46 protein-coding genes (1 of these 46 cut by a window edge) are annotated in these 43932 nt (G+C 71.5%); 18 read left to right on the top strand and 28 right to left on the bottom strand.

From position 1 onward, the window contains the following. Positions 1-831: MFS transporter (locus ACO2Q3_RS13375; protein WP_423307223.1), on the top strand; the 831-nt coding region annotated here is incomplete at its 5' end. 82 nt (positions 832-913) lie between these two features. On the opposite strand, the gene ACO2Q3_RS13370 is transcribed toward ACO2Q3_RS13375, so the two are convergent. Further along, positions 914-1699, bottom strand: coding sequence for an SDR family NAD(P)-dependent oxidoreductase (locus ACO2Q3_RS13370; RefSeq protein ID WP_423307221.1), 786 nt, complete (start codon positions 1697-1699; stop codon positions 914-916). 198 nt (positions 1700-1897) lie between these two features. On the opposite strand from ACO2Q3_RS13370, the gene ACO2Q3_RS13365 reads away from it, so the two are divergent. Further along, a complete protein-coding gene (locus ACO2Q3_RS13365) occupies positions 1898-2170 on the top strand; it encodes a hypothetical protein (RefSeq protein WP_423307219.1) in 273 nt (90 codons plus the stop codon). Between the two features lie 58 nt (positions 2171-2228). Beyond that, positions 2229-3935, top strand: a complete 1707-nt coding sequence (locus tag ACO2Q3_RS13360) for a tetratricopeptide repeat protein (protein WP_423307217.1) — start codon at positions 2229-2231, stop codon at positions 3933-3935. A 168-nt stretch (positions 3936-4103) separates the two neighbouring features. Here the strand turns inward: ACO2Q3_RS13360 and ACO2Q3_RS13355 are convergent, their stop codons facing one another. From ACO2Q3_RS13355 to ACO2Q3_RS13330, 6 genes are read right to left on the bottom strand one after another with little or no spacing between them, the layout of a single operon-like run. After that, positions 4104-5102, bottom strand: a complete 999-nt coding sequence (locus ACO2Q3_RS13355; RefSeq protein ID WP_423307215.1) for a fatty acid desaturase family protein — start codon at positions 5100-5102, stop codon at positions 4104-4106. Between the two features lie 8 nt (positions 5103-5110). Continuing rightward, on the bottom strand, positions 5111-5902 hold the full coding sequence (locus tag ACO2Q3_RS13350; protein WP_423307213.1) for a class I SAM-dependent methyltransferase: 792 nt from the start codon (positions 5900-5902) through the stop codon (positions 5111-5113). An 11-nt stretch (positions 5903-5913) separates the two neighbouring features. Beyond that, the gene (locus ACO2Q3_RS13345; RefSeq protein WP_423307211.1) at positions 5914-7008 is read right to left on the bottom strand and encodes an FkbM family methyltransferase; all 1095 of its coding nucleotides are present in this window, start codon (positions 7006-7008) and stop codon (positions 5914-5916) included. Continuing rightward, the gene (locus tag ACO2Q3_RS13340; RefSeq protein WP_423307209.1) at positions 7005-8171 is read right to left on the bottom strand and encodes an ATP-grasp domain-containing protein; all 1167 of its coding nucleotides are present in this window, start codon (positions 8169-8171) and stop codon (positions 7005-7007) included. Before ACO2Q3_RS13340 ends, ACO2Q3_RS13345 begins: the two co-directional genes overlap by 4 nt. Continuing rightward, positions 8164-9219 carry a Gfo/Idh/MocA family protein gene (locus ACO2Q3_RS13335; RefSeq protein WP_423307207.1) on the bottom strand — a complete coding sequence of 352 codons (1056 nt, stop codon included), beginning with the start codon at positions 9217-9219 and terminating at the stop codon, positions 8164-8166. The genes ACO2Q3_RS13340 and ACO2Q3_RS13335 overlap by 8 nt, the downstream gene beginning before the upstream one ends. Before the next feature lie 12 nt (positions 9220-9231). Next, positions 9232-10305, bottom strand: a complete 1074-nt coding sequence (locus ACO2Q3_RS13330; protein WP_423307205.1) for an aminotransferase class I/II-fold pyridoxal phosphate-dependent enzyme — start codon at positions 10303-10305, stop codon at positions 9232-9234. A 225-nt stretch (positions 10306-10530) separates the two neighbouring features. Here ACO2Q3_RS13330 and ACO2Q3_RS13325 point away from each other — a divergent pair, with 225 nt between their 5' ends. Then, positions 10531-11619 (top strand): class I SAM-dependent methyltransferase, encoded by a 1089-nt coding sequence (locus ACO2Q3_RS13325; protein ID WP_423307203.1) that lies wholly within the window; start codon positions 10531-10533, stop codon positions 11617-11619. Positions 11620-11740: 121 nt separating this feature from the next. Next, positions 11741-12559: a TauD/TfdA family dioxygenase gene (locus ACO2Q3_RS13320; RefSeq protein ID WP_423307201.1), complete on the top strand. Its 819-nt coding sequence runs from the start codon at positions 11741-11743 to the stop codon at positions 12557-12559. Positions 12560-12580: 21 nt separating this feature from the next. Here ACO2Q3_RS13320 and ACO2Q3_RS13315 read toward each other — a convergent pair whose 3' ends face one another. The 4 genes from ACO2Q3_RS13315 to ACO2Q3_RS13300 all read right to left on the bottom strand — a co-directional run bounded on the left by ACO2Q3_RS13315 (position 12581) and on the right by ACO2Q3_RS13300 (position 17258). Then, positions 12581-13924, bottom strand: coding sequence for an MBL fold metallo-hydrolase (locus tag ACO2Q3_RS13315; protein WP_423307199.1), 1344 nt, complete (start codon positions 13922-13924; stop codon positions 12581-12583). A gap of 1 nt (position 13925) precedes the next feature. Further along, entirely contained in the window at positions 13926-14819 is an 894-nt protein-coding gene (locus tag ACO2Q3_RS13310) for a class I SAM-dependent methyltransferase (RefSeq protein ID WP_423307197.1), read from the bottom strand. A gap of 115 nt (positions 14820-14934) precedes the next feature. After that, a complete protein-coding gene (locus ACO2Q3_RS13305) occupies positions 14935-15855 on the bottom strand; it encodes an SDR family NAD(P)-dependent oxidoreductase (RefSeq protein WP_423307195.1) in 921 nt (306 codons plus the stop codon). Positions 15856-16010: 155 nt separating this feature from the next. Then, on the bottom strand, positions 16011-17258 hold the full coding sequence (locus ACO2Q3_RS13300; protein WP_423307193.1) for an MFS transporter: 1248 nt from the start codon (positions 17256-17258) through the stop codon (positions 16011-16013). Between the two features lie 142 nt (positions 17259-17400). Between ACO2Q3_RS13300 and ACO2Q3_RS13295 the strand changes: the two genes are divergently transcribed. From ACO2Q3_RS13295 to ACO2Q3_RS13270, 6 genes are all read left to right on the top strand, one after another. Further along, a complete protein-coding gene (locus ACO2Q3_RS13295; RefSeq protein WP_423307191.1) occupies positions 17401-17910 on the top strand; it encodes a GNAT family N-acetyltransferase in 510 nt (169 codons plus the stop codon). A 57-nt stretch (positions 17911-17967) separates the two neighbouring features. Continuing rightward, the gene (locus tag ACO2Q3_RS13290) at positions 17968-18570 is read left to right on the top strand and encodes a DUF1285 domain-containing protein (protein WP_423307189.1); all 603 of its coding nucleotides are present in this window, start codon (positions 17968-17970) and stop codon (positions 18568-18570) included. After that, complete coding sequence (locus ACO2Q3_RS13285; RefSeq protein WP_423307187.1) at positions 18567-19214, top strand: CoA pyrophosphatase; 648 nt, start codon at positions 18567-18569, stop codon at positions 19212-19214. The genes ACO2Q3_RS13290 and ACO2Q3_RS13285 overlap by 4 nt, the downstream gene beginning before the upstream one ends. A gap of 72 nt (positions 19215-19286) precedes the next feature. Next, a complete protein-coding gene (locus tag ACO2Q3_RS13280; RefSeq protein ID WP_423307185.1) occupies positions 19287-20537 on the top strand; it encodes a CCA tRNA nucleotidyltransferase in 1251 nt (416 codons plus the stop codon). A 10-nt stretch (positions 20538-20547) separates the two neighbouring features. Continuing rightward, a complete protein-coding gene (locus ACO2Q3_RS13275; protein ID WP_423307183.1) occupies positions 20548-21246 on the top strand; it encodes a glutamine amidotransferase-related protein in 699 nt (232 codons plus the stop codon). A 273-nt stretch (positions 21247-21519) separates the two neighbouring features. Continuing rightward, positions 21520-23067: a sulfotransferase gene (locus ACO2Q3_RS13270; protein ID WP_423307181.1), complete on the top strand. Its 1548-nt coding sequence runs from the start codon at positions 21520-21522 to the stop codon at positions 23065-23067. Here ACO2Q3_RS13270 and ACO2Q3_RS13265 read toward each other — a convergent pair. From ACO2Q3_RS13265 to ACO2Q3_RS13245, 5 genes are all read right to left on the bottom strand, one after another. Then, a complete protein-coding gene (locus ACO2Q3_RS13265) occupies positions 23026-23658 on the bottom strand; it encodes a response regulator transcription factor (RefSeq protein ID WP_423307179.1) in 633 nt (210 codons plus the stop codon). The genes ACO2Q3_RS13270 and ACO2Q3_RS13265 overlap by 42 nt on opposite strands. Further along, the gene (locus ACO2Q3_RS13260; RefSeq protein WP_423307177.1) at positions 23655-25319 is read right to left on the bottom strand and encodes a sensor histidine kinase; all 1665 of its coding nucleotides are present in this window, start codon (positions 25317-25319) and stop codon (positions 23655-23657) included. Before ACO2Q3_RS13260 ends, ACO2Q3_RS13265 begins: the two co-directional genes overlap by 4 nt. Further along, on the bottom strand, positions 25316-25957 hold the full coding sequence (locus ACO2Q3_RS13255) for a response regulator transcription factor (protein ID WP_423307175.1): 642 nt from the start codon (positions 25955-25957) through the stop codon (positions 25316-25318). The genes ACO2Q3_RS13260 and ACO2Q3_RS13255 overlap by 4 nt, the downstream gene beginning before the upstream one ends. Positions 25958-26131: 174 nt before the next feature. After that, positions 26132-27016: an oxygen-dependent coproporphyrinogen oxidase gene (hemF, locus tag ACO2Q3_RS13250; protein ID WP_423307173.1), complete on the bottom strand. Its 885-nt coding sequence runs from the start codon at positions 27014-27016 to the stop codon at positions 26132-26134. A 19-nt stretch (positions 27017-27035) separates the two neighbouring features. Then, complete coding sequence (locus ACO2Q3_RS13245) at positions 27036-27506, bottom strand: tRNA (cytidine(34)-2'-O)-methyltransferase (protein WP_423308001.1); 471 nt, start codon at positions 27504-27506, stop codon at positions 27036-27038. A gap of 221 nt (positions 27507-27727) precedes the next feature. On the opposite strand from ACO2Q3_RS13245, the gene petA reads away from it, so the two are divergent. The 3 genes from petA to ACO2Q3_RS13230 are packed head-to-tail and all read left to right on the top strand — an operon-like array spanning position 27728 to position 30442. Then, positions 27728-28282, top strand: a complete 555-nt coding sequence (gene petA, locus ACO2Q3_RS13240; protein ID WP_423307171.1) for a ubiquinol-cytochrome c reductase iron-sulfur subunit — start codon at positions 27728-27730, stop codon at positions 28280-28282. Positions 28283-28288: 6 nt separating this feature from the next. After that, positions 28289-29578, top strand: a complete 1290-nt coding sequence (locus ACO2Q3_RS13235; protein ID WP_423307169.1) for a cytochrome b — start codon at positions 28289-28291, stop codon at positions 29576-29578. Between the two features lie 6 nt (positions 29579-29584). Continuing rightward, the gene (locus tag ACO2Q3_RS13230) at positions 29585-30442 is read left to right on the top strand and encodes a cytochrome c1 (RefSeq protein ID WP_423307167.1); all 858 of its coding nucleotides are present in this window, start codon (positions 29585-29587) and stop codon (positions 30440-30442) included. Between the two features lie 207 nt (positions 30443-30649). Here ACO2Q3_RS13230 and ACO2Q3_RS13225 read toward each other — a convergent pair whose 3' ends face one another. After that, complete coding sequence (locus ACO2Q3_RS13225; protein ID WP_423307165.1) at positions 30650-31468, bottom strand: hypothetical protein; 819 nt, start codon at positions 31466-31468, stop codon at positions 30650-30652. 61 nt (positions 31469-31529) lie between these two features. Here ACO2Q3_RS13225 and ACO2Q3_RS13220 point away from each other — a divergent pair, with 61 nt between their 5' ends. From ACO2Q3_RS13220 to ACO2Q3_RS13210, 3 genes are read left to right on the top strand one after another with little or no spacing between them, the layout of a single operon-like run. Continuing rightward, complete coding sequence (locus ACO2Q3_RS13220) at positions 31530-32408, top strand: S-methyl-5'-thioadenosine phosphorylase (protein ID WP_423307163.1); 879 nt, start codon at positions 31530-31532, stop codon at positions 32406-32408. Next, positions 32405-32959: an adenine phosphoribosyltransferase gene (locus ACO2Q3_RS13215; protein WP_423307161.1), complete on the top strand. Its 555-nt coding sequence runs from the start codon at positions 32405-32407 to the stop codon at positions 32957-32959. The genes ACO2Q3_RS13220 and ACO2Q3_RS13215 overlap by 4 nt, the downstream gene beginning before the upstream one ends. A 52-nt stretch (positions 32960-33011) precedes the next feature. Further along, positions 33012-33482 (top strand): hypothetical protein, encoded by a 471-nt coding sequence (locus ACO2Q3_RS13210; protein ID WP_423307159.1) that lies wholly within the window; start codon positions 33012-33014, stop codon positions 33480-33482. A gap of 4 nt (positions 33483-33486) precedes the next feature. Here ACO2Q3_RS13210 and ACO2Q3_RS13205 read toward each other — a convergent pair whose 3' ends face one another. The 8 genes from ACO2Q3_RS13205 to ACO2Q3_RS13170 form a co-directional block, all read right to left on the bottom strand. Next, positions 33487-34167 carry a dienelactone hydrolase family protein gene (locus tag ACO2Q3_RS13205; RefSeq protein ID WP_423307157.1) on the bottom strand — a complete coding sequence of 227 codons (681 nt, stop codon included), beginning with the start codon at positions 34165-34167 and terminating at the stop codon, positions 33487-33489. Between the two features lies 1 nt (position 34168). After that, positions 34169-34846 (bottom strand): dienelactone hydrolase family protein, encoded by a 678-nt coding sequence (locus ACO2Q3_RS13200; protein ID WP_423307155.1) that lies wholly within the window; start codon positions 34844-34846, stop codon positions 34169-34171. A 247-nt stretch (positions 34847-35093) separates the two neighbouring features. Continuing rightward, positions 35094-36191 (bottom strand): redox-regulated ATPase YchF, encoded by a 1098-nt coding sequence (ychF, locus tag ACO2Q3_RS13195; protein WP_423307153.1) that lies wholly within the window; start codon positions 36189-36191, stop codon positions 35094-35096. A gap of 202 nt (positions 36192-36393) precedes the next feature. After that, positions 36394-37140, bottom strand: coding sequence for a hypothetical protein (locus ACO2Q3_RS13190; protein ID WP_423307151.1), 747 nt, complete (start codon positions 37138-37140; stop codon positions 36394-36396). 56 nt (positions 37141-37196) lie between these two features. Continuing rightward, positions 37197-37817, bottom strand: coding sequence for an aminoacyl-tRNA hydrolase (gene pth, locus ACO2Q3_RS13185; protein ID WP_423307149.1), 621 nt, complete (start codon positions 37815-37817; stop codon positions 37197-37199). A 32-nt stretch (positions 37818-37849) separates the two neighbouring features. Continuing rightward, positions 37850-38461, bottom strand: a complete 612-nt coding sequence (locus ACO2Q3_RS13180; protein WP_423307147.1) for a 50S ribosomal protein L25/general stress protein Ctc — start codon at positions 38459-38461, stop codon at positions 37850-37852. 158 nt (positions 38462-38619) lie between these two features. After that, positions 38620-39693, bottom strand: a complete 1074-nt coding sequence (locus ACO2Q3_RS13175; protein ID WP_423307145.1) for a hypothetical protein — start codon at positions 39691-39693, stop codon at positions 38620-38622. A 104-nt stretch (positions 39694-39797) separates the two neighbouring features. Further along, the gene (locus ACO2Q3_RS13170; protein WP_423307143.1) at positions 39798-40733 is read right to left on the bottom strand and encodes a ribose-phosphate pyrophosphokinase; all 936 of its coding nucleotides are present in this window, start codon (positions 40731-40733) and stop codon (positions 39798-39800) included. 160 nt (positions 40734-40893) lie between these two features. Between ACO2Q3_RS13170 and ACO2Q3_RS13165 the strand changes: the two genes are divergently transcribed. After that, positions 40894-41331, top strand: coding sequence for a GNAT family N-acetyltransferase (locus ACO2Q3_RS13165; protein WP_423307141.1), 438 nt, complete (start codon positions 40894-40896; stop codon positions 41329-41331). Here ACO2Q3_RS13165 and pgeF read toward each other — a convergent pair whose 3' ends face one another. The 3 genes in view from pgeF to lgt are tightly spaced (each overlapping or abutting the next) and all read right to left on the bottom strand, a layout consistent with a single transcriptional unit that may run on beyond the window. Continuing rightward, the gene (gene pgeF, locus ACO2Q3_RS13160) at positions 41332-42108 is read right to left on the bottom strand and encodes a peptidoglycan editing factor PgeF (RefSeq protein WP_423307139.1); all 777 of its coding nucleotides are present in this window, start codon (positions 42106-42108) and stop codon (positions 41332-41334) included. Continuing rightward, positions 42105-43226: a class I SAM-dependent methyltransferase gene (locus tag ACO2Q3_RS13155; RefSeq protein WP_423307137.1), complete on the bottom strand. Its 1122-nt coding sequence runs from the start codon at positions 43224-43226 to the stop codon at positions 42105-42107. The genes pgeF and ACO2Q3_RS13155 overlap by 4 nt, the downstream gene beginning before the upstream one ends. Then, positions 43213-43932, bottom strand: the 3' portion of a protein-coding gene (gene lgt / locus ACO2Q3_RS13150; protein ID WP_423307999.1) for a prolipoprotein diacylglyceryl transferase. The gene runs 249 nt beyond the window's last position; 720 of the gene's 969 nt are visible here — the last part of the coding sequence; its start codon lies beyond the right edge, outside the window — the gene reads right to left on this strand; the stop codon is at positions 43213-43215. Before lgt ends, ACO2Q3_RS13155 begins: the two co-directional genes overlap by 14 nt.

Raw genomic sequence — 43932 nt, 5'->3', positions numbered from 1 at the left:
CCGGCCATGGCCGCCCTGACCGAAGCGGGGGGCTGGAAGCCGGTGGCGATTGCCATCGCCGCGGCCACCGCCATCCTGGCCCCGGTGGTCTGGCTGCTGGTTCCCGAGCGGCCCGAGAGCATCGGCCTTCGCCCCTATGGCGCGCCGGCGGACTGGCCCGCGCCGGCGGCGGTGTCGGGCTCCGGCGCGCTGACCGCCGCGTTCGGGGCGCTGGGCCGGGCGGCCCGCACGCGCACCTTCTGGCTGCTGTTCGCCGGCTTCTTCGTCTGCGGCCTGACCACCAACGGCCTGGTCGGCATGCACCTGATCGCCTTCTGCGGCGACCACGGGATGCCGGAGGTGAAGGCGGCGGGCATGCTGGCGGCGATGGGCCTGTTCGACCTGATCGGCACCACCCTCTCGGGCTGGCTCACCGACCGGTTCGACAGCCGCAAGCTGCTGTTCGCCTATTACGGCCTGCGGGGGCTGTCGCTGATGGCGCTGCCGTTCACCGACTTCTCGATCGTCTCGCTCAGCGTGTTCGCGGTGTTCTACGGCCTGGACTGGATCGCCACCGTGCCGCCCACCGTGCGCCTGGCCAGCGAGGCGTTCGGCGATACCGACGGGCCGATCGTGTTCGGCTGGATCGCCGCCGGCCACCAGGCGGGCGCCGCCACGGCCGCCTTCGGCGCCGGTCTGATCCGCACCGCCGAGGGCAGCTACCTGCAGGCCTTCGTGATGGCGGGCTTCACCGGCCTGATCGCCGCGGTGCTGTCGCTGATGATCGCGCGCCAATCTCCCCCCCCCATGGGGGAGGGGGACCGCGAAGCGGTGGAGGGGGCTCCAGCCTGACGCCGGCGCTCCGCTGGAGCCCCCTTCCCGGCCTTCGGCCGGACTTCCCCCAGAGGGGGAAGAGAGACAGTGACTGGTCTCCTCAGCCCCGCCGCGAACCCACCGGGTGCGAGCTCGACAGGCCGCCGTCGACCACGATCGCCTGGCCGTTGACGTAGGAGGAGTCATCGGACGCCAGGAACAGGGCCGCGCCGGCGATCTCGATCGGTTCGCCGCCGCGCTTGAGCGGATTGAGCTGGCCGATCTTGTCGTCGGTGCCCTTGGACCGGGCCAGATTGTAGATCGGCTTGGTCATGCCGGTCTCGATCAGGCCCGGGCAGATGGCGTTGACCCGAACGCCGGTGCCGTAGAGCACGTTGGCGGTGGTCTGCACCAGGTTGATCACCCCGGCCTTGGAGGCGCTGTAAGGAATGCCCCCGGCGCCCGAGCGGATGCCCGCCACCGAGGCGGTGCAGATGATCGAGCCCTTGCCCTTGGCGCGCAGGATCGGGCTGGCGTGCTTGATGGCCAGGAACGGGCCGATCAGGTTGATGCGCAGCACCTCCATCCAGAAGGCGGCGTCGATCTCGGCCATCGGCGTGCCGCCGCCGGAGATGCCGGCGTTGGCGTAGACCACGTCCAGGTCGCCGTATTCGGCCATGGCGCGGTCGATCGCGCCCTTGACGTCCTCTTCCAGGCCGGCGTCGCCGCTGATCGCCAGCGCCGTCCCGCCGTCCTTGCGGATCAGTTCGGCGGTCTCCTCGACCTCGGCAGCGCGGTCGAAACAGACCAGCCTGGCGCCTTCCCTGGCGAACAGCTGGCTGGTGGCGCGGCCGATGCCGCTGGCCGCACCCGTGACGACGGCCACACGGCCCTCCAGACGTCCCATGACCTTCTCCCTTTGCAGATTCCGGCTTTTCAAATTTCTGCCGGCCTTGTTCAGCCTGGGCGACCTCGGGTCAAGGGCCGGGGCGAGGGGCCGGGGTGAGATGGGGCAGGGGGGCGGTCTCGCCGGCCCGGCGTTCAGACGGCCTTAACCATGTCGGTGGCCCTCTGGGCGGGCTCCTTTTCCTGCCGGCGGTCCGACGTGTCCCAAGCCCTTGCCCGCTCCTGGCGCGCGCCCGCCAACGATCCGCCGGCCCCGGCGGACCGGCGCGAGCGTCTGCTGGATCCCGAGGTGCTGGACCGCTACCTGCAGCTGCTGTCGCTGGACGTCGAGGCGCAGCGGATCAAGGCCGAGCGGGACCGCGAGATCGCCGAGATCGAGGCGCGCTGCCAGGCCGAGAACGCCCGCATCGCCGAGGAGCACGCCGCCCGCATGGCCAGGCTTGGCGCAGCGCCGGCGCCGCCGAAGCTTTAGCGGCCATTAACCATGATCGGGGAGGGTCGGGGACCGTCCTGCCGGGAATCCGACTCGCATGTCCTCCGCCCTCGCCGCCGCGCCGCCGCGCGATCGCCTCGCCGATGGCAAGGCGCGCCTCTATGCGGGCGATCCCGCCGGCGCCGCCCAGGCGTTCGCCGCCGCCGCGCAGGAGGACCCGTCCAGCTTCGAGGCCCGCTACTGGCTCTACAGCGCTCTGGTCGCTGGCGGCGACTGGGACAGCGCGAACGCGGCCATGGAAGAGGCTCGCACGATGCACGCGGTGTCGGTGCTGCGCGGGCTGCGGGTCGACATGATCCGCTTCCAGACCGACAAGGCCTACTGCGCCGAGATCGGTCGCAACGCCTACGCGGCCAAGCTGATGGGGCCGGCCAGCGTGGCCCTGGGCCGTGGCCTCGACTTCGACCGGCTCGATGCGACGCTGATGCTCAACTACGGCCTGTCGCTGCAGCACCAGGGGCGCCTGCGCGAGGCGATGGAGGTGTTCAAGGCGGCCTCGGAGATCTTCGCCAATCCGGTGCTGCACGAGTTCCTGCTGCACCCGGTGTTCATCTCGCAGTGCGGCCCGGGGCCCCTGGCCGAGGAATCGCGCCGGTGGGGCGACCTCTACGCCCCGGCCCTGCCGCCGCACTCGGTGACGTTCGCCAACCCGCGCAACACCGACCGGCCCCTGCGCGTCGGCTATCTCGGCCCGACCTTCACCCGCAACCAGGTCCGGCAGTTCCTGCTGCCGGTGCTCGAGGCGCACGATCCCGCCGCGGTCGACCTGCACCTCTACTGCGCCGACCCGGACAGCGAGGCGCCGCTGCCGGCCACCGCGAAGCTGCGCAGGATCGGCGGGCTCAGCAACGAACAGGTCGCCGCCATGGTGCGCGACGATGCGATCGACGTGCTGATCGACATCTGGGGCCACACCGCCGGCAGCCGCCTGCCGGTGTTCGCCCTGCGCGCCGCGCCCGTGCAGATCGCCTGGATCAACTTCCTGCAGAGCACCGGCCTGACCAGCATGGACTATGTGTTCCACTGCGACGGCATGGCCATCCCCGGGACCGAGGCCTTGTTCACCGAGGAGATCTGGAGCCTGGGCGAGCTGATGAGCCCCAGCCGCCCGGCGGACGACCGGCCCGACCCGACGCCGACGCCGGCGCTGAGGCGCGGCTATGTGACCTTCGGCTCGTTCAACAATCCGGCCAAGCTGAACGAGATGACGGTGGCCGCGTGGTCGCTGATCCTGCGGGCGCGGCCCAGCAGCCGACTGGTCCTGAAGTACGCCTATTTCGAGGATCCGGTGCTGCAGCGGGTGACCCGGGCGCGGTTCGCCGCCTATGGCGCGCGGCCCGAGCAGCTGGAGTTTCGCGGCGAGACCAAGGGCCTCGACTACCTGCGGGAGTTCCGCGACATCGACCTGGCGCTCGACCCGTCGCCCGCCATCGGCGGCACCACGACCCACGACGCCCTGGGCAACGGCGTGCCGGTGCTCTCGCAGCTGGGCGACAACTACTACGCCCGCAGCGCCGCCTGCACGGTGCTGCCGCTCGGCATCCCCGAGCTGGTGGCCGACGGCTGGGACCAGTACGTCGAACGGGCGCTGGAGCTGACCGCCGACTTCGAGGCGCTCGACCGCCTGCGCGCCCGCATCCGCCCGGCCTTCGAGGCCTCCTCCTACCGCGACGAAGCCGGCTTCACCCGCAAGGTCGAGGACGCCTTCCGCCAGATGTTCGCGCGCTGGGTGGCGAAGGGCTAGGCCGCCGCCGGCGCGGCCCCTCACCTTCCCACGCCCTGGCGGGCGCGGGCCCCTTCCTCTCCCTGCAGGGAGAGGAAGATGAAAGGCGCAGATCACGCGGGAGCATTTCCTCTCCCTTGAGGGAGAGGAAGGGGCCCGACCGCGCAGCGGTTGGGAAGGTGAGGGGCGTCACCGCCCGCCTGTGAAGAACCCCTCCCGCGCCAGCAGCTTCACCCCGTTCCAGTAGCCGACCTCGAGGTGGCGGTGCCGGCCCGCGTCGCGGAACAGGCCGTGCAGCGCGCGCAGGTGGTAGTGCGGGATCGCCGGGAAGTGGTGGTGCTCCAGGTGGTAGTTCATGTCGGCGTAGAAGAAGCTGGTGACCGGATCCAGCACCACGGTGCGGGTCGAGGCGGCGTAGTCGCCCGGCGTCTCGCCGGCCGTCAGGCCGAAGTGCTGCAGCGCCGAGAGGGTCTTGGTGGGGAAGGTCAGGCAGAAGGGCGCCAGCGAGATCGCCAGCGCCAGGAAGGGCGAGCCGAACGCCAGGCAGACGCCGATCAGCAGCGCCTGGCCGGCCAGCACCGCCCGCGCGCCGTCCCGCAACTGGATGAACTCGGCGCTGCCGGGCGGGAACAGCCGGGCGAGCGCGCCCCTGGGCTCGGCGCCGGCCGCGTTCAGCGCCAGGATCTGCAGCCGCCGCCAGAGCGTCCCGACGTCCACCGTCAGCAGGGCGAGGGTCCCCAGGATCGTCAACCGGGCGTGCGGATTGGCCTCCAGGTCGCCGTCGCCGAGGGTGTTGCGGTGATGCGCCGGGTGGGTGACCTCGAAGTAGCCGTAGTTGCTCCAGGTCAGGATCGAGAACAGGCGGAAGAGCGCCAGGTTCAGCCGCCGCGAGGAGAACACCGAGCGATGGTAGAGCTCGTGGCCGATCCCCGCCCAGCCGAGGAACGACCAGGCCATGACATGCGGGATCAGCAGCGCGATCGCCGCCAGGACCTGGCCATGCACGAACAGCAGGTCGGCGGTGGTCAGCAGGGCGACATGGAACGCCACGCGGATCGCCAGCAGCAGCGCCGCCAGGCCGTCGCGCCGCGTCGACAGCCGGCGATAGGTCTCGCGGTCGAGCAGCGGCCCGGCGCCCCCGTCCCCCGTCCCGTCGCCGCCTGTCGCCTCGCCGCCCGTATCGGCCATCGTCCGTCCTAGACGCCCATCTTCAGGAAGTCGCGGCCTGCCTGGCCGACCAGCAGGATCGCCAGCATGGTGTGCTGGATGCACACGACAAGCTCGCGCTCGGCCAGGCCGTTCACGAAGGCGGTCACGTCGCTGTGGATGCCGGAGGCGAAGTCGTGCCAGACGATCACCCCGCTGTCGCCGACCATGCGGCGGGCGTTGGCGGTGTCGATGGTGATGGTCTCGGTGTCGTGGCCGCCGTCGACGAACACCAGGTCCACCGATCCCTCCAGCCCGTGCGCGGCGGGGTCGAACCGGCGACTGTCCTGCTGCAGCAGGGTCAGGCGCGACCGCTCCGCCGCGGTCAGGCCGGTGGTGTAGTGCGGCCCGCGGGCGCCCTGGGCGCCGCGCAGATATTCGTCGTTGATGTCGCCGTCGCTGTGGATGTCGGCCTTGGCGAAGGCGTCCAGCGGCCGGTCGGCCACGTGGCTGTCACCGAGATCCAGCGACCAGACGGCGCAGTCGTCGGCGGAATTCTGCACCAGCAGCGACGTCGAATAGCCGAGGAAGGTGCCGAACTCGAAGATCTGGCGGGGGCGGACCAGCTTGATCAGCGAGACCAGGGCCGAGGCCTCCAGCAGGGTCACGCTGCCGATGTCGCTGGACGGCACGTTGATGGTCATCGGCACGGGCGCCGGATCGGCCGCCTCGATCTTCATGAACACGACCTTGGGCTTGATCTGCACCAGGCCGGCGGCGTGCGCCGCGCAATAGGCGGCGAGCTCGGCGGGCGTGTTCATCAGCGCGGGCTCGGCGGCCATGACGGCTCCCATCAGACAAAGAACATCACGGTTTCGGACCAGCCCTGGGTGTAGTGCCGCAGGTAGACCCTGTAGTCCGGGTGAAGCGCGCGGGCGTATCGCCACACGGTGCGGAAGTCGCTGGCGCGGTGGTAGACGGCGATGGCCAGCTTCGGACGGTCCTCGCGGATATGCCGCTGGCAGCCGGCCAGGGCGGTCAGCTCCCAGCCTTCCAGGTCCATCTTGATCAGGCTGACGGGCTCGGCCACGGCCAGGTCCAGGGTGGTCATGCGCACCGTCTCGCCCGGGCCCGAGGTGACGGCGGAGGCCGATCCCGCCTCGGCGTCGAAGGTCAGGCTGCCCGGCTGGTCCGAGACGCCCTGTTCGTGGAAGACGATGTCGCGGTGGGCGGCCAGCCGGGCCCGCGCCGCGCGCATGTTGCGCTGCGATGGCTCGAACAGGTGCACGCGCCGGTAGTCGGGATAGCGGCGGCAGAATTGCTCGGTGGTGTCGCCGTCGAAGCCGCCGGCGTCGACGAACACCTCCGCGCGCAGGTCGAGGAAGGCCTCGAAATACTGGTCCTGCAGGCGAACCGAATAGGCCCGCATGTACCGGGCGTCGGCGGTCAGCCGGTAGCGGACCAGGTCCAGCAGGGTCTGGCGGGACGTCTCGTCCTCCAGGCTGGCGAAGACGTCGGCCCATTCCGGCCGGTGCGCGCGCCAGTCGTCGCGCTGGTCGCGCACGAACCAGGGCTGGTCGATGGCGCCGCCGGCGGCGGCGATCAGGTCGCGGACCTGGATCAGCGTTGCCTTGCCGGCGGCGGCGATGCGCTGTTCGACGGCGACCGGGCTGATCGAGGTGGAGCAGTTGATCACCACCGCGTCGGCGGGGAGGGCGGTGGTGGCGATCGCCGGCAGGCCGCGCCAGGTCGATCCCGGCTCGGCGAAGTCGTCGACCAGGCCCTCGAGCCGCAGTCGGCCGGCCAGGTCCGCGGACTGGTCGTTGCGGCCGACCACGAAGCACGGCCGGCGCGAGGCGCCCGACAGCAGGTCCCGGGCGAGATCCTGGTTGGCGGCCGGCGCAACGAGCGCGGCCTCGGCCGCGGCGATGAAGTCCTGGGCGGTCATCCGGCGGCCAGCTCGCGGCCCAGCACCGAATAGAGCTGGCCCTCCAGGGTGGCGCGCATCAGCTCGGCCAGCGGCGCGCCGGGCTCGGTGCGGGCGAACAGGATGCCGATCCGGGCGAAGGGCGCCTGCGCCACGCGGTCGCCCGCCAGCGACTGCGGCACGAAGCGCTCGACCTGCAGCGGACGGTTGAAGCGCAGCGCCTCGAAGGTCTGCGGCGCGCGCAGCGAGATCGTGTGGCGCATGATCGCGCCGGCCTGGCGCGGGCTGTCCCTGAACGGCAGGCCGAGGAAGGGGCGGGCATAGTTCTCGGCGTAGGCAAAGCCGGTCGAGAGCTCGATCAGCAGGCTGTAGAGGTCGCCCGGGCAGCGGCGGGTGATCTCGACGATCCAGAACCGCCCGTCCGCGGCGATGAACTGGGTATGGATCAGGCCCGACGTCAGCTTCAGGTCCCGCGCGATCCGCTCGATCGCCGCGCGGACCTCGGCCAGCAGCGCCGGATCGAAGTCGGGAACCACGCAGCTGGTGTCGACGGTGAACGGATTGATCGAGCCGTGCTCCTCGACGATGAAGTCGGCGACCACGCCCTGCGGGCCGAGGAAGGCGGTGTGGCTGTAGAGCTGGCCGGTGACGAACTCCTCGATCAGGCAGGCGCCGGTGGCGGAGAAGCGCCTGGCCAGGGCCAGGGCGGCGGCGACGTCGTCGGCCGTGGGCGCCGCCAGGGCGGTGACGCCGCGGCCGCTGTAGGCGTCCACCGGCTTGACGATCACCGGCCGGCCGGCGACCGCGTCGGCTTCGGCGACCTGGCGCGGCGCGGGGATGTCGTTCCGGGCGGCGTAGCGTCGGAAATCCTGCTTGTTGCCCAGGGTGCGGACGACCGCCATCGGGTCGATGCCGGGGAACGGCCGGCGCGCGCTGATCGCCGCGCAGGTCTCGTACGACAGGTCGTTGCAGCCGGGGACCAGGTAGGTCGCGCCCAGCCGCTCGACCAGCGCCAGGGTCGCCTCGACGTCGGAATAGTCGAGGTCGACGTAGTTCGCCGCCGCCTTGGCCAGGTAGTCGGCGGGGTTGCGCCCGACCACGTGCACCTCGAAGCCGGCGCCCTCCAGATACTGGTGGATCGGCGCGGCGGCGACATTGGTGTCGAGCAGGACGACCCTATCCATCGCCGAGTTCGACCAGCGAGCGGGTCTGCGCCGAGTGGCGGATGGCGTCGGCGACGCGGACGTTCTGCGCGCCGTCGAAGGCGGTGACCACCGGCTCGGCGACCCCGGCGATCACGTCCAGGAAGTTGTCCAGCTGCCGCGCCAGCGGATCCTGGCGCACCACGGGGATCACCTCCTCGGTGAACGGCGTGTGCCACGACGGCGCCTGCGGCGCCCGGTGCGCCTTCAGCCGCATGGTCGGGAAGTCCAGCGAGCCCAGGGTGCCGGTGATCGAGTAGCAGTCCTCGTCCGGATAGGTCGGATAGACCGGGTTCTCGCGCGAGGTCATCTCCCAGCTGCGCGGCGAGGCGCCGGTGTCGGACAGCACGAAGGTCCCCAGCGCGCCGTTGTGGAACTGCAGGTTGATCGCCACCGTGTCCTCCACGGGGAAGCCGCGCAGGGTGTTGGAGGCGATCGCCTGCACCGCGGCGATCTCGCCGCACAGGGTGCGCATGATGCCGATCTCGTGGATCAGGTTGATCAGGATCGGGCCGCCGCCGATCTCCCGCCGCCACGGGCCGGCGTCGAAATAGGCCGGCGGCTTGTAGAAGATCGCGCTGCCCTGGATCGCCACCAGCCGGCCCAGCCGGCCGTCCTCGATGACCTTCTTCGCCGTCGCCATCAGCGGGCTGTGGGCGCGGTGGTGCCCGACGATCGCCCTGGCCTTGCGGCGCGCGACCAGATCGACCAGGCGGACGGCGTCCTCGTAGGTGGCGGTGACCGGCTTTTCGATCAGCACCGGGATGTCCCGCTCCACGCACAGGGAGGCCTGGTCGTAGTGGAACTCGTTGGGCGAGGAGATGATCACCCCGTCCGGGGCGACGGCCGCCAGACAGACTTCCAGGTCGTGGAACAGCGGCACGTTCAGCCGCTCGCCCACGTCGTTGAACACCGCCCGCTCGGGGGTGACGATGGCGGCCAGGTCGCAGCGCGCGCTCTGCAGGATCAGCTCGATGTGCTTGCCGCCCATCAGCCCGGGGCCGACCACCACCAGTCTCTGCGTCGTCATCGGCGGCGCTCCCTAGCCGACGCTCTGCGCCAGGGCCGCGGCGATGCGGCCGGTCTGCGCGTGGTCGAGATCGACCCGGAACGGCAGGCCAAGCACGGCGCTGCCCAGCCGGTCGGTCTGGGTGAGGTCGCCGCGCGGACAGCCCGCGAAGGCCGGGTGGGTGTGACAGCCGCGGCCCCACCAGGCGCGGGTCTCCACGCCCGCGGCGGCCAGGTCGCGGGCGACGGCGTCCGCCGCGCCGTCCGGCAGCCGAACGCAGCAGACGCTGGTCGCCCAGCTCAGGCCCCAGCCCTCCTGGAAGACCACCTGCGGCAGGTGGGTCATCGCCGCGCGCAGGCCCCGGGCGGCGCGCAGCCAGCGCAGGCGGTCGTGCGGCCAGGCATCCAGGGCGGCGAGGCCGACGGCGGCGGCGTATTCGCTGAGCTTGGCGTTTGTAGCGGGCATCTGCGACTCGCGCGCGCCGCGGAAGCCGAAGCTGGTCAGCTCGCGCACCCGCCGCGCCAGATCCGCATCCTCGGTGGCCAGGAAGCCGCCCTCGCCGATGCCCAGCGCCTTGGTGGCGTGCAGGCTGACCACGGCGGGCAGGGGGGCCGCATTCAGGGCGTCGAAGGCCGCGGCCGCGTCCACCACCACCGCGATGCCGGTCTCCGCCCGCAGCGCCAGCCAGGGCGCGAGGTCCGGCATCAGGCCGAACGGGGCGACGACGATCACCGCCGAGACCGGGCCCGGGGCGCCGGCCAGCGCCGCGCGGACGGCGTGCGGCTGCAGCGTCCAGTTCTGCGGATCGACGTCCAGCAGCCAGGGGGTCAGGCCGGCGGCGGCGACGGCATGGGCGGTGGCGACGAAGGTGTAGGCCGGGATCGCGCAGAGGCTGCCGGGGGGCAAGCTCAGGGCCTGGAGGCAAAGGGCCAGGCCCTGCGTCGCGTTGGCGCAGGTGACGATTTCGGTCCCTGGCGCGAACCGCGCCGCCAGGCGGGCCTCGAAGGCGGTGAGCAGCGGTCCGAAGTTGGAATACCAGCGCGCCTCGTCGATCCGGCGCAGATAGGGCGCCAGGGCTTGCGCCGTCGGCAGTTGCGGGCGCGCCACGGCCAGCGGCTCAGACGGCGCGGCGGCCAGGACGGGCGCCGGAGCGGTTGAACGTGCGGGGCGGCCAAGGGCCATGGTGATTCTGCGGATCCCTGCGTGGAGCCAGCAGCCTAGGGGTGCAATTGCGCCATTATGGTTAACGGCGAGGGGGCGATCTAAGCAGGCTGTTTACCATATCGCGCGATCCCTGAGGCGCCCGCGACGGGCCACGGCGGAATGAGCGAGATGTCTGTCACCCTGGTGTTCCCGGTTTCGACGCCGGACGGCCGCGCCTACCTGAGCCAGGCGCTGGAGCGTGGCGAGCCGGTGGTCTGCGCCTCGGTCGACGCCAGCGATCCCACCGCCGGCGCGGCGCCCTGGGTGCGGCTGCCGCTGGTGCACGAGCCGGCGTTCCTGCCCGCCTTCCTGGCCCTGGTCGAGACGCATGGCGTCACGCGGATCCACGCCGCCGCGCACATGGTCCACGCCGCGCTGGGCGACCTGCTGCGCGAGCAGGGGCTGACCGGGCTGAAGATCATCAACCGCTCGCCGCTGCAGCAGGAGTTTGCCCGCTGGGACGACATCTTCGCCCGCGCCGGCAACTGGCGGCGGCTGATCGGCGCCCTGGTCCCCGCCAAGGCGCCGCCGGAGCCGGCCTTCCTGGCCGGGGTGATCCGCCTGGCGTTCGACCTGTTCGGCGAGTCCTACGACGACAAGCTGGCCGCCCTGCTGGCCTGCCTGCTGGACGCCCCGGACGGCGACATGGTCGAGATCGGCTCGCTGTTCGGCCGTTCCGCCAGCGTGCTGCTGGCCGGGCGCGGGCTGGGCGGGGCAGACCGGCGGCTGTTCGTGTTCGATCCCTGGAGCACCGAGGCGGCGGCGCAGAAGGAAATGCCGCAGATCATGCAGGACTATACCCGCGCGGCGGGCCTCGAACGCGTTGCGCTCGCCTTCGAAGCCACCTTCGCCGCCCTGGCGCCGCCCGGCGCGATGACCGCCTACCGCACGCCCTCGGCCACGGGCAACGCCATCTATCGCGGCCAGGCCGACGGCGAGGCGGCGCGCCTGCTGAAGGCCCGCCCGGCCCTGCGGCCCGCCGGCCGCATCGCCCTGCTGCACATCGACGGCAACCACGACTTCGAATTCGCCGCCGAGGACGTCGAGCTGTGGTCGCCACTGGTGCCGCCGGGCGGCTGGGTGGCGATCGACGACTATTGCTGGCGCTACGGCGACGGCCCGAGGCTGGCCGGCGACGCCCTGCTGCAGCGCTGGGGCGACGAGGTGGCGCGCGCCTTCGTGGCCGGCGACTGCCTGTTCATCCAGCGCGCCGCCTGAACCCGCCGGCGGGCGCGCTGCGGGCCCTCTTCACCGGCCCGCAAGGAATTCGGCCGACCAAGGTGGGGCAATGCCGTCCGCATCTGATTCGCGCGGCGGGCGCAGCGAGCGGAGACCGGCCATGGCCGCCCCCTGGATGAAGACGATTGAGGCCTGCGGCCTGGACGCCGAGGCGCTGCGGGCGCTGGTGCAGGACGAGATGGCGCAGGCGTCGGTGCTTCGGCTTCGCGGCGTGACGCCGCCGGGCGAGCCGCTGCCGTTCTGGCGCAGCGTCGGCGAGGTGCTGGGTCCATCCTGCGACGTGGTCGAGGACAGCGTCACCGGCCAGCCCAAGGTGGTCCCGGGCGCCTGGATGGACGTGCGCTTCGAGCCGGACCGCCCCGACACCTATCGCCATCACAAGGTCGGCCAGCCGCTGCACTCCGACGGCGCCTATTCGCCGGCCGACTACGCCGACCAGATCGCCCTGTTCTACCTGGAGCGCCAGGCGCGGACCGGCGGCGAGAGCCTGTTCGTCGACGCCGCCACGGTGGCCGAGCGGGCGCGGGCGCAGGACCCGGCGCTGCATGCCGCCCTGACCACCCTGCCCGTGCAGTTCGGCAAGGTCGGCGCGGGCCGCACGACGCCCATCCTGTCGACCCGCAACGGCCGGCTGAAGATCAACTGGAACTATTTCCGCGTGCTGCCCGGCCAGGGCGAGGCGGTGGACCGCCTGCGCGAGGCCTTCCGCCGCTTCCTGGAAGACATGATCGAGGACGGGGCGGTGACCTGCTTCCGCCTGGAGGCGCGCGACGTGGTGTTCTTCCGCGACGACGAAGTGCTGCACGGCCGGCGCGACTTCCAGGCCGAACAGAGCGGCGAGCGCCTGCTGTGGAAGACCTATTTCCTCCCGCCGGCCCAGACCGCCGCGCATCGTTCCAGGACCGCGGCCGCCGCCTGACACGCCGCCCGGGCCGTCCGTTCAGGACAGCAGGGTGAAGTGCACCATCGCGCGGTGCAGGTCGTGGACGTAGACGTCCGGCGTGCGGCGCACGCCCAGCAGGGCGCTGGCCTCCATGGCGTTCCAGGACAGCAGGCCGGTGACCAGGCAGAACAGCAGCCGCGCATCCAGCGCATAGGTCAGGCTGGCGCGCTCGCCCGCCTCGACCGCGGCCACCATGGCGCCGGCGTCGGAATCCAGCGCCAGCCGGAACAGGAACGCGCGCGCGCCGGTCTCGTCCCTTGCGTCGAGATAGACGTCCATCGGCAGGGAAAGGCCCATCCTGCCGCGCCGGGCGGCGAAGTTGGCGGCGCACTTCTTCAGCGCCCGCGGCCAGTCGAACGGCGTGTCGGCCGGCAGGGCCAGTTCGGTGAAGCTGGGCGCGCGGCAGGCCAGGGTCAGGGCGTAGGCGGCGCGCAGGTCGTCGTCGAAGCCGCGATAGCCGGCCCGGCAGTCCTCGGTGACCGCCAGGGTGGCGCTGTCCAGCACGTCGCCCGGATAGAGCTTGGCCAGGGTGTCGGCGCGGCCGGCCTCGTCCAGCGCCGCGCGCAGTTCACGCTCCAGCGGCTGCGGCAGGAAGCGCGACAGCGGCGCGGCCGGGCCGCCCAGCACATATTCGCCGCCGGCCGGGATGGCGCGGCGGGCGCCCAGGGCCAGGACCACGTCGCGGAAGTTGCCGGCGGTGCGCTTGCGGCTGGCGCGCATGGCCCTGAGCTTGGCCTCGTCGTCGTAGTCGGCCATCGCCATCGGGAACAGCGAGGCGGACGCATAGGGGACCTGGGCGATGTCCGGGCTGCCGTACTGGCGCGCGATGCGCTCGGCGTCGGCCGGCAGGATGGTGTTGTCCACCGCCAGGAACAGGCGCGTCCCGTCCGCGTCGGTCAGGTAGAGCGAGGTGTCGAGGTCGTATTCCACCTGGCTGTCGTCGCCGCGGGTGTTGCCGTGGAAGTCCTTGAACAGCACCGCCTGGGCGCCCTTGCCGCCAAGCGGCGTCGGGGTCTCGAAGGCGATTTCGCGGATCGTGCCGAAGCCCAGCGCCGCGATCGCGGACTTCAGGTTCGGCGTGTTCATCCGGCCGATCACCACCGGGATGTCGCGCGCGAAGGGCGCCAGCGTCTGCGGATGCAGGTGATCGTGGTGCAGATGGCTGATGTAGATCAGGTCCGGCCGCGAGGCCCAGACCTCGGCCTTCAGCGCCTCCGGCGCCGGCGGGAAGTTCCACCAGGTCTGCTGGCAGGGTCCGTCGAACCAGGGGTCGGTGAGCAGCACCTCGCCGGTGGACAGGGTGATCTCGAAACAGGCGTTGGCGATGTAGCGGAACCGCATCTCAGGCCGCCTTCGGCGCGGCGACCACGGTCAGGCTGCGTCCCATGCCGACGCCGAACAGCGCCTGTCCCAGGTCCAGGAAGGCGTCCAGCCCCCGCTCGGCCATCAGCAGGTCGATCGCCATCCGGGCCCGGTGCGCCGGCTTGCCCTGCGCCGGGTCGGCCACATAGTTCGAGCCCGGGTGCATCAGGTACCAGTCGATCGGGAAGCTGGCGAAGGCCAGCCGCACGTCGAGGCCCAGCCGTCGCATCAGGGCCGGCAGGCTCTGGCTGTCGAAATAGTTCAGGTGCTGCGGCGGGGCGACCCAGAAGTCGCGGTCGACCAGCCCGCCCTGGCGGGCGGCGAGCTGCAGGGCGCTGAAGTCGTTGGGCACGGTGATGGCCACCACCCCGCCCGGCCTGAGCAGCCGCGGCAGGCGCGCCAGCAGGCCCTCGGGATCGGTGACGTGCTCCAGCACATGCTCCATCACGCAGACGTCCGCCGCCGCGCCGTCGTCGATCAGCCGGTCGAGGTTCTCCAGCGCGTCGCCGCAGGTCACCCGGTCCAGATAGTCCGGATGGAAGCGCCTCAGGCCGTCCTCGGAATAGTCCAGGCCCCGCACGGCGAAGCCGGCCGCGTCCGCGGCCTTCAGGAACCAGCCTTCGCCGCAGCCGATCTCCAGCAGGCTGTCGCCCGCCGCCGGCGACCGGCCCCGCGCCCGCTCGACCGCCAGCAGGGTCTGGGCGGCCAGCAGGCCGCGATGGCGCACCTCGGTGTCGGTGTAGCCCTGGGCGTAGGTGCCATGCGAGCCCTGGAAATATTCCTGGGCGTAGAAGGCCTTGAGGGCCTCGGGACTGGGCGTCGGCGAGATCGATCGCCAGCCGTCCGGATGGGTGACCAGGGTCTGGTCGGCCATCGCATGCGCCTCCTCAGGTCGGGCCCGGGCCCGTGCGGCGCAGAGTGTCGATTGATTGCGGGGAAGTCGAGCGGGCGTCCCGCCATCGCGAGACGCCCGGCTCTTGCAGGGGCGCTTAGTTGGCCGGGGCCGGTTGCGGCGCCGGGGCCTGGCGGGCCAGCGGGTAGAACTTCTCGCTCATCTTCGGCAGGGCTTCCGACAGGATGCTGTCGAGGGTCCAGCCCTCTTCCTTGGTCACCGTCTCGATCGGACGCGGCTGGCTGTAGAGGATGATGTTCTCGCCGGCGGCGCCGAAGAACTGGCCGGAGACGGTCTTCGCCGCATCGGCGATCAGGGCCACGGCGAAGCGGGCCGGCTGGTCGGCGCGGATGGTCTGGGCCATCTGCGCGCGGCGCGCCGCGGCGGCTTCGTCCTTCACCGGCACCGACTGGGTCATGCGGGTCCAGGCCACCGGGGCCAGGCAGTTGGCGCGGACGTTCTTGGCCGCGCCTTCCATGGCCAGGATGCGCGACAGGGCGGCGATGCCCATCTTGGCCGCGCCGTAGTTGGTCTGGCCGATGTTGCCCAGCAGGCCCGAGGTCGAGGTGAACAGCACATAGGCGCCGTCCTGCTGGTCGCGGAAGTGCTCGATGGTGGCGCGGCAGACGTTGAACGAGCCGCGCAGGTGCACGTCGATCACCCGGTCCCAGTCTTCCTCGCTCATCTTGTGGAACATGCCGTCGCGCAGGATGCCGGCCGGATTGATCACCGCGTGCAGGCCGCCGAAGGTGTCCTTGGCCTGCTCGACCATGCCCTGCACGGCCTTCAGGCTGGTGACGCTTTCCGAATTGGAGACGGCCTCGCCGCCTGCCGCGCGGATCTCCTGAGCCACCTGCTCGGCGGGACCGGCCGAGCCTTCGTCGCCGCCGCCCAGGCCGCCGCCCAGGTCGTTGACCACCACCTTGGCCCCGTTGGCCGCGGCGATCAGGGCGCAGTCGCGGCCAATGCCGTTGCCGCCGCCGGTGATCAGAACCACCTTGCCCGAAAGAATGCCCATCTTAGTATCTCCCTGAATTCATTCCAAAAATGCATTTTGCGCCGTTGGCCGGCGGCCAGGGCCCCGGCAGGCGCGCAATGATCGGCGCGGATTCATACCCACGGCCCGCCCGGCCACAAGGGCAAAATCTTGCGCCCCGGCTGCCGATCGCCCGGCTATTCGAGACGATCCGCCTTCCGCAGCGCCGGGAACAGCTGCGCCCACACCCCGGTGACGATCAGGGCGCCGACGCCGCCGAACACGGCCGCGCCCACCGGCCCCAGGAACCGCGCCACCACGCCGCTCTCGAACTCGCCCAGCTCGTTCGACGCCGAGATGAACAGGCTGGAGACCGCGCCCACCCGGCCGCGCATGTGATCGGGGGTGACCAGCTGCACCAGGGTCTGGCGCACGAACACGCTCAGCATGTCCGCCCCGCCCAGCACCGCCAGGGCGGCGACCGACAGCCACATCCACTTCGACAGGCCGAACACGATGGTGGCGAGCGCGAACGCGGCCACCCCCAGGAACATCTTGATGCCGGCCCGGGTGCGGATCGGCCGGGCCGCCAGGAAGAAGGCCACTGCCGCCGCGCCCACCGCCGGTCCGGCGCGGAGGATGCCGAACCCGGTCGGGCCGACCTTCAGCACGTCCTGGGCGAAGGCCGGGATCAGCGCCGTGGCGCCGCCCAGGATCACCGCCGCCAGGTCCAGCGAGATGGCCCCGAACACGATGCGGTTGCTCCACACATAGGCCAGGCCTTCCTTGACCAGCTCCAGCCGCGAGCCGGTCTGCACCACCGGGCGGGTGTTCTTGCGGATCACCAGCACCAGCAGGGTCGCCGCCACGTAGAGCGCCAGGGTGACCATGAAGGCGACCTTGGACGACAGCCCCACCAGGAAGCCGGCCGCCGCGGGACCGGCGATCGAGGCGGTCTGCCAGGCGAGCGAGTTCCAGGCGATGGCCCGCGGCAGCAGCTCGCGCGGCACCAGCATCGGGCCCAGGGCCGTGGTCGCCGGCGAGAAGAAGGCGCGCGCCGCGCCGAACAGCACCGCCACGCCCAGGAACACGTTCACGCTGGCGTGGCCGCTCGCGGTCGCGGCCACCAGGATGCCGACGGCGACGATCTCGACGAGGTAGCACAGCACCAGCACGCGCCGGCGGTCATAGCGGTCGGTGGTCTCGCCGGCCGGCAGGGCCAGGAAGAACAGCGGCAGGAAGGTGATCAGGCCTATAAGGCTGACGTTGAACGAGGCCTGGCCGATCGACAGGCCCTGGTCGCGCGACAGGTGGTAGACCGTCCAGCCCATCGCCACGCTCTGGATCTGCGAGCCGAAGCTGCCCAGCCAGCGCGACGCCCAGAACAGCAGGTAGTCCGTCTCCTTGAGCAGGAGGCGGGCCGGGGGCGTCGATATATCGGACATGAGCGCTGCCATAGCGCGCAGCCGCCGGGCGGCGCAATCGCCGATTCCCGTGGCGGTTGGCGGAATGCCACGTTGACCCGGCCGGGCATCCCCCCTAATTGCGCCGACCCGCCGCGACCTGGGCGGCCAGCGCCGAAGCATGATGTCCGATCTCGCCGTCCGCGCCGCGCCGCGCCTCTCCGTCGAACGCCCCGAAGACCGGGCCGAGGCCGACGCCCTGATCGCCCGCGCCTTCGGCCCTGGACGCCACGCCAAGGCCGCCGAGCGCCTGCGCGAACACAATGCGCCGCTGGAGGGCCTGTGCTTCGTCGCCCACGCCGATGGCCGGGTGGTCGGCTGCGTGCGCCAGTGGCCGGTGCTGATCGGCGACACGCCAGCGGTCTTCCTGGGGCCGATCGCCGTGGACGACGCCTTCCGTCACCATGGCCTGGGCGGCGCCCTGGTGCAGCGGGCCAGCGACGCGGCCAAGGCGGCCGGGCACCGGCTGATCCTGCTGGTGGGCGACACGCCGCTGTTCCGCCGGGTAGGCTTCGAGGCCGAGCCCGCGCGCCGGGTGACGATGCCGGGGCCGGTGGACCAGCGCCGGGTGCAGGTGAAGCCCCTGGCCGCCGGCGCGGAAGCCGGCCTCGGCGGCCCGGTGACGGTCCCCTGATCGCGACTGTCCTCGCGGGAGCTTGAGACGGCGGGGCCTGCAGCCTACCTTCGCCGGATGAGTGAAACGCAACCCAGCGGCGGGCCATCCGGGCTCGAGGCCGTGATCGCCACGGCGAAGAAGCAGGCTCCGGGCCGTGGCCTGCCGCCGGTGCACCTGTGGCACCCGGCGCACTGCGGCGAGATCGACATCGTCATCAAGAAGAACGGCCTGTGGTTCCACGAGGGCACGCCGATCGGCCGCGAGGCCCTGGTGCGGCTGTTCTCGACGGTGCTGCGCAAGGATCCCGACGGCTTCCACCTGGTCACGCCCGTCGAGAAGATGCGCATCCGCGTGGAGGACGCCCCGTTCATCGCCACCCGGGTCGACCGCGTGGAGAACCCCGCCGGGGAGGCGACGCTGAAGTTCCTCACCAACGTCGGCGACGAGGTCGAGGCCGGGCCGGACAACGCCATCCGCGTGGAGATGGACGCCGAGACCGGCGAACCGCGGCCCTATCTGCACGTGCGCCGCGGCCTGGAAGCGCTGATCAACCGGCCGGTGTTCTACGAGCTGGTGGAGCTGGCGCAGGAGCGCGAGACCCCGGACGGGCCGACGCTGGGGGTGGAGTCCAACGGCGCCTGGTTCCCGGTGGGGCCGCCGGGAGCGCACTGCCTGTGAACCCGCATTGCTCGCCCGAGGAGCTGCGGGAGTGGATCACCCAGCATCTCGATCCGCTGGACGCCCAACCGGCGCATCCGGCGTCGGTGCGCTCCGACTATGACCTCAACCCGCAGGACGCGCCGGCCCAGCCGTCGCCCCTGACCCCCGCCGCGGTGCTGATGGGGCTGGTGGCGCGCCCCGCCGGCCTGTCGGTGATCCTGACCCGGCGTTCGGACACGCTGCGCAAGCACACCGGCCAGGTGGCGTTTCCCGGCGGCCGCGCCGACCCGGGCGAGACGCCGTGGCAGACGGCCCTGCGCGAGGCGCACGAGGAAATCGGCCTGCATCCGGAGCGGGTCGCGGTGGCGGGCCTGTCGACGCCCTATCAGACCGGCACCGGCTATCTGGTGACCCCGGTGGTGGGCTTCGTCGAGCCGCCGTTCGACCTGACGCCGAACCCCGACGAGGTGGCGGTGATCTTCGAGACGCCGTTCGGCTTCCTGATGGACCCGTCCAACTACGAGGAAAAGCAGGGCCGCACGCCGGCCGGCGACCAGCGGCGCTTCTATGCGACCACCTGGGAGGACCAGTACATCTGGGGCGCCACGGCGGGCATGCTGCGCGCGCTCTACGAACGGCTCTACGGCGCGGCGATGGGCTGAGGTCCGCCAGCCGTTGCGAAACCGGGGCCGCCGACGCTATCTGCGGCGGATACCGCAGCGAAGGCGCCGTCGATGAGCGAGACCCTGTCCCCGCAGCCCTGGATGAAGCATCCGGGGACCATCGCCGTGATGGCCGCGCTGGAGGCGGCCGGCGGCGCGGGCTGCGCCCGGTTCGTCGGCGGCTGCGTGCGCAACGCCCTGCTGCGCAAGCCGGTGGACGACATCGACATCGCCACGGTGCTCACCCCCGACCAGACCATCGCCGCGCTGAAGGCGGCCGGGCTGAAGGCGATCCCCACAGGCGTCGACCACGGCACGGTGACCGCCATCGCCGAGGGCAGGCCCTTCGAGGTGACCACCCTGCGCCGGGACGTGGAGACCGACGGACGCCGCGCCGTTGTGGCCTTCACCCAGGACTGGTCCGAGGACGCCCAGCGCCGCGACTTCCGGCTGAACGCCCTCTATTGCGACGCGGACGGCACGCTGCACGACCCGACCGGCGGCGGCCTGGCCGATCTGCGCGCAGGGCGGATCGTGTTCGTCGGCGAGGCCGAGACGCGCATCCGCGAGGACGCCCTGCGCATCCTGCGGTTCTTCCGCTTCCTGGCCTGGTATGGCCGGGGCGAGCCGGACGCCACGGCGCTGGCCGCCTGCCAGGCGCTGCGCGACCTGACCGCGACGCTGTCCGCCGAGCGCGTGTCCAAGGAACTGCTGAAGCTGCTGGCGGCCGAGGATCCGCGCGCCGCGGTGTCGCTGATGGCCAGGACCGGCGTGCTGTCGGTAATCCTGCCGGAGGCGCGGGGCCTGTCGCGCTTCGAGCGGCTTGTGACGATCGAGACGGAGATGCTGTTCAGCGAGGACGCCGAGCTGCGCCTGGCCAGCCTGCTGCCCGACGATCCGGCCGTCGGCCTGGCCGTGGCCCAGCGGCTTCGCCTGTCCAACGCCCAGCGCGACCGCCTGGTCGCGGCGCTGGGAACGGAGCCGAAGCTGGTCTCGTGGATGAGCCCGCGCCAGGCGCGCCAGATCATCTATCGCATCGGCCTTAGGCCCTTCCTCGACCGGGTGACCCTGGCCTGGGCCGCGTCCGAGCGGCAGGCGGCGACGACTCAATGGCGGGCCTTGCTGCCCCTGGGCCAGAGCTGGTCGATCCCGTCCTTCCCCCTGACCGGCGACGAGGTGGCGGCCGCGGGCGTGCCGCGCGGACCGCTGATGGGGGCGGTGATGCGCGAGGTGGAGGACTGGTGGGTCGACAACGACTTCATCGACGACAAGCTGTCGATCGTCGAGCGGCTGAAGGCGGTGGCCCAGGGCATGGTCTACTGAGGACCCGCCCATGAAGATCGGCATCCTGGCCGCCGGCCGTCCCCCCAGCGCCCTGATCCCCGAGTTCGGGGACTATCCGTCGATGTTCCGCAGCCTCTTGGCCGCCGGCGGCCACGACTGGGCGACCTATGACGTGCAGGCGGGCGGCTACCCCGGCGCGCTCGCGGAATGCGAGGCTTATATCGTCACCGGCTCCTCCAGCGGGGTCTACGATCCGGACCCCTGGATCGGCGAACTGCGCGGCTTCCTGCGCGCCGCGCGTGGGCAGGTTCCGCTGGTGGGCGTGTGCTTCGGCCACCAGATCATTGCCGACGCCTTCGGCGGGGTGGTGATCAAGTCGCCCAAGGGCTGGGGCATCGGCCTGCACCATCATGCCCTCCGCCAGGGCGCCGCCTGGCTGGACGACGTCCCGGACTATGCCCTGGCCGCCTCGCACCAGGACCAGGTGGTCGAGGCGCCGCCAGGCGCTACGGTGCTGGCGGGCAGCGACTTCTGCCCGTTCGGCATGCTGGACTACGCCGGCGACCGGGCCATGTCGCTGCAGTTGCACCCGGAGTTCGACCCCGGCTATGCCGGCGCCCTGATCGAGGGGCGGCGGGGCGTGCGCTTCCCCGAAGCCCAGGCCGACGCCGCCATCGACAGCCTGAAGGCGCCCAATGACAACGCCCGCGTGGCCCGCTGGATCGAGGCGTTCCTGGCCCGCGCCTGAATTGCGCGACCGGCGGCTCCGTTCCGGCCGCCGCCGACACGACCGCCGCGGCGCCCGCCGACGCGGCGCCCACTTCGGAGCAGCGCCCTTGTTTCAAGGGGTTTGCCGTCCTGTAACCTTGTTCATTCAGGCGTGAGTAGTTCTACGGATTTACGGTCCGCGGGGGTCAGGTCTTAGCTGAGCTTACGAACGGCGGCGCTTCGGGGAGGGCGCTGCGGTTCGCCGAGTCTGTGCTTCGTTCCCAGTCGAGCCTCCCGACAAATGACATACCCCGTGAACCGTCAAACCCTGGCGCTGAGTCATATCGAGGAAGGCCTGCGGCATCTGGAGGCCGGCGCCCTGGAGCAGGCGCGCCTGGCGTTCGAGACTGCGGGAGCCCTCAGCCCTAACCTGGCCGACGCCTACTATCACCTGGCGCGCACCCTGGTGCTGCAGGCGCGACGCGAAGAGGCCGAGGCGGCCGCGCGGGCGGGTCTGCAGTCTGAGCCCCGGCACCCCGGCTGCGCCCACATCCTGGGCCTGATCATGGCCGAGGGCGAGCGGCTCAGCGAAGGGCTGGTGTGGCTTCGCGTGGCGCATGAGGGCGCGCCGGGCCACGCGCAGGTGGCGCGCGACCTGGGCGTCGTGGAGCTGTTCCTCGGCCACCTGGACGACGCGCGCCAGCACCTGATGGCGGCCATCAAGCTGGACGTGCAGGCGCACGAGGTGCTGTTCAACCTCGTGCGGATCACCGACATGTCGGCGCCCACGGAAGAGGTCGAACTCCTGATGTCGGGCATGCGTCGCCTTGCCGGACAGACCGAGCCGCCGCTGGATCCCAAGCTGGCCATTCAGGTCTTCTATGGCCTGGCGAAGGCCTACGAGGATCGCGGCGAACCGGACGAGGCGTTCGCCTGGCTGCAGCGGGCCAACCGCGCGCGCCGCGCGGCCGTCGACTACGACTGCGCCGCCCACATCCGCCGGCTGGAGCGCACGGCCGAAATCTTCGACGCCGGGCGCATCGCCGCCCTGGCCGGCGCCGGCCAGATGACCGACCGGCCGATCTTCGTCGTCGGCATGCCACGCTCCGGCACGACCCTGGTGGAACAGATCATCAGCGCCCACCCCGACGTCTACGGCGCGGGCGAGACACCGACCCTGCTGAACATTCTCGTGCAGTCGACCGGGCCAGGCGGCGCGCCGTTTCCGGAGTGGGGCGCGAACATGCTGCCGCCGGACTGCCTCAACCTCGGCGGCGCCTATCTCAACAATCTGCCCGCCGGGCCTGCCAGCCAGACGCGGACCACCGACAAGCGGCTGGAGAACGCCGAGTTCCTCGGCCTCGTGCACCTGATGCTGCCGAACGCGCCGATCGTCTACGTCCGGCGCGACCCGCGGGACATGGCCTTCTCCTGCTACGCCCTGCTGTTCAGCGAAGGTCAGGACTGGAGCTACGACTTCGCCGACCTGGCGGCCTACTGGCGCGCGCACGAGGCGCTGATGGCGCACTGGAAGGCCGTGCTGCCGCCGGGGCGGATCCTGGAGGTGTCGTACGAAGCTCTGGTCGCCGACCTCGACACCGAGGTGCGGCGGATCATCGAGCACTGCGGCCTCGCCTGGGACTCCGCCTGCCTGGACTTTCACCGTTCGCGGCGCGGCGTGCGTTCGGCCAGCGCCGCCCAGGTGCGCCAGCCGATCTACGACACCTCGATCGGGCGCTGGCGACCGTTCGCGGCGCATCTGCAGCCGCTGTTCGACGCCATGGGCCTGCCGCCGGAAACGGAAGTCGCCAGGACCGGCTCAGGCCGGGCCAAGGCGAAGGGCCATGCGGACAAGGTCTGAGAGGCTTCTGGCTTCCATCTTCTCCATCACCCGGGCGCGGTGATTCTCCACCGTCCGGACGCTGATGGACAGGCGCGCGGCGGTCTCGGCGTTGGAAAGCCCCTCGGCCACCAGATCCATCACAGCCGCCTCCCGTTCGGTCAGCGAGGCGCGCCGGGCGCGCAGGACCTCCGTCTGCGTCCCCGCCTGCCGCGTCCGCGCCCGCTGGTCGAGCGCCCGGCCGATGGCGTCGAGGAAGGCGTCGCTGTCGAACGGCTTTTCCAGAAAATCGCAGGCGCCGGCCTTCATGGCCTCCACCGCCATCGGCACGTCACCGTGGCCGGTGATCACCAGCACGGGCAGGTCGGCCGCTGCCTGGCGAAGATGCCGCAACAGATCCAGGCCGCTCGCCCCCGGCATGCGCACGTCGGTGACCACGCAGCCGCTGGTCTGCGGGTCGAAGCGCCGCAGGAAGCTTTCGGCGTCGGCGTGCGCCCGCACCGACAGGCCGGCGGCCTCGGCCAGCATGGTCAGGGCGCGACGGATCGCCAGGTCGTCGTCGATGATGTGCACGGCGTTGCTCGTGCGCGCCTCGGCGCCCCGCGTCGTCACCGCGCAGGCTCCGGCGCCGCGGGCAGGGTGAAGCGCAGCACGCACCGGCCGGGACGGTTCTCCGCGAGGCTCAGCACGCCGCCATGCAGCTCCACCAGGTTGCGGCTGATCGCCAGGCCCAGGCCCATGCCACGCTCCTTGCCGGTCACCAGGGGGTCGAACAGGCTTTCGGCCAATTCGTCTGGCACGCCAAGGCCGGAGTCGCGAGTCTCGATCTCGACGCCCGCTGCCGTGCGCCGCGCCACCAGCTTGACCACGGGCGGCCCGACGCTGGCCGCGGCGACCGAGTCCAGGGCGTTCTGCAGCAGGTTCACCAGCACCTGCTCGATCTGGATGCCGTTGACCAGCACCTCGGGGAGGTCGCGGTCGATCACCTTGAGCAGCCGTGCGCCCACGCGCCGGCGCTGCGGCTCGACCAGGTCCACGGCGTCCCGGATCAGGTCGTCGATGGCCAGTCTCGCCCGGGCGCTCTCAGGCCGGCCGACGAAGCGGCGCAGGTTTCGCACGATGGCGCCGGCTCGCTCCGACTGGCGGACCGCGCCCTCGAGGGCTTCGGCCAGCCGCGGGTCAGCCCCCTCGCCGGAGGGCGCGCGCTGGGCCAGCGTCTGGGCGGTGCGGGCATAGGCCACGGCGGCCAGCAGCGGCTGGTTCAGTTCGTGCGCCAGGCTGGCGGCCATCTCCCCGGCCAGAGACAGGCGCGAGACGCGCGCCAGGGCGTCCTGCCGCTGCCGCAGGCTGGCCTCCGCCTGCCGCCGCTCCGCCACAGCCACAGCCAGGTAGAGGCTGGACACCGCCAGCGCCAGGAGGCGGATCTGGTAGTTGAAGCTCAGCCCTGCCGCATCGGGCCGGTGCAGCAGGAAGACGATCAGGCCGGTCTGCACCGCCACATTGCCCAGCGCCGTTCGCAGCACCCCGCCGCGCAGGGCGATCCACATCTGCGGCAGGAACAGCACGTAGAAGTAGCGGAAGGCGTCCGCCTGCACCGGCGGCGCCACCAGCACGCAAGCGGCCACCAGGGTGGCGAACTGCGCCGCGGCCTCCAGCAGTTCGCGACGCTCCAGAGGCGTCGGCGCCTGGCGCAGGCCCAGCGCCAGCGGGGCGATCATGCACACTCCGGTCACCGACGCGGTGAGCCGTTCGCCGAAGGCCGCCGCCGAGATCGAGGCGAGGCTCGCGCCTCCGCCGCCGGCCAGGGCGGCGACAACCCCGTCGACACCCGCCCGCGCCGCCGCCGCCGCGGCGGCCGCCAGCAGGATGGCCGACAGCCGGGACTGCCGGCCGATCGTCACCCAGCCCCGGTGGCGCAGGGCCATGGTCGCCAGGGCGTATGTGACGGACAGGGAGAGCGCGCTCGCCAGGTCCGCGCCCATGGGCGCGTGCGGGCCGCCGGTGCGACCGGAGACGAACTCCGCCAGCGCGACCACCGGCGCCAGCCAGGGACCCTCGATCAGCAGGGCGACGAAGGCGAGGCCGCCGGACAGGTCCCACGGCGCCGGCAGCAGCGGCCCCGGCGCCAGGCGGCCGTCCAGGTGATCGAGCAGCCAGTAGGCGAGCGCGAAGCCGATCCAGAGCCCGGCGCGACGCAGGCCAAAGGATGGCGCCGCCGCCGGGCGCCCGCGCGCGCGGCTCCCGCTGGCGGCCTGCGCCTGGCCGGCGCTCACTGTGGCGCGCGCGCGGCGCCCGTGGCCTCGCCTTCGCCGAGGCGGAGGGTCTGGCGGATTAGGTCTGTCAGGTTGGCCGCGCCCATCTTGTCCATCACCCGTGCGCGGTGGTTTTCCACCGTCCTGACGCTGATGCCAAGGGCGGCGGCGACGGCGTTGTTCGACAGGCCGTCGGTGATCAGGGCCATCACCTGGCGCTCGCGATGCGACAGCCGCTGGGCGCGCTCGCGCAGCCGGGCCAGCGAGTCGCGGGCGTCGGCCCGCTGGCGCCGGCGCTTGGCGGCCTCGGCGAGGGACTGGGCGAAGGCCGCGGCGCGCACCGGCTTCTGGATGAAGTCCACGGCGCCGCCCTTCAGCGCCGCCACCACCTGGGCCACCTTGCCCGCGCCGCTGACCATGATCACCGGCAGGTCGGGGTCGCGACCGGCTATGCGGTCCATCAGGTCCAGGCCGTCGATGCCCGGCAGGTTCAGGTCGACCACCACGCAGCCGGCGCTGGCCACCTCGGCGTCGGCCAGGAAGTCTTCCGCGGTGGCGTGGGTCAGGGCGGCGTAGCCGGCGTCCATCGCCATGTCCGCCAGACACTCGCGCACCAGGGCGTCGTCATCGACGATATGGATGGTCGGCGAGGCCTCCACGATCCGCCCTCCCGTGCGACGTCCCCAGGTGTGACCGAACTGGCACGCGCCAGATCCGACATTCCGGCGCGGATCGGGCGACGCGGCCGTGAGCAGCGGTGAGGGGGCATTGTGGCGGCATGTGGACGGTGGAGCGCAGCCACCGTCATGCGCCGCGCCGCGACGGCGGAATGCCTAGGGCCACGCCACCGTCGGCGGCATCGACGACAGCATGGTCTCGATGTTGGCGCCCATCTTGAAGCCGAACATGGTGCCGCGGTCGTAGAGCAGGTTGAACTCGACATAGCGGCCGCGTCGCCAGAGCTGCTCCTCGCGCTCGGCCTCGGTCCAGGGCTCCAGCATCCGCCGGCGGGCGATCTTCGCATAGACGTCGAGGAAGGCCTCGCCCACGTCGCGGGTGAAGGCGAAGTCGCGTTCGAAGTCGCCGCTGTCGTGGTGATCGTAGAAGATCCCGCCGATGCCGCGTGGCTCGTTGCGATGCGGCAGGAAGAAGTACTCGTCGCACCATTGCTTGTACTTCGGGTGCCACGCCGGATCGTAGCGGTCGCAGACGGCTTTCATCGCCGCGTGGAATTCCGCCGCGTCCGGCGCATCCTGGCTGCGCTGGTCGCCCAGCACCGGCGTCAGGTCCGCGCCGCCGCCGAACCAGCCCTGGGCCGTGGACAGAAAGCGGGTGTTCATGTGCACCGTCGGCACCCGCGGCGAGCGCGGGTGAATGATCAGGCTGATCGAGGCCGAGACATAGTTGGGGTCCTTGTCCGCGCCCGGCATGGTCTGGGCCATCTCCGGCGTGAACCGGCCGTTCGCGGCCGAGGTGTGCACCCCGGCCTTCTCGAACACCCGCCCGCGCATGAAGCCGCCGATGCCGCCGCCGACGCCGGTCGGGCGCGTCCAGGGCTTCTTCTCGAACCGTCCGGGTTCGGCCGGATACAGGCTGGCGGGCGCCTCGGCCTCGATCGCGTCCAGCTCGGCGCCGATGCGGTCCTGCAGGGATTCGAACCAGACCTTGGTCCGCGCGCGGCGGTCCTCGGCCAGGGCTTTCAGGTCGGTGTCGCTCATGCCTGCGGCGATAGCGCGTTCAGTCCCCGGCGGGAACGGGAAAACCGCCCGTCTGGCGCAGCGCCTCGCCCAGCGCCATGGCCGCGGCGGCGACCACGTTCATCGACCGCGCGCCGCGGGCCATCGGGATGAACAGGCGCGCCTGCGCCCTGGCGTGCACCGCCTCGGTCACCCCGGCGCTCTCGCGCCCGAAGATCAGGGTGTCGTGCGGCTGAAAGGCGAAGTCGTGATAGGGCTGGGCGCCTAATGTGGTGAACAGCACGAGGCGGCCTTCGCCGCGGTCCGGATGATTGTCGAAAGACGACCAGCCATCATGGCGGGTGATCTTCGCCAGAGGCTGGTAGTCCAGGGCCGCGCGCTTCAACGTGCGGTCGTCAATCGGGAACGCACAGGGTTCGATCACGTCCAGCCCGACGCCCGTACAGGCGCAAAGTCGGATGGCCGCCCCCAGGTTTTGCGGAATGTCTGGTTGAAAAAGCGCGAGACGCATTCTAAGCGAACCGACCACAAGAGCCTGCTGGGGCGGGATGACTCGACGGCGACCTTTTTGCGGCAATGCGCCGCAGGGGGCCGGCGAGGCTCGCCGCAGCTAGTTGTTGCGCAAGGCCCGTATCCCAAGCACTGGATCGGGTCGAGATAGAGGGCGCCCCTGGGGGCGAAAGTCGAGTTCCGCCACACTTCACGGCGGGGCGCATCGAGGGTGAGCTGAAGGTGGCTGACAGCCTAGCGGACTCTGCTTCCAATCCGGGCCATGCCGGGGACGATCCCAGCCGGCGCGATTTCATTCACATCGTCGCAGCGGCGGCGGCGGTCGGCGGCGCTGCGGCGGTCGCCTGGCCGCTGATCGACCAGATGAACCCTGCGGCGGACACCCTGGCCCTGGCCTCGGTGGAATTCGACCTCAGCAAGGTCGAGCTGGGCCAGGAGGTGACGATCGCCTGGCGCAAGCAGCCCCTGTTCATCCGGCACCGGACGCCCAAGGAGATCGCCGAGGCGGTCGCCGGCGACCACGCCGACCTGAAGGACCCGCAGACCGACGCGGACCGGGTCAAGGCCGGCCACGCCGAGTGGCTGATCCTGCTGGGCAGCTGCACGCACCTCGGCTGCGTGCCCCTGTTCGGCCAGGGCGAGTACGGCGGCTGGTTCTGCCCGTGCCACGGCTCGGTGTACGACACCTCCGGCCGTATCCGGAAAGGCCCCGCGCCGCTGAACCTGGTGGTGCCGGAGTACGCCTTCCTCAACGATAAGACCGTGAAGATCGGGTAGGGGCTGATGACCGCACATTCGACCTATGAGCCCAAGACGGGCATCGAGCGCTGGCTCGACACCCGCCTGCCGATCGTGCGTCTCGGCGTCGAGATGCTCGATTTCCCGACCCCGAAGAACCTGAACTACTGGTGGACCTTCGGCGGCATCCTGACCTTCTGCCTGCTGACCCAGATCGTCACCGGCGTCGTGCTGGCCATGCACTACCAGGCGGGCGGGGCTTCGGCCTTCCTGTCGGTCGAGCAGGGCATCATGCGCGACGTGAACTACGGCTGGCTGATCCGTGGCATCCACGCCAACGGCGCGTCGATGTTCTTCATCGCCGTCTACATCCACATGTTCCGCGGCATGTACTACGGGTCCTACAAGGCCCCGCGCGAGCTGCTGTGGCTGCTGGGCTGCGTGATCTACCTCCTGATGATGGCCACCGCCTTCATGGGCTACGTGCTGCCGTGGGGCCAGATGAGCTTCTGGGGCGCCAAGGTGATCACCAACCTGCTGGGCGCCTTCCCGATCATCGGCAAGCCGATCACTACCCTGCTGTGGGGCGGTTTCGCGGTGGACGATCCCACGCTGAACCGCTTCTTCTCGCTGCACTACCTGCTGCCGTTCCTGATCGCGGCGGTGGTGGCCCTGCACATCTGGGCCCTGCACGTGCCGGGCAACAACAACCCCACCGGCGTCGAGGTGCAGACCAAGGCCGACACCGTGCCGTTCCACCCGTACTATACGGTGAAGGACGGCTTCGCGATCGCCCTGTTCCTGATCCTGTTCTCGGTGTTCATCTTCTACGAGCCGGACGCGCTCGGCCACGCCGACAACTTCATCGCCGCCAACCCGCTGGTGACCCCGGCGCACATCGTGCCCGAATGGTACTTCCTGCCGTTCTACGCGATCCTGCGCGCCATCCCGGACAAGCTGTCGGGCGTGATCGCCATGTTCGGCGCCATCGCCATGCTGTTCATCCTGCCCTGGCTGAACACCTCCAAGGTCAAGTCGATGCGCTATCGGCCGACCATGCGGGTGTACTTCCTGATCTTCCTGGCCGTCTGCCTGGTGCTCGGCTGGTGCGGCGCCCAGCTGCCGGACGACCCGGTGATCCCCGGCGTGCACACCTTCACCCTGGTGGACAGCGACCTCAACAGCTACGTCTGGCTGAGCCGCATCTCCACCCTCTACTACTTCGCCTACTTCCTGCTCATCACCCCGATGCTCGGCCTGCGGGAGACCCCGCTGCCGGTGCCGGACTCGATCTCCAAGCCCGTCCTTTCGGGCGAAGCCGCCAAGAAGGACTGAGGCCCCATGCTGCGCAAGCTCACCGTACTCGCGGCGGCTGTCGGCCTGGCCCTCGCCGCCGCCCCGGCCCTCGCGGCCAGCACCCACAAGGAGCCGGAAGGCCCTCCGGGCGGCTGGTCCTTCGAAGGCCCCTTCGGCCAGTATGACCAGGAACAGCTGCAACGCGGCTACAAGGTCTACCGGGAAGTCTGCTCGTCCTGCCACTCGATGAACCTGGTGGCGTTCCGCAACCTGGGCGACCCGGGCGGCCCGTTCTGGGACCCGAAGTACAAGTCCTCGGTTGAGAACGGCTACGTCAAGGCGATCGCCAAGGACTACCAGATCGCCGACATCGACCGCGACACGGGCGATCCGATCAAGCGTCCGGGAACCCCGGCCGATCACTTCGTCGCCCCGTTCGCCAACGAGGCGGCGGCCCGCGCGTCCAACGGCGGCGCCCTGCCGCCGGACATGTCGCTGCTGGCCCGCGCCCGTGAAGGCGGTCCGGCCTACATCTATTCGATCGTCACCGGCTATGTGACGACGCCGCCGGCCGGCCTGAAGGTGCCGGCGGGCAAGTTCTACAACCCGTTCATGCAGGGCGACCTGTCGTCGTTCTGGACCGGGCAGGGCCCGGCGCCGGAAGGCGGCTTCATCGCCATGCCGCCGCCGCTGGCGGACAACAAGGTGCAGTTCGACGACAAGTCGCCCAGCGACCTGAAGTCCGAGGCCAAGGACGTCGCCGCCTTCCTGATGTGGGCCGCCGATCCGAAGATGGAGGAGCGCAAGCAGACCGGCCTGGCCGTGATGATCTTCCTCGTGCTGTTCAGCGGCATCCTCTACGCCAGCTACCGCGCCCTGTGGCGCAACATCGACCACCACTAGGTCGATCTTCAGCATCTGAGACTTCAGCCGGCGGGGCCCTCGGGCTCCGCCGGTTTTGCGTTTGGGAGCAGGTCTTCGCTGGAGCCCCCATCCCCGGCTTCGCCGGTACTTCCCCCAGAGGGGGAAGAGAACTCAAGCTGCAATGCCCGCTCTCTTCCCCCTCTGGGGGAAGTACGGCCGAAGGCCGGGATGGGGGCTCCAGCGACCTCAGCGCGCCAGCGTCATCCAGCCGCCCGGCCCGTCCAGCGTGATCCGGTAGCGCGACCACACCGCCAGGCCGATCGCGCCGGCGAGGTCCGTCGGCGGCTTGGGCAGCAGGCCGGCCGGGGTCGCCTCGAACAGCTCGCCGCCCACCTCCAGCGCCCGGATGCGCGCCGGCAGCTGGAAGCGCCAGGTGGGGTCGACCTTGCGCCGCAGGGGCGGCGAGAAGCTGGTGTCGGCGGGCGAGAAGCGGGTTCCCATCGAGGCGGTGTCCACCGCGTACCAGCCGGACCGCAGGCGCGTCCCGTCGCTGGCTGTCGCCGCCACCGCCGCCGCCCCGTCCACCGTCTTCAGCGCCAGGCGCCCTCTCGGTGGCCGCCGCCGGCCGCCTGGACGCCCGCTGGAGGCCTGCAGCGTCAGCCGGCAGGGGGAGAAGGCGATCGTCACCCGATAGCGCCCCAGCACGTCCCAGCCGACCACCCCGTTGATGGTGGTGGGAAACCGCACCGCCCGCTCGTTGAGGTTGGTCAGCGGCATCTCGAAGCCGGATATCCGTTCGCCGGCCAGGCGCAGGTCCCGCACCGCGGTGGGCGCGTCGATGCCGTCGGCGTTGGCCCGGTCCTCCAGCAGCAGGCTCTTCGGCGCCGAGGCGTCGATGATGAAGTCGCCGGCCATGTCGCCGAACGCCGCCGGCGCGACCACGGCGCCGTTCTCGTACCAGCACTGGATCTGCGCGGCGCGGGCGCCGCCGGCCCAGGCCAGCGCGAGCCCGGCGGCGGCGAGCCCGGCGCAGGCCGGCGGGGCGAAACGAAGCGACGCACTCATGCGCAGACGATAGCCAAGCGCCGCCGGCTCGGCGATAAGGCGCGTGCTGACGGAGAGGCATATGGCTGAATGGGTTCTGGGCGTGATCGGCGGCTCCGGTCTGTACGAGATCGAGGGGCTGCAGGATCCCCGCTGGGTGAAGATCGACAGCCCCTTCGGCGCCCCCTCCGACGAGCTGCTGACCGGCTCGCTGGGGCCGGTGAAGCTGGTGTTCCTGCCGCGCCACGGCCGGGGCCACCGCCTGCCCCCCAGCGGCCTGAACTTCCGCGCCAACATCGACGCGCTCAAGCGCGCCGGCTGCACCGACGTGATCAGCCTCTCGGCCGTCGGCTCCCTGCGCGAGGCGCTTGAGCCCGGGACCTTCGTGGTGGTCGACCAGTTCATCGACCGCACCTTCGCCCGCGAGAAGAGCTTCTTCGGCGAGGGTCTCGTGGCGCACGTGTCGATGGCCGAGCCGGTCTGCCCGCGCCTGTCGGCCTTCGCCGCCGACGCCGGCCGCGCCGCCGGCGCGCGCATCATCGAGGGCGGGACCTACCTGTGCATGGAAGGGCCGCAGTTCTCCACCAAGGCCGAGAGCGCCCTCTACCGGTCGTGGGGCTGCGACGTCATCGGCATGACCAACATGCCGGAGGCCAAGCTCGCCCGCGAGGCCGAGCTGCCGTACGCGTCGATCGCCATGGTCACCGACTACGACTGCTGGCGCGAGGATTTCGAGCACGTGCAGGTCAGCCACATCCTGGAGGTGCTGCACGGCAACGCCGACCTGGCGCGCGACCTCGTGCGCCGTATGGCGCAGAGCCTGCCCGCCCGGCGCGAGCCCTCGCCGATCGACACCTGCCTCGACACCGCCCTGATCACCGCGCCGCAGGCGCGCGACCCGATGGCCGCCCGGCGGCTGGACGCGGTCGCCGGCCGGGTGCTGGGGAACCTCGCCAAATGAACGCCTTCACCCCCGAGAGCCGCATGAACCTCCGCGACATCATCCGCACCATCCCGGACTATCCTAAGCCCGGGATCATGTTCCGCGACATCACCACCCTGCTGGGCGATGCGCGCGGCTTCCGCCGGGCGGTCGACGAACTGGTGCAGCCGTTCGCCGGCATGAAGATCGACAAGATCGCCGGCATCGAGGCGCGCGGCTTCATCCTGGGCGGCGCCGTCGCCCACCAGCTGTCCGCCGGCTTCGTGCCGCTGCGCAAGAAGGGCAAGCTGCCGCACAAGACCCGGGTGGTGGAGTACGCCCTGGAATACGGCACCGATTCCATGGAGATGCACCTGGACGCCGTGCATCCTGGCGAGCGGGTGATGCTGGTGGACGACCTGATCGCCACGGGCGGCACCGCCCTGGCGGCGGTGGACCTGCTGCGCGGCGCCGGCGCGGAGATCGTCGCGGCCTGCTTCGTCGTCGATCTGCCCGAGCTGGGCGGCGCGGCGAAGCTGAAGGCGGCGGGGGTGCCGGTCTCGACCCTGGTGGACTTCGCCGGGCACTGAACGCGCCGCGCCGGCCCTTTCATCGCCGCATCCGGCCCCCAGATAGGAGCGCATGACGTTCACGCCTCCCTGGCGCATGTTCCGCCGCATGCAGGACAGCGCCGTCGCCGCCGCGGCGCTGATCTATGCCGGCGCCGTGGCCCACGCCTGGCGGGTGCTGCCGGGCGCCCCGGCGCTCAAGGCCGAGCTGACCCTGCTGTTTCCCGGGGTGTTCTTCGCGCTGACCCTGGTCGCCTGCCTGGTGGTGCCGCTGCTGCGGGGGGCGTTGTCGCGGCACGTCTGGATCAGCTTTCGCACCGGCTTCGGCCAGAGCGTGATCTCGGTGCTGGCGGTGATCGCCGTGCTCGCCGGCGCGGCGGGGTTCATCTACTGGCAGACGCACGCCGTCGCCAGCGGCGGGCGCTACCCTGCCGGGGTGTTCTCCGGCTACGGGGCGGGCATCGGCCTGCTGCTGGCCCAGGCGCTGCTGGTGCGCAGCCTGGAGCGCGACCCGGTGTTCCGCAGCCAGATCGAGCAGCGCTGAGCGATCACATCTCGCTGCGCCCGCCGCCGTTCTGGGCGAACAGCTGCAGGGTGCGCAGCCGCGCCAGGCGCGCGGCGTCGGCGTCGTAGTCGGCGCGCCGGTCCGAGAAGAAGCCATGGCCGGCGTCATAGACATAGGTCGGCGTGTCCGGATGCGCCTCGCGGATGCGATCCACGACCTCCATCGGAATGGAGGCGTCGCGGCGCCCGAAGTGCAGGATGATCGGGCACTTCGGCGTCTCGTCCAGCAGTTCGGGGATCCGCCGGCCATAGAAGCTGGAGGCGGCGGCGACACCCTCCACCCGGCAGGCGGCCAGCCAGGTGGCCGTGCCGCCCCAGCAGTAGCCGGCGACGAACACCGGCGGCTTCAGCGCCGCCACCGCGGCGGCCAGGTCGCCGGCTACCTCGTCCCACGGCGTCTCCTGCGACAGGCGCACGCCCTCGGCCACGTCGGCCGGGTCATAGCTGGCGGAGAAGCCGGGGCTGCGCCGGTCGTAGAGGCTGGGGGCGATGGTCTCGTAACCGTCGGCGGCGTAGCCGTCGGCCAGCTCGCGGATGTGGTCGGTGACGCCGAAGATCTCCTGGATCAGCACCAGGCCGCCGCGCCGGGCGTCGTCCTGCCGCGCATGGTAGGCGCCGAAGGCGAAGCCGTCGGCGGCGCTGGTCAGGCGGATCGCCTCGCCCACCTCAGAGGGCGCCGTTGGCTTCGAACAGGGCCAGGGTCCGCTCGCGCGCCAGCCGGGCGTCGTCCGGGTCGCTGTCCGGCCGGCCGTCGTTGTTGAAGCCGTGGCCGCTGTTTTCGTAGATGTACACCGGGACCTGGGGCTGCTCGGCGTTCAGCTTGGCCTTCACCTCGTCGGCGGGGATGTGCCCGTCCTTGCGGCCCAGGTGGCAGATCACCGGGCACTTCGGCGTCAGGTCCGCCGCGCCGGCCACGCCGCCGCCGTAGTAGCTCGACCCGGCCGCCAGACCCTCCAGCCGGCCGGCCGCCTGCCACACCATCGTCCCGCCATAGCAGTAGCCGACGATGAACACGGGCCCCTTGTCCTTCAGGGTGGCGATGGTGGCGGCGATGTCGGCCAGGGCGTCTTCCGGCTTGGCCTGGCGCACCACGGCGAAGGCGCGGGCCATGCCGGCCTCGTCGTGACCGGACGAGAAGCCCGGCTCGATGCGGTCGTACATCGACGGCGCCACGGCCTCGAAGCCGAGGGCGGCCCAGCGCTCGACGTCGGCCTTGACGTACTGGTCGATGCCGAAGATCTCCTGGATCACGATGACGCCGCCGCGGCGCTTGCCGACGGGGGCGCCGTGATAGGCGGCGAACTCGAAGCCGTCGCCGCTCTTGATCTTGATGAACTCGGCCATGCGCCGTCCTCCCTGGGGTTGCAGGCTTCCTAAGGCGCCGGAGGGCCGGGCGGCAACGCAGGGATTCTAAAGCCGGCGCGCGGTTCGCGATCAGGGGGGTGACAGGAGGTCCGCGCGCCGGCCCGGCCCAGGGTTGCAGGACCGCGACCATGCTGCGCCGCCACGGCGCCGCCCGCGCCCTACGAAAGGGGGGATGGGCACGCCCTCTCCCCCAGAGGGGGCGAGGGCTATTGGCGGCGCGCGGCGGCTAGACGTTGAAGCGGAAGTGCATCACGTCGCCGTCCTTGACCACGTATTCCTTGCCCTCGCTCTTCAGCTTGCCGGCGTCGCGCGCGCCGGCCTCGCCGTTGAGGGCCACGTAGTCGGCGTAGCCGATGGTCTCGGCGCGGATGAAGCCCTTCTCGAAGTCGGTGTGGATCACGCCGGCGGCCTGGGGCGCGGTGGCGCCCACCGGGATGGTCCAGGCGCGGGCCTCCTTGGGGCCGACCGTGAAATAGGTCTGCAGGCCCAGCAGGGCGTAGGCCTCGTGGATCAGGCGGTTCAGGCCGGGCTCTTCCAGCCCGAGGGTCTCCAGGAACTCGGCGCGCTCGGACGGGTCCAGCATGGCGATCTCGCTCTCGATCTTGGCCGAGATCACCACCGACTTGGCGTTGTCGCGCGTGGCCCGCTCGGCCACCGTGGCCGACAGGGCGTTGCCGCTGGCCGCCGAGTCCTCGTCGACGTTGCAGACATAGAGCGCCGGCTTGGAGGTCAGCAGCTGCAGCATGCGCCAGGCCTTGTCGTCCTCGGCCGACACCTCGGCGGCGCGGGCGGGGCGTCCGGCGTTGAGCTGTTCCAGGGCCAGCTTCACCAGCTTCAGGGTCTGGGCGCTTTCCTTGTCGCCGCCCTTGGCCCGCTTCTCCAGGTTCACCACCCGCTTTTCCAGGCTCTCGAGGTCTGCCAGCATCAGCTCGGTCTCGATGATCTCCAGGTCGCCCAGCGGATCGACCCGGCCCTCCACGTGGGTGACGTCGCCGTCCTCGAAGCAGCGGGCGACGAAGGCCACGGCGTCGCAGTCGCGGATGTTGGCCAGGAACTGGTTGCCCAGGCCCTCGCCCTTCGACGCGCCGCGCACCAGCCCCGCCACGTCGACGAAGTTGATCCGCGCCGGGATGATCTCCTTGGACCCGGCGATCTTCGCCAGCACGTCCAGGCGCGACTCGGGCACCGCCACGTCGCCGACGTTCGGCTCGATGGTGCAGAACGGATAGTTGGCCGCCTGGGCGGCCGCGGTCTGGGTCAGGGCGTTGAACAGGGTCGACTTGCCCACGTTGGGCAGGCCGACGATGGCGACTTTCAGGGCCACGTCAGTCTCTTCATTTCGATTGGGTCGCGCGACCTAGCACAGGATGGCGTGCGAGGCGAATAGGCGCGTCGCGAGCCTCCGCCCACGTTGTGGGGCTTGCCGGTTCACCCCTCTCGATGAAGCGCTTGGGTCGCCCTTCTCCCCTTGCGGGAGAAGGACCTGAAACAACTGCCCAGCCTGGGACGTACGAACACGGGCGAGACTAACCCACCGCCTGGGCGGCCAGGTCGCGCCAGGTCTTGGCTTCGGCGCGGAAGGCGCCCTTGGTGCGGGCGGCGCGCTTGTCGATCTCGGCCAGCATCTCGCGCGCCTCGGGCTTGCGGCCGGTGCGGGCCAGGAAGGCGGCGTAGCGGGCCAGGCCCTCCAGCCCCGGCAGGCGTTCCGACGCCCACTTGAAGGCCGCCTCGGCCTCGGTGTTGCGCCCCAGGCCCTCGTAGGCGCGGGCCAGCGTCAGGCTCTCCTGTGGGCTGGGCGAATGGTCGGGCAGGGCGTCGAGCTGGTCGAGCAGGGGCAGGGCCTCGGCGGGGCGGTTCAGCTCCACCAGCGCCGTGGCGCGGCCCAGCAGCAGGGTGGGGTCCTCGGCGTGGATGCCGCGGGTCGCCTCGGCGTAGAGCTGCTCGGCTTCCGCCCAGCGGCCCAGCCCGGCGGCGGCCTGCGCCAGGCGCATCTGGTTGGCGACGGTCGGGGCGTCGTCGACCAGCTGGCGGGCGGCGCGGTACTCGCGGGTCGGGTCCAGGGTGGCGCGCGCCGCCTGGCCCAGGCGCCGTGCGGTGGTCCCGCCGAACGTCTCGGGCAGCACGATGGCGATCAGGTAGACCAGCCCGCCCAGGGGCTGGAACGCCAGGATGATCCACAGCCAGTACATCTGCTGGTTCGTGCGCACGACGTGCACGCACAGCAGGATGGCGAACACCAGCGATACGCCGAACAGGCCGAACGGAAGGCTCATTGCGCCCATGAGGATCCCCTAGCTGTCCCGGCTATCCCATGCACGCTCGGCGAGCGTCAATCGCCCCCGCGGGCGTGCGCCCGCGGGTCGAGCTTGGGCGCCGGCGCCAGGCGCAGAACCTCGGCCTGATAGCGCTCATCGTCGCCAGCGGCGAGGAAGGGCAGGGCGTCGGCGCAGGCGTCGATCAGGGCGTTCACCCAGATCATCTCCACCTTGTGGAAGTCCGACAGCACGTGGTGCTGGACCAGATCCTTGTGGCCCGGGTGGCCGGTGCCCAGCCGCGCGCGGCGGAAGTCGGCGCCGATGTGGGCGGTGATCGAGCGGATGCCGTTGTTGCCCGCCGCCCCGCCGCCAGTCTTCATGCGAAAGCGCCCCTCGGCGAGGTCGATCTCGTCGTAGAAGGCGACCACGTCGGCCGGGGTCAGCTTGTAGAACTTCATGGCCTCGCCCACGGCGCGGCCGGTGTCGTTGTAATAGGTCTGCGGCTTGAGGATCAGGGCCTTGACGGCCCCGTCCGGGGTCGGGATCGAGCCCTCGCAGGCCAGGCTCTGGAAGCGGCTCTTCTCAGGCCCGAAGTTCCAGCGCCGGGCGATGGCCTCGACGGCCATCATCCCGATGTTGTGCCGGTTCTTGGCGTATTTGGAGCCGGGATTGCCCAGGCCCGCCAGGATCAGCATGGCGTCCTCGCGGGAGCGGCCGCCCGAGGCGATCAGGCCTCGGCGGCGCCTTCAGCTTCGGCGGCTTCTTCCGACTGCAGGGCCGACGACGTCGCGATCGAGGCGACGGTGGCTTCGCGGTCGTGCGCGGAGAGCTGAGCACCCTTGGGCAGGTTCAGGTCGGCGGCGCGGATCGCGTCGCCGATGTCCAGGCCCGTCAGGTCGGCCACCAGTTCCTCGGGGATCTGGTCGGCCGGCACCATCAGCTCGATCTCGTGCACCGCGATGTTCAGCACGCCGCCGCGCTTGATGCCCGGCGAGGCTTCCTGGTTGCGGAAGTGCACCGGGATGGAGATGCGCACCAGCTGGTGCTCGTCCACGCGGTACAGGTCGAAGTGCACCGGCTCGTCGGTGACCGGGTGGAACTGGATGTCCTTGGCGATGACCGGCTGGGTCTCGTCGCCGTACTTCAGGGTCACCAGGTGGCCCAGCAGCTTGCCGGTGAACAGCGCCTTGCGGAACTCGTTCGACTTCACGGCGATTCCCACGGGGGCCTTGGCGCCGCCGTACAGCACGCCCGGCACCTTGCCGGCGTTGCGCACGGCGCGGGCGGCGCCCGTTCCGGTCTGTTCGCGGACTTCAACGTTCAGGACGATATCGGCCATGGCCTTGCCTCGGAAACGAAAACCGCCGCGCGAGGGAGCGCCCGCACGGCGAGGAGTTAGCGGCCGGTTCAGGGCCAGAAAAAGGGTGCGGCTAGATACACGCCCTTGGCGGCGATTGCAACGGCGCCGGCCGATTCAGCGCGGACCGGCCGACGATCTCAGCGATGGCGTCGCACCGGCTTGTGCGCGCCGCCCCTGACCGGCAGCAATTTCAACGGCTTGGGCGTGGGCAGCGAGATCACCCTCAGGCCCCCGCCGTTCAGCGCCAGGCACTGGCCGGTGTCGTACAGCATGTGCTGGCCCAGGCAGAAGATGTCCTCGTAGTGCGGCTTGGCCACCGCCAGGCACTGGTGGACCATCAGCTGCGCCGTGTGCAGGCAGTAGGCGGTGTTCTGCTCGGTGGTCAGGTAGGTCAGCCGCTGGTACGCCGCGTCGCCCGCCTCGCCCAGGGCGGCGAAGGCCGCCAGGGCCATCGCCTTGGCCACCAGGGGCGTCTCGTAGCGGACCACGGGCTCGGACCCGAGGCCCAGTGGCGCGCCGCCGGCGATGCCGCCCCGCAGGGCCGCCAGGGTGTCGGGGGCCGCCGCGCCGGAGCCAGCCGAGACCGACTTCACCGCCGCCAGCCGCCCCGCGGGGTCGAGCACGAAGCCCTTGGACCAGGCCTCGTGCTGCACGTCGTAGGCGGACTGCCGGGTCGCCGCGCCGGCGGCCATCAGCCGCAGGCCCGTGCCGCCGATCGCCGCCTTGGCGTTGTGCGCGGCCGCCTCCGCGCCCGGGAAGGTGAACACATAGGCGGGGTCGGCGATGAACCGGTTGAGCATCAGCCGGCGACGCTCGGGGTCCTGGCCCGCCGCGCGCAGCGAGGCCACGAAGGTCGGCTCTTGCAGGGCGGCGATGGCCCCGAACGCCGCGGCGCCGCGCACCAGGGCGGCGGAGTCGTAGGGCATGCCGTTGCGCACGGTGGTGGCCACCGTGGCGCCGTCGTGGAACATCGTCGGCAGCTGCGTGGCGCGCTGGGCATAGGCCTGGAAGGACGCTGCGTCGGCGATCATCCGGTCGTTCAGGCCCGGTGGCAGGAACGGCGGCGGCGGGGGCGGCGCATAGATCACCGGCGGCTCGGGCGGGGGCTTGGAGCGGGCGTCGCCCGGGGTGGCGCTCGCCAGCACCGCGAGGGCCGCGCCGGCGAGCAGCAGGACCGCGCGCGCGCCGGTCTTCTTAAGGCCCCGAATCATCCGGTTGCGGTCTCCCCATCTGAGGTCGCCGCGCTTGCCGCACGGTCCGGGCGAGAATGTGACGCGTCGCGCCCTGCGTCCAGCCGCCGCGGCGCCGTCCGCCGTCAGTCGAACAGCTTGGAGACCGATTCCTCGTTGGCGATCCGCCGGATCGCCTCGCCCAGCAGGGTCGCGCACGACACGCAGCGGATCTTGCCGCCCGGCTTGATGCGGCTGTCGCTCTCGATGGAATCGGTGATCACCAGCTCCTTGAGCACCGAGCCGGCCACCCGCTCCACCGCCGCGCCCGACAGCACCCCGTGGGTGACGTAGGCCGAGACCTCCTTGGCGCCGGCGTCCATCAGCGACTGGGCGGCGTTGCACAGGGTGCCCGCCGAATCGACGATGTCGTCGAACATGATCAGCCGCCGGCCGGCCACGTCGCCGATGATGTTGGCCACCTCGGACTGGCCGGGGGCGTAGCGGCGCTTGTCGACGATGGCCAGGCCGACGTGCAGCCGCGTGGCCAGCGCCAGGGCCCGCACCACCCCGCCGACGTCCGGCGAGACGATCAGCAGGTCGTCCGCCACCGGATAGTTCTCCTTGACGTCCGCGGCCATCAGCGGCGCGGCCTGCAGGTTGTCGGTGGGGATGTCGAAGAAGCCCTGGATCTGGCCGGAGTGCAGATCCATGGTCAGCAGCCGGTCGGCGCCGGCGCGGGTGATCAGGTTGGCCACCAGCTTGGCCGAGATCGGTGTGCGGCCGCCGACCTTGCGGTCCTGGCGGGCGTAGCCGAAGTACGGGGTGACGGCGGTGATCCGGCGCGCCGACGCGCGCTTCAGCGCATCGATGATCACCAGCAATTCCATGAGGTTGTCGTTGGCCGGATAGCTGGTCGACTGGAGCACGAACACGTCCTCGCCGCGGACGTTCTCGTCGATGGTCACCCAGGCCTCGTTGTCGGCGAAGCGCTTGACGCTGGCCTTGGTCAGCGGAAGGTCCAGGGACTGGGCGATGGCCTCGGCCAGGGGTCGGTTGGAGTTGCCGGCCAGCAGCTTCATGGTGCGAGTCCCCTTCGCGCGAGGGCTCGCCCCGCCCTCGCGCGAGGCTTCTAGCAGCGGTCCGCCCGGGGGCAAGCCCTGGCGCCCGATTCCGCCGAAACAGATCGTCGCGGCCGCGCCGGCCAGGGGCTAGATTGCCGCCGACGACAGGGGAGGCCTCTTGCCCGACTTCAGCATCCGCCGCGCGACGCGGGACGACCTGGCGCGCCTGACCGGGGTCGATCCCAGGCTGGACACGGAACCGGGCCGGGCGGCGCATCTCGCGCCGCTGCTGGACCTTGGCCTGTCCTGGGTGGCGGAGGCGCAGGACCGGCCGCTGGGATACGTGGTCGCCTCGACCCGCTTCTTCGATCGGCCTTTCGTCGATCTGGTGGTGGTGGCGCAGGACGCCCGTCGCCTGGGCGTCGGCACGGCGCTGATGGCCGCCTGCGAGGACCAGCATGACGACGACCGGCTGTTCACCTCGACCAACGAGTCGAACCAGCCGATGCGGGCGCTGCTGGCCAAGGCCGGCTACCGGGTCAGCGGCGTGATCGAGAACCTCGACCCCGGCGATCCGGAGCTGGTTTTCGTCAAGTTCCGGCCGGTGGAGCTCTAGTCAGAGGCTGATCGCCGACAGCAGCCGGCCGTAGTCGGCCTCGCCGCGCCGGAACGCGCGGCGGTTGGAGAAGAACAGCGCCTCCTCGGCGCAGGTGTCGTGGCCGACCCATTCGGCGCGCGCCACGCCGGCCCGGGCGAGCCGGGCGAGCACATAGCCCGGCAGGTCGAACTGGCGCTTGTCGGCGCTCTGGCCGGGGGCGAAGAAGCGGGCCGCGGCGGCGTCCTCGGCCGCGAAGGCCTGCAGGAACTCCAGCCCCACCTCGTAGGAAGGCTGGGCGATGCAGGGGCCAACGGCGGCGATGATGCGTCCAGGCCTTGCGCCGAGTCCGGCCATGGCCGCCACCGCGGCCTCGACCACCCCGCCCAGCGCGCCTTTCCAGCCCGCGTGAGCCGAGGCCACCACCCCGGCCTCGACGTCGGCCAGCAGCACCGGCGCGCAGTCGGCGGCCAGGGCGCCGCAGACCACGCCCGGCGTCGCCGTCACCACGGCGTCGGCCTGGGGCCGCTCGTCGCCCCACGGGCGGTCGGCGACCAGGGCGCGGGCGGAGTGGATCTGGTAGCAGACGTTCAGCGCCTCCGGGCCGGCGTCGAACACCGCCGCCGCGCGTCGCCGGTTCTCGGCCACCGCCGCCGGATCGTCGCCGGAGCCGCGCCCGACGTTGAGGCTGGCGTACAGCCCGTCAGAGACCCCGCCCAGGCGGCTGAAGAAGCCATGGCGCACGCCGGCGCTGGCCAGGAGGGCGGACTGGATCGGCTGCAGGTCGCTGGCGGTCATGGCGGCGTCGCGGTCATGGGGGGCTCGTCGAATCCCGGGGCTTGCAGGGCGTTGGAACAGATCGCCACGGCCTTGAACAGCGCGCCCATCTGGTCGTCGGAAACCAGCCGGTCCAGCTGGCGGCCGAGCCGCTCGGCGGCGTGCGGGTGGCGCGCGGCGAGGGCGGCGGCGCGCGCCTCGATCCCCAGACGCAGCAGGAACGCGCCCTGGGCAAGGCCCGGCGGCGTCGCGGCGCCGGCGGCCCGGGCGCCGGCCAGCAGGCTGGCGAAATCGGCGTGCACGGTCAGGTCCGCCTCGCCGGGCCCGGCCAGCGGGGGTTCCTTGCGATGACGGCGCAGCGCCTGCAGGGTGTCGCCTGGGGAGACGTCCAGCGCGCCATAGTCGATGAACAGGGCCGCCCCGCCGGCGGCGGCCAGCCGCCTGCCGACCGCCTCGCCCAGCGCCCTCGCCGCCGCCGATACCTCGACCACCGCGCCCGGCGGGGCGTCCGCCCATGCCGCGGGCGGCGCGAAGTCCCGCGGCAGGGCCGCCAGGCCGAAGGCGAGGTCGTCGCCCGTCGGCGCCAGGCCGACGCGGCGCTCGGCCCAGCGGCCATCGGCGCCGCGTACGAACTGGTCGGTGGGCAGGCAGTCGAGCAGCTCGTTGGACAAGAGCACCAGCGGCGCGTCGCCCGGCAGCTCGTCCAGCGTCGCCGCCCAGTGCACGCCGGCGCCCTCCAGCCTCGCCGACTGCAGCGCCTGCAGCGGGCCGCTGGCCTCCACCAGCCAGACCTCGGCGGCCGCCAGGAATCCTGGGGCGGCGCGGCCGGCGCGCAGCAGGTCGGCCATCAACGTGCCGTCGCCCGGCCCCATCTCCGCCAGCACGAAACGGGCCGGCGACCCCAGCCGCGCCCAGGTCTCGGCGGCCCAGAGGCCGATCAGCTCGCCGAACATCTGCGACACCAGCGGCGCTGTGACGAAGTCGCCGGCCTCGCCCAGGGCCGGGCGCGTGGCGTAGTAGCCGTCCAGCGGGTCGAACAGGCAGCGGGCCATGTAGGCCGAGACCCGCATCGGGCCCTCGGCGGCGATCTCGGCGATCAGGCGGGCCTTGAGCCGGCCGCCCGCCTCAGGCGGGCTCATGCGCGGTCGGCGGCGCGCCGGCGCCGGCGTCGTGGCCAGAGTCCGAGGCCGGCTCGGGCGGGGGCAGCGGCTGGCGCAGCGACCAGGCCAGCATCAGCGCCCCGGCCAGCACCATGGGCGCCGACAGCAGCTCGCCCACCGTCAGGCCCAGCGGCAGGTTCTCCAGCCCGGCGTCGGGGTTGCGCACCGTCTCCAGCACCACGCGGAACAGGCCGTAGAAGATCAGGAACAGCGCCGTGACCGCGCCGCGCCGGCGCAGCCAATGCCAGCGGTGGGTGGCCCAGCGCAGGATCAGGAACATCGCCACCCCCTCCAGCGCCGCCTCGTACAGCTGGCTCGGATGGCGGGCGATCTCGCCGGCGGGACAGCCGCCGCCGTTGTCGGCGCGGATGGTGTCGTTGCAGAACACCATGCCCCACGGCAGGTCGGTGGGACGGCCCCACAGCTCGCCGTTGATGAAGTTGGCCACGCGGCCGAAGAACTGGCCGATCGGCTCGCAGGCCACGACGATGTCGGCCAGGCGGAACAGGTCGACCTTGTTGAACCAGGCGAAGCCGATCATGGCCGCCAGCACGCCCAGCATGCCGCCGTGGAAGCTCATGCCGCCCTCCCACACCCGCAGCACGGTCAGGGGATCGTGCATCAGCGCCGCCCGGGCCTCGGGCAGCGGCAGCATGTAGAACAGCACATAGCCGATCCGCCCGCC

Source organism: Caulobacter sp. KR2-114 (assembly GCF_049446115.1).
In the GTDB taxonomy this organism is placed as follows: domain Bacteria; phylum Pseudomonadota; class Alphaproteobacteria; order Caulobacterales; family Caulobacteraceae; genus Acaudatibacter.
This window is presented reverse-complemented; position numbering and strand designations above follow the sequence as displayed.

Bases quoted from the DNA above. Each gene is read 5' to 3' on its own strand.
- ACO2Q3_RS13310 (WP_423307197.1), bottom strand. From the start codon at position 14,819: ATGGCCGACCAGACCCTGGTCACCCATCCGGACGGCTGGCGATCGATC.
- pgeF (WP_423307139.1), bottom strand. From the start codon at position 42,108: ATGACCGCCAGCGACCTGCAGCCGATCCAGTCCGCCCTCCTGGCCAGC.
- ACO2Q3_RS13245 (WP_423308001.1), bottom strand. From the start codon at position 27,506: ATGCGTCTCGCGCTTTTTCAACCAGACATTCCGCAAAACCTGGGGGCG.
- ACO2Q3_RS13230 (WP_423307167.1), top strand. From the start codon at position 29,585: ATGCTGCGCAAGCTCACCGTACTCGCGGCGGCTGTCGGCCTGGCCCTC.
- ACO2Q3_RS13355 (WP_423307215.1), bottom strand. From the start codon at position 5,102: ATGGCCGATACGGGCGGCGAGGCGACAGGCGGCGACGGGACGGGGGAC.
- ACO2Q3_RS13360 (WP_423307217.1), top strand. From the start codon at position 2,229: ATGTCCTCCGCCCTCGCCGCCGCGCCGCCGCGCGATCGCCTCGCCGAT.
- ACO2Q3_RS13280 (WP_423307185.1), top strand. From the start codon at position 19,287: ATGAGCGAGACCCTGTCCCCGCAGCCCTGGATGAAGCATCCGGGGACC.
- ACO2Q3_RS13290 (WP_423307189.1), top strand. From the start codon at position 17,968: ATGAGTGAAACGCAACCCAGCGGCGGGCCATCCGGGCTCGAGGCCGTG.
- ACO2Q3_RS13190 (WP_423307151.1), bottom strand. From the start codon at position 37,140: ATGAGCCTTCCGTTCGGCCTGTTCGGCGTATCGCTGGTGTTCGCCATC.
- ACO2Q3_RS13155 (WP_423307137.1), bottom strand. From the start codon at position 43,226: ATGAGCCCGCCTGAGGCGGGCGGCCGGCTCAAGGCCCGCCTGATCGCC.
- ACO2Q3_RS13235 (WP_423307169.1), top strand. From the start codon at position 28,289: ATGACCGCACATTCGACCTATGAGCCCAAGACGGGCATCGAGCGCTGG.
- ACO2Q3_RS13345 (WP_423307211.1), bottom strand. From the start codon at position 7,008: ATGACCGCCCAGGACTTCATCGCCGCGGCCGAGGCCGCGCTCGTTGCG.
- ACO2Q3_RS13335 (WP_423307207.1), bottom strand. From the start codon at position 9,219: ATGACGACGCAGAGACTGGTGGTGGTCGGCCCCGGGCTGATGGGCGGC.
- hemF (WP_423307173.1), bottom strand. From the start codon at position 27,016: ATGAGCGACACCGACCTGAAAGCCCTGGCCGAGGACCGCCGCGCGCGG.
- ACO2Q3_RS13315 (WP_423307199.1), bottom strand. From the start codon at position 13,924: ATGCGGTTCCGCTACATCGCCAACGCCTGTTTCGAGATCACCCTGTCC.
- ACO2Q3_RS13320 (WP_423307201.1), top strand. From the start codon at position 11,741: ATGGCCGCCCCCTGGATGAAGACGATTGAGGCCTGCGGCCTGGACGCC.
- ACO2Q3_RS13170 (WP_423307143.1), bottom strand. From the start codon at position 40,733: ATGAAGCTGCTGGCCGGCAACTCCAACCGACCCCTGGCCGAGGCCATC.
- pth (WP_423307149.1), bottom strand. From the start codon at position 37,817: ATGCTGATCCTGGCGGGCCTGGGCAATCCCGGCTCCAAATACGCCAAG.
- ACO2Q3_RS13300 (WP_423307193.1), bottom strand. From the start codon at position 17,258: ATGTCCGATATATCGACGCCCCCGGCCCGCCTCCTGCTCAAGGAGACG.
- ACO2Q3_RS13215 (WP_423307161.1), top strand. From the start codon at position 32,405: ATGAACGCCTTCACCCCCGAGAGCCGCATGAACCTCCGCGACATCATC.
- ACO2Q3_RS13275 (WP_423307183.1), top strand. From the start codon at position 20,548: ATGAAGATCGGCATCCTGGCCGCCGGCCGTCCCCCCAGCGCCCTGATC.
- ACO2Q3_RS13295 (WP_423307191.1), top strand. From the start codon at position 17,401: ATGTCCGATCTCGCCGTCCGCGCCGCGCCGCGCCTCTCCGTCGAACGC.
- ACO2Q3_RS13200 (WP_423307155.1), bottom strand. From the start codon at position 34,846: ATGGCCGAGTTCATCAAGATCAAGAGCGGCGACGGCTTCGAGTTCGCC.
- ACO2Q3_RS13210 (WP_423307159.1), top strand. From the start codon at position 33,012: ATGACGTTCACGCCTCCCTGGCGCATGTTCCGCCGCATGCAGGACAGC.
- ACO2Q3_RS13220 (WP_423307163.1), top strand. From the start codon at position 31,530: ATGGCTGAATGGGTTCTGGGCGTGATCGGCGGCTCCGGTCTGTACGAG.
- ACO2Q3_RS13175 (WP_423307145.1), bottom strand. From the start codon at position 39,693: ATGATTCGGGGCCTTAAGAAGACCGGCGCGCGCGCGGTCCTGCTGCTC.
- ACO2Q3_RS13225 (WP_423307165.1), bottom strand. From the start codon at position 31,468: ATGAGTGCGTCGCTTCGTTTCGCCCCGCCGGCCTGCGCCGGGCTCGCC.
- ACO2Q3_RS13350 (WP_423307213.1), bottom strand. From the start codon at position 5,902: ATGGCCGCCGAGCCCGCGCTGATGAACACGCCCGCCGAGCTCGCCGCC.
- ACO2Q3_RS13325 (WP_423307203.1), top strand. From the start codon at position 10,531: ATGTCTGTCACCCTGGTGTTCCCGGTTTCGACGCCGGACGGCCGCGCC.
- ACO2Q3_RS13180 (WP_423307147.1), bottom strand. From the start codon at position 38,461: ATGGCCGATATCGTCCTGAACGTTGAAGTCCGCGAACAGACCGGAACG.
- ACO2Q3_RS13305 (WP_423307195.1), bottom strand. From the start codon at position 15,855: ATGGGCATTCTTTCGGGCAAGGTGGTTCTGATCACCGGCGGCGGCAAC.
- ACO2Q3_RS13340 (WP_423307209.1), bottom strand. From the start codon at position 8,171: ATGGATAGGGTCGTCCTGCTCGACACCAATGTCGCCGCCGCGCCGATC.
- ACO2Q3_RS13370 (WP_423307221.1), bottom strand. From the start codon at position 1,699: ATGGGACGTCTGGAGGGCCGTGTGGCCGTCGTCACGGGTGCGGCCAGC.